The organism is Paracidovorax wautersii, from assembly GCF_900113035.1.
Classification (GTDB): domain Bacteria; phylum Pseudomonadota; class Gammaproteobacteria; order Burkholderiales; family Burkholderiaceae_C; genus Paracidovorax; species Paracidovorax wautersii.
The window spans coordinates 1-56,555 of sequence record NZ_FONX01000014.1; the positions used below are offsets into that span (position 1 = coordinate 1).

Genomic DNA, 56,555 nt, shown 5'->3' on the forward strand with positions numbered 1-56,555 from the left:
GCTGCCGGCGCTGCCGGAGGCGCCCATCACCACGGGAGGCGTAGCGCTCCAATTGCCGCTGCTGGGCAGGTTGCTGCCGGGCACTTTGCCTGCGCCCGTGCTGGCCTGGCCTTGCTGGTTGGTGCCGACGCCGCCTGCCGTGGAGCCTCCTGACCCGCCCGAGCCTCCGATGGGCATCATGCCCCCATTGCCCATGCTGTAGCCGCCACCGATGCCCAGGCTGCTGCCCCGGTAGTCGGCCCGGTTCTGGATGTCGCTGTGCGTGAGCGTGGCGGTGCTCAGGCGGTTGGCTCCGTCCTGCACGGCCTTGTCCGTGCTGGCGATAACTGCGCCCTTCAAGTCCGTGTTGCCTCGCACGTCGATCTGGAAGCCGCCGTCACCGGCCCGGATGCCCGATTGCTCGGTCACGCTGGCGTAGTCGCTGTTGATCCTCTGCTGGCCGTAGTTGGCGCTGCCGGCAAAGCCCGCTCCGAAGGTGACGCTGCCGCCCAGGCTTTGGTCGCGCGATTGGTAGGTGCTGGTGTCTTGCAGGCTTTCGAGGTTCAGGTTGCCGCCGACGTCGGCCACCACCTGCTTGCCGCTGGCCACGGCGCCGCGCAGGTTGGTGTCGCCGCCGGATGCGAGCGTGAGCTGGTTACCGGCTGCGACGTGGGTGTTTCTCCAGTTCACGTCGCTGCCGTCGGCCTTGCCGCGCGAGCCGCTGGCGTTGGCGGTGAAGCCGATGGCTGCGCCGCCGGAGCCGACGTTGATGGCCACGCCCACGCCCGCGCTCTGGCTGCTGGAGGATCGCTGGAGGTCGCTGGTGTTGCGCGCTGCCAGCAGGTTGATGTCGCCATCGGCCCGCAAGGCGACATCGCCGCCGCCCTTGATGTCGCTGCCCTGCACGGTGATGCTCGAATCGCGCCCGGCGCCGGTGGCTCGGATGCTGACGTCGCCGCCTGCGGCGACCTGCGATGCCGCCGACTGGGTGACGTCCTGCGTGGTCTTGCTGCCACTCTTGGAGCTGCCCACGGTGATGGAGATGCCGACTCCGCCTGCAGCCCGGGGATCCGACGCGATGGCGTCCGCCGCGTTCTTGCCGGCCAGGGCAGTCGTGGCGCCGGCCAGCACCTGCATGCGGGCATCGCCGCTCTGGCCTGCCGCACGGCTCATCTGCTGGGCGGTCTGGATGGCCGAGATGACGGGTGCCGTCACGGCCACGGTCAGGCCCGATTGCTTGAACTTCGTCTCTTGCGTGCTGTGGCTGGTTTCCTGGGCTTCGAGGATGTCCACCTTCCTGGCCTGGATGGCGATGCCGCCCTGCGGCGCCAGCACGTTGCTGCCCACCTGCAGGTAGTCGTTGCCCGCGCCGATGGCGACGCTGCCTTCGGTGGAGCCCACGGTGGAGGCGGCTGCAGTGGTGCGCCCGGCCTGATTGTCCTGGCTTTGTTGCTGCTTGCCGATGGTGAAGCCGAAGCCGCCGTTGCTGAAGATGCCGCTCTTTTTCTCTTCGCGGAAGTGGCGTTCGTCGGTCGTCTCCCGAGCGGCCTCGATGCGCACGTCGTTCTTGGCGACCAGCGTGGTGCCTGCGGTGGAAACCACGTTGCTGCCAACCACGCCGATGTCCTGGCCGGCTTGTACGTAGGTGGTGTCGCCCGATAGCGTGGTGCCCTGCGCGGTGGTTTCGGACAGGGTGTCGCGCGTGGTGATGGTCTTGCTGGACAGGAAGCCGCTGCGGCCCTTGTGCTGGTGCGCCTCATCCACGTTGCGGGTGGTCTGCGCGGCCGTCAGCTGGACATCGTTGCCCGCCGTGGCGACGAGCGCCCCCTTGTCGCTGGTCACCTGGGCGCCGCGCGCATTCAGGTCGTGGCCCGCCGACAGGCGCAGGTCGCCGTGGGTCTGAATGGAGGTGCCGACCTCCTGCCTCGTGCTGTCGTTGCGCCAGTTCTTGCTGTCCCATTGCAGGGATTGCGCATTCGCTGTCTCGACCGTCTTCAGGTTGAGGTCCTTGCCTGCGGCCACCACGGTCTGGCCTCCGCTGCTGGCGTTGCCGATCTGCGCTGCGACGAGGTTCACGTCGCGCCCCGCGGAGGCGACCAGCACCCCGCCCGAAGGCGCGGTCACATACAGCCCGGCCACGCGGCCGACGTTGGTGACGCTGCCTTGCGCATTGCTGTTGCTGCGCGTGGTGGTTTCCACGCTCAGGTCGCGTCCGGCATGTACCGCCAGGCTCTGGTTGCCGTCGATGATGCCACCCAGATTGCTCAGGTCGGTCCTGGCCTGAAGAGCCACATCGCCACCGGTGATGCGCCCTCCCAGGTTCTTGATGTTCTCGGCAGTGATGGCCACCACGTCTCGGCCCGCGATGCTGCCGCGGTTGATCAAGTCGCCGGACACGTTCAGATTCACCGTCCGCCCGGCCATCAAGGCGCCAGAGCCGTCGATGTCGCCGGGCTTCACGCGGACATAGACCTGCGGCACCAGTGCCCGAGTGGTGGCGCCGCCCGGCAGGCTGACTTCCTTTTCGACCAGCCAGACGATGTCGCTGGTCAACTGTGCCATCTGGGCCGGGGTCAGGGCCACGCCTGGGCGCAAGCCCCACTCCTTGGCGTAAGTGACGCCCTTGTCGATCAGGGCACGGTACTGCGCCTCGTCGCTGCCGTAGCCGTCCAGGAAGCGTCGCCCCGTGAGTTGCGCCACCTGCTCGCGGATCAGTTTCTGCTCGTAGAAGCCGTCCCCCAGCCGTTTCTGGATGGAGCCCGGATCGAGGCGCAGTTGCGAGAGCATGTAGTCGGATGACAACCAGGTGCGATAGTCCGCAAAGCGCGGATCGGTCTCGACCAGGTAGCTCCCGGTGGGGCGCGGGTTCACACGGAACAGCGCGTTGTCGGGCAACACCGTGTTCGGGCCGCCGGTGCGCACCACGGCGGCCTGCCCGCCGGTGGCGCCGGTCAGGGCCGTGACTTCGGTGATCGGGGCCACCGTGCGTCCACTGCCCAGCGCCACGCTCGCGGGCGCCGAGCCCTGCGCCGCCTGGGACACCTGGCCGACCGTCAGCCGTGCGATCTTCGTGCCGCTCGCGCCTGGCACGGTGAACTCCCGATACATCGTGGGCTGCAGCTTGATGGTCTCGATGGTGCTCGGCGGGACATAGGCCGTACTGGCGCTTCCCGTCCGGTCGCGACCCTTGCGATGGTCGCGCCAGAACGATGTGGCAGTGCCCTGGTCCGTGGTCGTCTTCTGCCCATCGACCTCGGTGTTCTGCAGGCTGCCCACACGGCCTTGCAAAGCGCCGCCGGCGATGATGTGCCCCTTGTCGTTGAAGACGGTACCGGCATCGAGGCGCATGGTGCCGCCCGATGTGATCTTGCCGGGATCGGCGCTGGTGATGACCGTCTGGCTCGTGCTGCGGTCGTACTCGTATCGGAGCCAGCTCTCGAAATTGCCCTCGGGCGTGTGCAGATGGTCCGACTCGTCGTTATAGACATAGACGTCGGGAGTGCCAGGCTTGTAGCGGTTGGGGGAACCTGCCCCCTGGTATTCGACGACGTGCTCGGTGCCGCCCTGCTGCACCCCGGTGGCGAAATGCTCGTCGGTGTTGTTGATGCGGCCAGCCGCGAGAGTGAGATTGCCCAGCGCCTCGATGGATGCGCTGTTGTTGTTGACCGTGCCGGCCGCGCCGGTCGCCAGCCCGCTGGCATCCAGCGCTCCGCCGATGGCCATGTCGCCGCCGCTGAAGAGCAGCGCATGTTCCCGGTTGTTGAGGGTCTGGGCGCCGATGTCCAGGCGATCACGGGCCGCGATGACGGCGGCCTTGCCGCTTTCCACGTCGTTGTTCAGCGTACCCGCCTGGATAGCCACATGGTCGCCGTAGATGCGCCCCGTGCCCAGGTTGCTGACGGTTCCCGCATCGATGCGGGTGCTGCCGCCGTCGATCAAGCCGCGATTGGTGAGCGTATTGCGGGCGCTGAGGTTCGTCGTCGTGGCACTGATCTCTCCGCTCGCCTGGTTGTCGATGTCGGCCGCCGACACCGTGAGCATCTTGCCGGCCCGCATCGCCGCCTGGTTGGTCACACGGCCCGCAGTCTGCACGGTGGCATTGCCACTGGCCTGCACCTCGCCCGTGTTGGTGAAGTCGCCGGCCAGGCCCAGGCTCAGGTCGCCCTGCGAAAGCACGCGCCCGTCGCCTGACAAGCCGGCACTGTCGACCGCCAGCGTCTTGCCGGCGATGAGGGTTCCGCCCGTGTTGACCACGGTCTGCGTCTTCGCCGCCGTGTTGCGGTCCTGTATGCGCAAGTCCTGGCCCGAAGAGATCGTGCCTTGCGCATTGTTGAGCACGCCTGCGCCGGTGAGGCTCAGCGTCTCGTCGGCCAGGATACTGCCTGACTGGTTGTTGACCTGGTCTGCAACGACCGCCACTCGGCGGCCGCCCACGCCCTGGTTCTGTCCGGAAGAGCCCGCGTTATCCAGGCTCCCGGCGCGCACACCGAGCGCATCACCGGATCGCAGCAGCCCGCCCTGGTTGTTCACGGCGCCAGAGCCCACGTCCACCGTGGTGGCGCCCAGCGCCTGCACGCTGCCTCCGCGGTTGTCCAGGCCCGCGGCGGCCAGCTGGATGCTGCCTTCACCGCTGATCTGCCCGCCCTGGGTATTGCCGATCTGCGCGGCCTCCACGCCCAGTGCGCCCTTGGCGCCGATGAAGCCGGCCTGGTTGTTCAGCGCCCCTGTGCGCAAGGCCACGCTGCCCTTGCCCAGGATGCCGCCGGACTGGCCGGAGTTCGTGTTGGCCAGCGCTTGCCCGTGCGTGTCCACGGACAGCGTGCCTGCGGCCTGCAAGGCGCCGGCATCGTTGGTGAGCTGACCGCTCTGGACGTCCAGCGCGCCCCGGGCGACGAGAGCGCCACCCGTGTTGTCCAGCGTCCGGCCGCGCGTGTCCACAGACACATCGTGGCCCGCGACCGTGCCTTGGCCGTTGCCGAGACCATTGGCCGCCACGCGAACGGCCTGGGCAGCCTCCATCCGGCCGGATGCGTTGTCGATGGCGCCCTGCGTGGCAGTGACGCTGAGCCCGGACTGCACCGATCCGATGCGGCCGCCCGCGTTGTTGACGGATGCGCCTGTGATCTCGGCGGTGCGATTCGCGGCCAGCACGCCCTGGCCGTTGTCGATCGCGCCCGCCGCCTGCACCCGCAAGCCCTCACCGGCCGTGAGCGTGCCGTTGCCGTTCGACAGCGTGCCTGCATTGACGGAAACATTGCCTCCCGCGCTGATGCGGCCCTGCGCGCCGTTGTCCACCATACCGGAGGCCCGGACATCGAGCGAAGAGGTTCCGGTAGCCTGAAGGGCCCCACCCTGGTTCTTCAGGTCACCAGCAGCGAGCGCGAGATCGCCATTGGAGGCGATCGTGCCCCCGGTGTTGTCCAGCCGGCCGCTGGCCTGGATGGTTCCTGCCGCATTGCCCGTCTGCACCATCTGCCCGCCACGATGCGACAGCACGGACGAGCCGATCTGCAAGCGGTCCGCAGTCGTCTGCGCGCCGTCCAGCGTGGCCGTCTGCGCCGTCAGCGCAAGGCTGCCATTGGTGGCGATCTTGCCCTGCGCACCGTTCACCGCGCTGGCATTCACGGCCACAGCACCGGTGCCGGCATGCTCGATGCGGCCCTGCGCATTGACCAGTGTCTGCGCATCGAGAGACAGCGCCGCGCTGTTGGACGCGATGCGCCCTCTGGTGTTGTCGAGGGTGCCGGGCAGCCGGATCGCCAGGTCACCGGCGCCGGTCTGCAGGATCTCCCCCCCCACGTTCGACAAGTCCCTGGCCGACAGCTGCTGCTGCTGCGCCGAAGCAAATGCGCCGTCGGTGCGCAGCGTGCCTGCGGCGCTGGCAGCGAGGTTCTGCCGCGCGAATACGCTGGCACCGCTCGCGTCGATGTTCCCTGAACGGGCGGCCAGCGCGATATTGCCGGCGCTGGTCTGGCTTCCGGCCACACTGAGTTCCGCACCGTCCAGCGAGGCGTCGCCGCTGGCGACGTTCTGGCCTTGCGCGGCCAATCGGCCGCTGGCACCCACCTGCAAGGATGCATTGCCACCCAGCGTGCCGTCGGACTGCACGCCCGCGCCCATGAGGGAACCCGCACGGCTGTTGACCGTCCCGGCAGCCCCCGTAGCGGCGATCTGCAGGTTGCCACCCGAGGCGATCGTTCCGGTGTTATCGATGTCACCACGGCTGGTGAGCTGCGTGTTGCCCTGCGAATACAGGGTGCCGCCGTTGGCGATGCCGCCATTCGTGTCCGCGCGCACGCCTGCGCTGGCTGTGAGGCGGCCGCGGTTTTCCAGACGCCCGTCAGCCGTGACGACGACATCACCGGCCGTCGCGCCGATCTGGCCTGCGTTGCGAACGCCCACGCCAGCCTCGGTACCGACCAGCGTGATCTTGCCCGCATACATGCCGCCCAGCGCCGCCACATCGATGCCATATTGCGGCGACGCACCGGTGCCCTGGACGGGCATGGCCTGGCTGTGATCTGCGTTCACCTGGTTGGCACCCGCGGTCACCTTCAGCGCATTGGCCCAGATGCCGGCATTGACCGATACGGACCGGGCGATGATGTCGGTGTAGTCCACACGGCTGGCGTCCAACCCGCCATCGACGATGCTCACCCCGCCGTTCTGCACGCGGTACCCATCCAGGCTGCCGCCGTTGAGGATGGGCGTGCCCGTCGTGAGCGTGACCCGGTTCGCATTGATGAAGCCGCAGCCGCCACAGCTGATGCCCGCCGGGTTGGCGATGACCACCTGCGCCCGGTCGCCTGCGACTTCCACGTAGCCCCGCAGCTGGCTGGGATTGCTGGAATTCACCTCGTTGAGGATCACCCGGGCCGTTCCATTCGCCAGCCAGGGGTTGCCCTGAACGAAGCCGCCCAGCTGGGTCTGCGTATTGGTCCGAGCATTGTTCAGGATGGCGCCGGGCTGGTTCACGTCGAACTGCCCGTAGGTGTTGCGCGACACGCCGGCGGCGCTGGGCGTCTGGATGTTGACCAGGGGCACACCGTTGGCGGCATTCAGCACCGTCGGTTGCTGCGTGCGCGGCGCGCTGGGGTCGGCCACGATCTGCGCATGCGCGACCACGCTCACGGAACCTATCGCCAGCATCACGGCAAAGCACAGCGCACGCATGCCGAGCGCAACGGATGGACCACCCGGCATGCCGGTGGTGCCGGCCTGCTTGCCTTCGCTGCTCGCTATTTCCGCCACGGCCATCAACTGGCCCCGCGCCTTGTTGAAGACGATTCGATAAAGGTGCTTGTTCATTGTTGGACCTCGCTGGAGTCGGCGTCAGAACCGCCAGGAATGCGGCTTGCGTTCACAGCCGCCGGCTGAATGGGGTGCAGGGCTGCCCAGGCACGGGCTTCTTCAGGCATGACTGCGATGCCCCGGAAATGCAGGACGCGCAGACCGCGCGTATCGCCGCGGTGGTAGAGCGCTCGCACGTTCTGCGTGGGAAAGAGCCGCGTCAGCAGCTGCCGGGAGGCACGCGTATGCCCGAAAGGCGCCACCCAGTCGAGAATCCACATGCGGTCCCCGCTCGTCCAGTCGGCCTCCGGCATGGCTTCCGGCGGGCGGGCGATGTAACGGCGCTCGGCATCCGGGCTGAACATCGCCCAAGTCAGGAAGAAGGCAGGCTGCCCGTTTTCGGTCGCCAGCACGAATTGCCGGCGCTTGATGGCCGGCAGCAGCAGTACCGACAGCAAGTGCAGCGGCATGCTCTGGTGCGAGGCCGAATGCATGTAGAGCCAGACGGCAGAACCCATCACCTCGGCTTCGTTGCATGGCGCATCGGGCACACCCGGAGCGATGACATCGAGAGAGTCGAATCGCATGGGCTCGCCCCTCAGAACGACCAGTTCAAGTTGAATCCGGCCGTCGTCTTGCCGGTCTGGAAGCCATCGGGCTTGGACAGCGGCGTGCCCACGAAAACGTCCCACGACACCCTTTGGTACCCGCCCCTGAGGCCGATCACGGCGCCAGCCAGGCGACGGCCGATCAGCTGGGCAGCGGAACGGCCGCCGACCTGGCCGTAGTCGACGCCCAGGTAGAGCTCCTGCCCCGAGTTGCCCAGCGCCCAGCCCAGGTCATTGCGCACCAGCCAGCCACGGTCGCCGATGAGCGTGCTTTCTCCATCGAAGCCGCGCACCGTGTAGCGCCCACCGATCGAGAACCTGTCCTGGGGCACCAGGGGCGTGCGGTTCCACAAGGCGCGCCACGCGGTGGTGTAGCGCAGGCGCTGCCCGGCCAGCGCGAAAGGCACGGCCAGTTGCACGTCTGCAGTGAAGAGCGAAGGGCGCGCAGTGCCTTCGTCGAAAGCTTCCTCAGGCGCCGGCAGCGAAGCCAGCATGCCTGTGCCCCGGCGATAGGCCAGGTTCGCGTCCAGCGTGGCCGAGCCGATGAATTCGCGGTGGGCCAGCCCCAGTTCCCAGCCCGCCATGCGGCGGCGCTGAACCTCGATCTCCGTATCGTCGATCGCATTCGTGGAGCTGCGCAGCCAGGCACGCACATAAGCGCTCGTCTTGCGCTTGGCATCGCGATAGAGCAGGCGCGACAGGCGGACTTCGCTGTTCTCGCTGGTGCCGCTGTATCGATAGGTCTGGTTGGCGCCGGCAACGGACTGGTAGTAGTCGTAGCTGTTGGTGGTTACGCCCAGCAGCCAGTATCCGTAAGGCACTTCATAGTGGACGGTGTAGCCACGCGTACCCTTGCTGCCGGGCTCTCCGCCACCGAGATCGTGGTTGAAGCTGACGTAGAAAAGATCGTTCAACGTCCACCAGTGGTCATATGCGAGCGTGGCGCTGCCCTGGTATTTGCCGGTGTACTTGCTCCCCGAGTCGTCCGCAGAGAAACTCAAGCGGAAGGGTTGCTCCTGCTTCCAGGTGATCACCAGGTCGCTGTCACCGGGCCGAGCGTCCGGGCCTTCGGTGGGCATGATCTGTATGTCGGCATCGGCCGTCGGCACACGCTTGAAGTTCTCCAGGCTCTGCTCGATATCGCGCAAGTTCAGCAAATCGCCAGGCTCTACCGGCACCGCATTCCATCGGTTGGCACGCGGGCTACTGTCTTCAGTGAAGCGAATGGTGCGGATGCGCCCGGGAATCAGCGTGAGTTCCAGCGTGCCCTTGGTCAGGTCTTGCGATGCCGCCAGCACGCGAGTGGTCACATAGCCACGTTCAATGATCGCGTTCTGCACGCGTTTCATGGTGAGGTTGATGCCTTCGGAGCCCAGGCAGCGGCCGGTAGCCGCATCGCCCTCGGGATCGGCTGCCTTCAGGGCCCATTGGAAGTCGGCAGCGGAATCACCCACCAGGACAATGCGATCGATGCGGAAGCAGGGATCCTCCTGAACGGGAAGACTCTGCGCTTCGGCACGCGCAGGTCGTTCCAGTCGAATATCGGGCATTGTCTCCTGCTGCTGCCGTAAGAGGCGCTCTCGCTCCTGCTGCCTCAGCAGTTCCTGGGTACCGTCACCGGAGGCCGGCGTCTGCGCAAAAGCGATAGAGGCAGGCACGGTCACCAATAGCCAACTCCACTTTCTTGCCCAGCCGATACCCTGCTCTGCCAACGAGCTATGCACCATCAGTCTCACCCTCTCCTGTTTTTTATACGTCACGCGCGACGCAGCGGAATTCAAGCAACCGCGACTCTAGACAAGGATCGGAGAGAAATGAAAGCCATTGCTATTTTGTGTAACGACAAGACCAAGCCGTCCTTGACGGCTTGCGCACACTGATACAAAAAATGAGCCAGGCTCATAACGGTCAACCGTTGAGGATCGGAGTGCTGGTTCCTGTTGCCAGTCACTTCATCGAGACGGGTTGACAGGTTGCAGGCAGGGTCCTGCCACCTGCCCGGAAGAACAGGCCGGGCGCAAAGGGGACGAACAGCGGGGAGAGGTCCGTCACGCAGACACCGTTGCGAGCGCGGCGCCGCCAATTTTTTCAGTGGCCTCTCAGCGCCTCTGGCGAAGCGCATGCCGGATGACCCGGCCGCCCGGGCCGACGCAGCGGTCCCGCCCGCTCACTGCACCCGCGCCCGTGCCGCCGGCTTGCGGCGCGGCGAGGGCTTGGCGGCCTTTTCGGTCGCAGCGGCCGCGGCTGCGGGCTGCATCTTTCCCAGCTGGCTGGCGACCATGCCGGCGACGGTGCGGGCGACGGCCTTCACGTCCAGGGGCTCGTCGAAGATCATTTCCACGGTGGCGTAGATCAGTTCCACCACGATGCGGCTGAGCAACTGCAGCTCGGCCGGATCGACTCCGGGCAAAGCCTGCGACAGCAGCTGCACCTGCTCCTGCGTGACGGCGGTGTGCGAGGCCAGGCGCACCTCCTGCAGCACGGGCACGGCGCGCAGCGCCCGCATGATCCACACCCCTCCCACGGTCTGCACCGTGGCTTCGTAGGTGTCGAGGATGAGCCCCTCCACCGCGCGCTCCAGGCTTTCCACGCCACCGGCAAACACCTCCAGCGTGATCCAGCGGCCCACGCGCACGTTCTGCGCGTGCATCAGCCGTTTGCCCAGCTCGGACAGCAGCGCGTACTTGTTGGGGAAATAGCGGTAGAGCGCCGGCGGCGTGATGCCTGCGCGCTCGCACACCAGGTTGGTGGAGAGCCGCTCGATGCCCACGTCCGCCAGGGTCTGCGCCGTGACTTCCAGGATGCGTTCGTACGTCTCCGTCGCCCGCTGCTGCGCGGGCTGTTTCTTGGCGGTCAGCGAAGGCGACGGGCGGCTGGCAGGCGGCATGGTGCGGCGATGGGGAAGAGGCGGGGAGGGTTGCGGCATCAGGGATTGTCCTCGTATTGCGTCGATTGCAAGAGAGTAGCGATAACTATATAGTAGTCATCACTATGTAATGTTTCTCTGTCCCGGCTCAAGAAAGGTGCATTCCATGAAGTCTCCGATCTGCTTGTTGGCCCTGGTGGGCTGTGTGATGGCGGTGCCGGCCCGGGCGGGCGGCCCGGCCGATGCCCAGGGCAACTGGATGACGGCCGAGCGCGACGCCGTGATCCGCTTCGCCCCGTGTACCGACCAGCCCGGCGCCCTGTGCGGAACCATCGTCTGGGACAAGGATGCCGGCACGCCGGCCAGCACCTGCAACGTGCGCGTGGCGCAGTTGTCGCGCTATGCGGACGACGCCTGGCGCGACGGCTGGGTCTTCGATCCGCGCGAGAACAAGAAATACCGCGGCGCCGTGCGCGCCGAAGGCGATGCGCTGCGCATCCGGGCCTTCGTGGGCGTGGAGGCCCTGGGGCAGACCGAGCAGCTGCAGCGCGTGGCGACCCTTCCGGCCACGCCGGCCTGCGCCCCCGGCGCCTCGGGCCCCTGACCCGTCTCTTCCCACCGCGCACCCCTCCTCTCCTCGCGATTCGCCCCACCCAGGAGCCTTCCATGTCCCTGACCCGCCCCCTTCCCAGCGCCTTCGCGGCGTCGCTCTTCGCCTTCGCCGCCATGCCCGGCTCGGCGCAGGACATCGCCAGCTACGCCGTCACCACCGACGTGAAGCTCACCACCGACCAGCGCACGCGCGGCGTGTCCGATTCGCTGAACGGCCCGGGCGCCAAGCTCAGCGTGCAGCTGGCGCATGAAAGCGGACTGGTCGGGCTGGCCGAGTTCGCCACCGTGAGCAAGAAGCAGTTCCTGGACGGGGCGGGCGTGGGCGTCACCCTGGCCGGGGGATACCGCTTCGGCAACCCCGATGGCTGGCACTACGGCCTGGGGCTGGCGGCGGAGATGTTTCCCGGCGCGAAATTCCAGGCGCCCCACGGCTTCGACATGGAAACGGGCACGCCCACGGACCTGCGCAGCACCCGCTTCGACAGCGCCTTCGCGGTGCTGGAGATCGGCTACGGCGCGCTGGAGGGCCGGGTCATGAACGTCATCTCCAAGACCTACCGGGGCATCGACACCGGCGGCGTCTGCGGCACCATGCTGTCGCTGATGCCGGACCCCACCCGCGCGCTGGAGTGCTATGGCCGCGGCGACCACGACTCCCGCGGCAGCTGGCTGTTCGACCTGGGCTACAAGCACGCGCTCACGCCCACCACCACGCTCAACCTGCACGCCGGCTACCAGCGCATCGCCAACTTCAGCGAGGCGAACTTTTCCGACTATTCCATCGGCATCACCCACAAGCACTGGGGCTTCAACTGGACCGCCGAATGGATGACCACCCGCACCCGCGTGCGCGAGCTGTACATGGCGATGGACGGCGACCGCCCCCGCGCGACGGATGGCAACCGCTTCGTGCTCTCGGTCTCGCGCAGCTTCTGACATGGCTCTGCGATCGAACGACACGCGGCTGGTGCTGGCGGTGGACCTGGGCACCTCGGGCTGCAAATGCGCCCTGGTGGCCCTGGACGGCACCGTCCATGCCTGGGCCTTCCGCCCCGTGGCGCTGCACGTGCAGGGGGCGATGGCCGAGCAGTCGCCCGACGACTGGTGGGCCGCTTTCGTACATAGCGCCCAGGAAGTGCTGGCTGCCGAAGCCGGCCTGCGCGAGCGGGTGGTGGCCGTGTGCTGCTCCACGCAGACCGAGGGCACGGTGTGCGTGGATGCGCAGGGCCGGGCCATCGGGCGGGCGCTCACCTGGCTGGATGCGCGCGGCGCGGCGGCCATCGCCCGCCGCGTGCGGGGCCGCGTGCTCAACATCGAAGGGTACGCGCCGTTCAAGCTCTGGCGCTGGCTGCGGCTGACCGGCGGCGCGCCGTCGCTGTCGGGGCGCGACTCCTCCGGGCACATGGCCTATCTGCGCGACGAGGACCCGGCCCGCTACGAGCGCACGCACAAGTTCCTCAACGTGCTCGATTACCTGAACCTGCGCCTCTCGGGCAGGTTCTGCGCCACGCAGGATTCGGCCGTCACCTCGTGGATCACCGACAACCGCGACCCGCACCGCGTCCGCTACGACGCCGGGCTCATCCGGCTGCTGGGGCTGGACGCGGAGAAGCTGCCCGAAATCGTGCATTCCACCGACGTGCTGGGCCCGCTGCTGCCGCAGGTCGCGCAGGCCCTGGGCCTGGGCGGCAGGACGGTGGTCGTCGCCGGCGCGGTGGACACCTCCGCCGTGGCCGTGGGCGCGGCAGTGCCCGACTTCGAGACCCATCTGTACCTGGGCACCTCTTCCTGGCTGGGCGCGCACGTGCCCTTCATGAAGACCGATGTGCGCCACAAGATCGGCGCCATCCCGAGCGCCGTCGATGGCCGCTACCTGGCGATGGCGCTGCAGTCCACGGCCGGAGCCAACCTCTCGTTCCTGCGCGACCGCATCCTCTACCACCCCGACGAGCTGGCCAGCGACGAGGAGCACCCCGCCGTTTATGAGGTGCTCAACCGCATCGCGGCACGCGTGCCGCCCGGCGCGCGGGGCCTGATCTACACGCCCTGGCTGCTGGGCGAGCGCACGCCCGTGGACGACCCGCGCCTGCGCGCCGGGCTGCTGAACATGTCGCTGGAGCACACCCGCGAGGACATCTTCCGCGCCTTCCTGGAAGGCGTGGCCCTCAACACGCGCTGGATGCTGGAGCCCTTCGCGCGCCTCATCGGCCGCGATGCGGGCATCGTCACCGCCGTGGGCGGCGGCGCGCAGTCGGACGTGTGGTGCCAGATCATGGCCGACGTGACGGGCCAGCCCGTGCGCCAGCTGGAGAACCCCATCCAGACCAATGCCGTCGGCGCCACCTTCATCGCCGGGGTGGGCCTGGGCGCGCTCGCCTTCGCCGACCTGGCACGGCTGCGGCGCACGCGTGCGCTCTACGAGCCGTCGCTCGCGCTGCGGCGCCTCTACGGCGACCGGTTCGAGACCTTCAAGGAGGTGCGCACCCGCCTGGCACCGCTCTACCACCGCATCAATGCCCCCCAGGGAGCCGCCGCATGACCCTCGCCCCATCCACCACCCTGCCCGTGCGCCAGACCGTCATCGACCTGTGCCTGGAGCTGTCGCAGCGCGGCTACTTCTCGGGCACGGGCGGCAACATCGCCCTGCGCATCGACGCCGGCCACATCGCCGTGACGCCCTCGGCCACCGACTACCTGACCATGACCGCCGACGACGTCTGCGTGCTGCGCCTGGCCGACCTGCAGCAGGTGGCGGGCGGGCGCGCGCCCTCGGTGGAAAGCGGCCTGCATGCCCGCGTGCTGCGCGCCCGGCGCGACGCCACGGCCAGCATCCACACCCACCAGCCCGTCGCCAGCGCCTGCGCGCTGCTGGGCCGGCCGCTGGCCGTGCCGGCGGGCCCGATGCGGCGCACGCTGGGCCGCAGCGTGCCGGTGGTGGGCTATGCGCCTTCGGGCAGCGGCTGGCTTTCCTCGCGGCTGTCGCGGGCGCTGCGCGCGGACACCCACGCCTACCTCATGCGCAACCACGGCGTGCTGTGCTGCGGCCCCGACGTCCGGGCGGCGATGCAGGCGGTCGAGGACCTGGAGGAGCTGTCCCGCCAGACGCTGCTGCAGTCCATCGCCGCCCGCTCCCGGCGCCAGCCCGCTCTGCAGCCCGCCTTCCAGCGCCTGGCGGATGCGCTGGGCACCTGATCGGCCCGGCCACCCATCACGCCACCGCCGCATCTATTCCTCCCACCCACCATCCCCGAGCCCCAGCCATGAGCAACCTTGCCTCCATCCACACCGCCGCCTCGGCCACCGCAGCACCAGCCCCCGCCATCTCGGCCTGGCCCGACGTGGACGATCTATACCGCCGTTTCGGCGAGCTGGTGAAGCAGCCCATGCGGCCGGTCCGCGCCGACAAGATGCCGCAGGTGATGCGCTACTTCGACGAGCGCTGCCAGGGCTCGCGCCGGCTGGCCGAGCAGGCCAAGGCCGTGATTCCCGGCGGCGTGCAGCACAACCTGGCGTTCAACCACCCGTTCCCGCTCGCCATCGCCCAGGCCGCGGGCGCCCACATGACCGACGTGGACGGCAACCGCTACATCGACTTCCTGCAGGCCGGCGGCCCCACGCTGCTGGGCTCCAGCCACCCGGCGGTGCGGCAGAAGGTCAACGAGGTGCTCGACTCCTGCGGCCCGGTCACCGGCCTGCTGCACGAATACGAGGTCAAGCTGGCCGAGCTGGTCTGCCAGAACATGCCCGGCGTGGACATGGTGCGCCTGCTGGGCTCGGGCACCGAGGCCGTGATGGGCGCCGTGCGCCTGGCGCGCGCCTACACCGGCAAGAAACGCATCATCAAGGTGGGCGGCGCCTACCACGGCTGGAGCGACCAGCTGGTCTATGGCATGCGCCTGCCCAAGACCGGCCGCATGGAGGCCGTGGGCATCCCGCACGGCGCCACCGGCAACACGCAGGAATGCAACCCCAACGACCTGGACGCGCTGCGCAGCGCGCTGCAGTGGAACCGCCTGCGCGGCGGCACGGCGGCCGTGCTGCTCGAACCCCTGGGCCCCGAAAGCGGCACGCGGCCCGTGCACCCCGACTACAACCGCCAGGTGCGCCAGCTCTGCGACGAGTTCGGCGCGCTGATGATCTTCGACGAGGTGGTGACGGGCTTTCGCCTCGGCCCCGGCGGCGCGCAGGCGTATTTCGGCGTCAAGCCCGACCTGACCGTGCTGGGCAAGTGCCTGACCGGCGGCTACCCGATGGCCGGCGCCATCGGCGGGCGGCGCGACATCATGATGATGCTGGTGGGCGGCATCGGCACCACCGCCAAGCGCGCCTTCGTGGGCGGCACGCTCTCGGCCAACCCACTCTCGTGCGTGGCCGGCTACCACGCGCTGCTGGAGGCCCAGCGCACCGACGCGGCGGGCGTGGCCGGGCGCGCGGGCGACCGGCTGCGAAAGGGCCTGGACGCCATCATCCAGCGCCTGGGCCTGCCCTACGTGGCCTACAACATGGGCTCCATCGTGCATCTGCAGACCTCGGGCGTGCTGCTGCTGGACACCAGCAGCCTCTGGAAGCTCTACAAGGCCAAGGACGAGGCCAAGCGCCGCAAGCACATGATGGAAGAGATGGGCGCGGCCTACACGGCCCACGGCCTCATCACGCTGGCCGGCAGCCGCATCTACACCAGCCTCGCCGATACCGATGCGGTGATCGACGACGCGCTGAACCGCTTCGAGGACGTCTTCAAGCTGGTCTGACGCCATGACGCACACCGAACAGAACCTGCGCGCGCAATGGGCCGGGCTGCGCGACCGGCTGCAGGCCAAGCGCCTGCTCGAAGGCCGGGGCGCCAGCCTCTCGCTGCGCATTCCCGGCAGCGATGCGATGTGGTTCGGCCTGGCCCAGGCCGCCGCGCCCGAGCGCATCGCCCTGCGCGCCGCGCCGCCGGCCGCCCGGCTGCACGCCCTGGCCTATGCGCAGCGCGGCGACGTGGGCGCTGTGGCGGTGGGCGGCGGCGCGTTCGGCCACTGCCTGGCGGACTTCGGCGGCAGCCTGCCGCAGGTGTTCGACGAGCAGGCCCGCCACATCGGCCCCATGCAGGCCGCCTGCCGGCTGGACGAGGCAGCCGCGCCGCCCACGCTGGAGGGCCTGGGCAATGCCGCGCTGGTGGATGGGCACATGGTCTGCCTGGGCACCACGGCCACGCGGCTGGGCCTGAATGCCGAGCTCATCGAGAAGTGCGCCAAGGCCTATGTGCTGGCCGTGGCCGGCGGCGGGCGCGTGCGCCCCCTGCCCTGGATCGTGCGCCTGGTGGCCAACCGGCGCCTCGCCAAGGACCAGGAGCGCGCCCGGGCACGGCTCCTGCAGGGCCTGCTGCCCGAGGAAAGCAAGGGCTACTGATCCGCCCGGCTTCGCCGCACCGCACCGCAACGCCAGCCACGCCGCCGCTAGAGCCACAGCCACCGCTGACGCCGGCGGCAGCCGCAGAGAAAGGACGGGTTCCATGATGAGCACGCGACCGAATGCCTCCATCCACGCCAGCCAAGTGGTGGCCGCCCTGGCCATCGGCACCATCGCCGTGCTCATGGTGGGCCTCCAGCCCATCGTGCTGGGCGAGCTGGTCGATGCGCGGCGGGTCAGCCTCGAAGGCGTGGGCCTCGTCGCCATGGCCGAAATCATCATGCTCGGGCTGGGCGTGGTGCTGGGCGATGCGCTGCTGCCCATCGCGCGGCTGCGGGCCGTCACCCTCGTGGCCGCCCTGGCGGCGGCCGGCCTGGACCTGCTCACCCTGCAGGCCCAGGGCGATGCCGCGCTGACCGCCGTGCGCGCCGCGGCGGGCCTGGCCGAAGGCGTGCTGATCTGGGTCGCCACGGGCGTGGTGGTGCGCACCGCCAGCCCCGCCCGCGTGGGCGGCATCTTCTTCGTGCTGCAGACGCTGGCCCAGGCCCTGCTGGGCGCCGTGCTGGCCAATGCCGTCATCCCGCGCTGGGGCTGGGCGGGCAGCTTCGTGGCCCTGGGCCTGCTGGCGCTGCTGGCCTGCGCGCTGGCCTTCGCCCAGCCCGCGCGCCTGGCGCCGCTGCCCCCGCCTTCGGCGACGGGCTTTCGCTGGTCCGCGCGCACGCTGCAGCCGCTCGCCGTGGTGTTCCTGCAGCTGGCCGCGCTGGGTTCGTTCTGGGCCTATCTGGAGCCGCTGGGCAAGGCCGCCGGCTTCGATGCGCGCGGCGCGCAGACCCTGGTGGCCGCCTCGCTGGCGATGCAGGTGATCGGCGGCATCGTGGCGACTCTCGCCGTGCGCCGCCTGCCCGTGGTGCCCGCGCTGCTGGGCTGCTCGGTCGCGCTGGCCGGGGTCACGGGCTTCATCCACCAGCTGCCCGCCGGCAGCCTGCAGGGCTTCGCCGTGGCCTGCGCGCTGTTCGGCTTCGTCTGGCTGTTCATGCTGCCCTTCCACATCGGCCTGGCCCTGCGCGCCGACCCGAGCGGGCGGCTGGCCGGGCTGGTGCCCGCCGCCCAGCTGCTGGGCAGCGCCTGCGGGCCGCTCACGGCCTCGTTCATCGTGCAGGGCGAGAACGCCGGCGCCGTGCCGCTGCTGAGCGCCGGCTTCGCAGGCGCGGCCGCCCTGCTGGCGCTGGCCCTGGCGCGCAAGGCCGCGCGGCCCTCGCCCGGCGCACCGGGCCGCGCGCACTCCGCCCGTCCGCACTGATCGCAACTGAAAGGGAGCCCCGACATGACCCCAACCGACTCCATGCAACCCATCGACCGCAGCGGCGCCGTGTGCGTGATCGGCGCCGGCCCCGGCGGCCTGGCCGCGGCGCGCGCGCTCAAGGCCCAGGGGCTGGACTACGACCAGTTCGAACGGCACGGCGACGTCGGCGGCATCTGGGACATGGACAACCCCGGCTCGCCGATCTACGAGTCGGCGCACTTCATCTCCTCGCGCGACCTCTCGGGCTTCCTGGGCTACCCCATGCCCCGGCATTACCCGGACTATCCGTCGCACCGGCAGATCCTGCAGTACGTGCGCAGCTTCGCGCAGGCGTTCGGGCTGCGCGAAGCCATCCGCTTCAACACCCCCGTGGCCCGGGTGGAGAAGGAAGACGGCGGGCTCTGGACCGTCACCCTGGGCAGCGGCGAGCGCCGCCGCTACCGCGCCGTGATCTGCGCCACCGGCTGCAACTGGGACCCGAACCTGCCGAGCTTCGAGGGCCGCTTCGACGGCGAGGTGCGCCACTCGGTCAGCCACGTCGCGGGCGAGGACTTCAAGGGCCGGCGGGTGCTGGTCGTGGGGCTGGGCAATTCCGGCGCCGACATCGCCTGCGACGCGGCCATCCACGCCGACCGCGCCTTCATCAGCGTGCGCCGGGGCTACCACTTCATCCCCAAGCATGTGCTGGGCAAGCCCGTGGACCATCTGGCCGAGACCGGCCCGCACCTGCCGCTCTGGCTGGCGCGGCCCCTCTTCGGCGCGCTGCTGCGGCTGACGGTGGGCGACGTGACCCGCTTCGGCCTGCCCCGGCCCGACCATCGGCTCTTCGAGAGCCACCCCCTGCTCAATTCGCAGCTGCTGCATTACCTGCAGCACGGCGAGATCGCGGTCAAGCCGGACATCTCGCACCTGGACGGGCGGCACGTCGTCTTCGCCGATGGCTCGCGCGAGGCGATCGACCTGGTGCTCTGCGCCACCGGCTACCGCTGGAGCTGCCCCTACGCGGCCGACTACTTCACCTGGAAGGGCGGGCGCCCGCAGCTCTACCTCTCGATGTTCAGCCGCCAGCACCGCAACCTGTTCGGCATCGGCTATCTGGAAACCAACTCCAGCGCCTACAAGCTCTTCGACACCCAGGCCCACCTGATCGCCTCGTACCTGCGCGCGCACAGCGACGGCGCGCCGAGCGCGGCGCGTTTCGACGCGCTGATCGAGAGCGACCAGCCCGATCTGTCCGGCGGCATCCGCTTCGTCGGCTCCGAACGCCATGCCGTCTATCTGGACGCCCACGCCACCAAGGCCTATCTGCGCGATCTGCGCCGCCGCATGGGCTGGAAGGAACTGGACGAGGGCATGTACGCGCATCTGCGGCGCGGCCCGGCAGACACCGCTCCGGAAAGCACGGCGAGCCCGCAGGCCGCCGCGCAGGGAGGCGCCCATGTCTGAACCCCTGCACGCCACGGCCTACGCCGGCTGGGTGGCCGTGATCACCGGGGGCGCGGGCGGCATCGGCCAGGCCACGGCGGCACGGCTGATCGAGCGCGGCATCACCTGCCTGCTGGTGGACATCGACGCCGCCGCGCTGGAGCGGGCCGCCCAGGCGCTGGGCCCGCGCGCCCTCACGCACTGCGCCGATCTGGGCGGCACGCAGGCGCTGGCCGAGCTGGCCGCGCGCGTGGACCGGGAGTTCGGCCGGCTCGACCTGCTGGTCAACAACGTCGGCGTGACCGACACGCGGCCCTTCGAGCAGCGCAGCATCGAATCCATCGTGCGCGAGATGCAGATCAACCTGCTCATGCCCATGGCGCTCACGCATGCGCTGCTGCCGCGCCTGCAGGCGGCGGCCGACGGCCGCGTCATCACCACCGTGTCGCTGGGCGGCCTGTTTCCGCTGCCGGAGACCACGGTGTATTCGGCCTCCAAGTTCGGCCTGCGCGGCGCCATGCTGTGCCTGGGGCTGGACGAGGCGCGGCTGGGCGTGAGGTTCTCCATCGTCAACCCCTCGGCCACCGAAACGCCGATGCTGATGCGCGAGGCCATCACCGGCGGCAACCAGCTGCAGTTCATGGACCCGCCGCAGACCGCCGCCGAAGTGGCCGCCTGCATCCTGCGCTCGCTTGATGAGCCCGTGCTGGAGCGCTACGTGCGCGGCAGCGAATCGTGGCTGGTGCGCCTGGCCATGCTGGTGCCCAACCGGCTCGCGCGCCTGATCCCGCTGCTGCAGCGCAGCGCCGCCAAGGGGCATAGGCGCTACCTCGATTCGCTGCAGCAGCGCGGCCTGATCGAGCGCCAGGGCGATGCCTGGCGCCTCACTGCGGACCGCCGCGCCGAACCATGAAGGAGCCGGCCATGGCGCCTCTGCCTCAAGAGACCGATCCCCAGACCCTCCAGCGCCTCTTCGACGGCCAGGCAGCGACGGCGCTGGCGCTGCGCGGCTCCACCGCGCGCGAGCGCACGGCCAAGCTGCGCCGGCTGCGCGACGGCCTGCTGCAGCGCCGCGAAGCGCTCTATGCGGCCTTCGCCCTGGACCTGCGCAAGCCCCCGGTGGAGGTGGACCTGACCGAGCTGATGCCGGTGGTGGACGAGGCCCGCCATGCCATCGCCCACCTGCGGCGCTGGATGCGGCCCCGGCGCGTGCGGCCCACGCTCACCACGCTGGGCACGCACGCGCGGGTGCTCTGCCAGCCGCGCGGGCGCTGCCTCATCATCGGCCCGTGGAATTACCCGGTGAACACGCTGCTGGGCCCGCTGGTGTCGGCCATCGCGGCGGGCAACACGGTGATCCTGAAGCCGTCGGAATTCACGCCCCACGTCAACGCCGTGGTGGCCGAGCTGGTGGCCGCGCTGTTCGAGCCGGCCGAAGTCGCCCTGGTGCAAGGCGGCGTGGAGACCGCCCGGCAGCTGCTGGCCCTGCCCTTCGACCACATCTTCTTCACCGGCTCGCCCGCGGTGGGCAAGATCGTGATGGCCGCCGCCGCCCGGCACCTGACCTCCATCACGCTGGAACTGGGCGGCCAGTCGCCCGTGATCGTCGATGCCACGGCCGACCTGCGGCAGGCGGCGGCGCTGATCCTCTGGGGCAAGTGCACCAACGGCGGCCAGACCTGCGTGGCGCCCGACCATGCCTTCATCCACCGCAGCGTGATGGACCGCTTCGTGGCGCATTGCCGGCAGCTGCTGGCCGAGCGCTACGGCACCACCGACGATGCCGTGCAGGCCAGCCCCGACCTGGCCCGCATGGTCACGCAGCGCCACGCCGAACGCCTGGGCGCGCTGATCGACGACGCGCTCGCGCGCGGCGCCACGCTGCTGGCGGGCGGCCGGCACGATGCGGCGCAGCGCTACGTGGCCCCCACCCTGCTGGGCGATGTGCCGGCCGATGCGCTCATCACCGGCGAAGAGATCTTCGGCCCCGTGCTGCCGCTGCAGGCCTTCGACACGCTGGACGAAGTCATCGCGCAGATCGACGCCCGGCCCAAGCCGCTGGCCCTCTACCTCTTCAGCCGCGACCGCGCCGTGCAGCGGCAGGTGGCCGAGCGGACCAGCTCGGGCGGCCTGGGCCTGAACCTCTGCGTGCAGCAGTACGCGCATGGCGGCCTGCCCTTCGGCGGCGTCAACCACTCGGGCATCGGCAGCGCGCACGGCGTGCATGGCTTCAAGGCCTTCTCGCATGAACGCGCCTGCCTGGCCGCCGGCGCCTTCTCGGCGCTGAGCCTCTTCTTCCCGCCCTACACGGCGCTGCGGCACCGGCTGAGCACGGCGCTGCTGCAGATCCTGCGCAGGGTCTAAGAACGTGTTGACGATCTCCCAGGGGTCGCGCAGCTACGTCGGCGGGATGGGATGCAAGGCGCGGTGCGCAGTGGATAGCACGGCTATCCACAAGCGCCGCAACGCCGCAGACCGCCCGCCGACGTAACTGCCCTTCGGGTTGGAGCGAAATCGGGCCATGGCAACGAGTTTTGACGCCCCGGCTGCTTGCATGGACATGAGCCCATGCGGCGCACCCGAAGCATCCACTCATCCCGATTGCGTTCCAACGCGATCCCCTGCGAGATCGTCAACACGTTCTAAGCGCCCTACCGGGCCGCGATGTCCGGTGCGCCCCGATGTGCACCGATGCGCTCCGGCGCATCTTTCTAGCCATTTTTGCCTCCAGCGCTCTCCCCGCCTAGGCATATAGCTATTAAAAATATAGCAAACCAGCGCATCGCCCTGCCGGTGCGCGGGGCCTGGCGCGCCTGCCGGGCCGCCTTGCCACGGCCCCATTCCTTCCCACATTCCCGCGACGGCGCCGTGCACACCTGCCACCCAACGCGGGAAGGTCTTGCTGCGCCTCTTGTTCAAGATCAAGGAAAACAGCAAGAAAAATCACTTCATCTTCAAATTAATCATAATTTACAAACAAATTGATACCAATGATTCCCTGGCACCAATTTGCAGCGGTTGCGGCTTCCGGTCCCGGCTCCGGCGGCCGTGCGCCAACGCCCCGCGCGCAGCCGCCCCCCTTTCCCTCCACCACCCCTCGATGCCATGACACTCCTCTCCCGAATCAGTCTCGGAGCCCGCCTCTACGCGGTCTCGCTCGTGCTCATCGCAGCACTGTCGGCCCTGGCCGTCAACGTGTGGGTGCAGCTCGTCCATGTGAGCGGCATGGCCCACACGGCCGGGAAGGTGAAGGTGCTGCAGCTCGCGCTGATCGCCAGCACCGAATTGAAGGTGACGCAGGTGCTCTCCGGCGTACGGCAAGGGCTGCTCACGAAGTCGCCCCAGGACGTGGCCCAGGCGGAGAAGGACATCCAGGCCATGCGGGCCCAGATCGCGCAGAACGATGCGGACTTCCTCAAGCAGATCACCACCCAGCAGGGGCGCGACGCCTTCCAGAAGGACTGGCTCGCTCTGCAGCAGGTCACCTGGCCGGTGGCGGAGGCCAACATGCGGCTGGTGGCCGAGGGCCGCGCGGAGGAGGCCCTGGCCATGCTGATGGCCAAGACCGTCCCCGCCTTCGGCAAGATGCAGGACTGGCTGAGCGCCGAGCGCAGCCGCCAGAACAAGGACGTGAGCGCCGACGTGGAAGGCATCGGCCTGGCCGCCGACAGCATCCGGCTGCAGCTGGCCGCGCTGGTCGCGCTGATCTCCATCGGGCTGCTGGCCTTTTCCTGGTCCATCACCCGCACGCTGCGCCGCCGCGTGGACGGCGCCCAGCGCGTCGCGCAGCGGGTGCAGCAGGGCGACTTCACGCTGGCCGTGGAAGACACGGCGCGCGATGAATTCAGCCCGCTGCTGCAGTCGCTGCAGGCCATGCAGACCTCGCTGACCGAAGTGGTGAGCGCGGTGCGCACCAATGCCGAAGGCGTCGCCACGGCCAGCGCGGAGATCGCCCAGGGCAACCAGGACCTTTCCGCCCGCACCGAACAGCAGGCCAGCGCGCTGCAGCAGACGGCGGCCACGATGGAAGAGCTGGGCACCACCGTGCGCCACAACTCCGAGAGCGCGCAGCAGGCCAACAAGCTGGCGCAGAACGCCACCGCCATCGCGCAGCAGGGCGGCCAGGTGGTGGGGCAGGTGGTCGCCACCATGCAGGAGATCAACGACAGCAGCCGCAAGATCGAGAACATCATCGGCGTGATCGACGGCATCGCCTTCCAGACCAACATCCTGGCGCTCAACGCCGCGGTGGAGGCGGCGCGCGCCGGCGAACACGGCCGGGGCTTCGCCGTGGTGGCGGGCGAGGTGCGCACGCTGGCGCAGCGCAGCGCCGAGGCGGCCCGCGAGATCAAGGCGCTGATCGTCAGCAGCGTGCAGCAGGTGGCCCAGGGCTCGGCGCTGGTCGATCAGTCCGGCCAGACCATGGGCGAGATCGTCACCTCCATCCAGCGGGTGAGCGGCATCGTGGCGGAGATCAGCTCGGCCAGCGTGCAGCAGACCTCGGGCATCCAGCAGATCGGCGAGGCCGTGAACCAGATGGACACGGCCACGCAGCAGAACGCCTCGCTGGTGGAAGAAAGCGCCGCCGCCGCCGACAGCCTCAAGGGCCAGGCCCAGCAGCTGGTGCAGGCCGTGGCCGTGTTCCGCCTTCCTTGAGCGATCCAGATCGGGCGCTGCCAAGGCCTCGCCCCCGCGCAGGGCGGGCCGCGGCCCCGATCGACGCGTCGCAGGCCGCGCCGCACAATGCCGGGCAGCGCGCCGATCAGCCCTCGCCCAAAGGCAGCGCCAGGACGACGTGGCAGCCCGCCACCGGCTCCGCCAGCAGGTACACATCGCCGCCCATGCGCCGGGCGATGCCCCGGGCCAGCGCCAGGCCCAGGCCCGTGCCGCCGTGCTCGTAGCTCACGCGGCCATCGGCCTGCCGGAAGTTCTCGAACACCTGCTCGCGCTGCTCCGGCGCGATGCCCGGGCCCGTGTCGCTCACCGTCAGCGCCCAGCCATCGGGCTGGGCCGAGACGCTCAGCGTGACGTGGCCCCGCCGGGTGAACTTCACGGCGTTGGAGAGCAAATTGCCCAGGATCTGCCGAAAGCGCGTGGCGTCGGTCCAGATGGTGGCGGGCAGGCCGTCCGCATAGACGATGTCCAGCGCCAGGCCTTTTTCGCGTGCCCGCACCTGGAAGGGGCTGGCGGCCTCGTCCACCAGCGTGCGCAGATCGTGCCGCGCGGCGCTGAACTCCATGCTGCCCGTATCCACCTGCGAGAGATCGATGATTTCCGTCAGCAGCGCGTTGAGCCGCTCGGCGCCCTGCCGGATGAAGCGGGCGGAGCCCTGCACGAAGTCGTCCCCGGTGCGGCGCTCCAGCAGCTCGGCAAAGCCCACGATGCTGGTGAGCGGCGTGCGCAGCTCGTGGGAGATGGCGGCGAGGAACTGCGTCTTCGCCTCGCTGGCCGACTGCGCCTGCGCCTCGCGCAGCTGCAGCTCCCGGTGCTGCGACTCCAGCTGGCTCACGCCCCGCACCAGCATCCAGCCCGTGACGCAGAGCAGCAGGCTGAGCAGCGATGCCAGGCCCACCACGAGATTGCGCGTCGCGCGCCAGGGCGCCAGCGCCTCGGTCATGCCGCTGATCGCGAAGACGTAGAGCGGGTACTCGCCCACCCGGTGGTAGGCAGCGATGCGCTCGATGCCGTCGATGCGCGAGGGGAAGGACCACTGCCCGCTGCGGCCCAGCTGCTGGCGCACCAGCCGGCTGGAACTGCCCAGCGAGGTGCCGATGCCGGAGCCGCCCTGGCCGCCGATGACGCGGGCGCGCAGGATGCCGTCGTCCCCGACCAGGCTGACCCCGCCCTGCTGGCCTAGCGCCACCTGGCGATAGACCTCCTCGAAATAGCGCGCGTCGATCGAGCCCACCACCACGCCCCGGACCGCGCCGCCCGCATCGCGCACCGCGCGCGAGAGCTGGATGGTCCACTTGTTGGACACCTTGCCCAGCACGGGCGGGCCCACGTAGAGCCCGCCGGACGTCAGCATGGCCGGGGCCGGCGCCGAGGCCGCGCCCGGCTGCAGATGGACCTTGACGTGCTCGCGGTCCGACAGATCGACCGGGCCGGCCTTGGCCGCGCCGGGGTCCACGTTGCTGCCCGCGAAGTGGCCCCGGTGGTCCACCAGCGAGAGCTGCGGCAGGATCGCCTCGGAAAGCCCGGTCGCATCCACGATGCGCTGGTGCTCTTCGGCCGGCACCGGCCCCTTGGCGGCGAGCGTGGCCAGCCGCAGCACGGCCTGATCGACCGCCGAGATGACGCGCGCGGTCTGCTCCTGCAGCGCGCGCGAGATGTTGGCGTTCTGCCGGTATTCGGCCTCCACCGCCTGGCGGCGCTGCTCCTGCAGCAGCGTCCAGACCGTGGTCCAGACGGCGAACAGCACCAGCAGCAGCATGAGCGTGGTGAGGGTCAGCAGCCGCGTGGGGCGCCAGCAGGCGCAGGGCGCGGCATCCGGGGCACCGATCCAGCGGCGCAGGGTACGGAGCATCATGCCGGCTCGCCGGAATCGGCCGGCAGGCGGATCTCGAACACGCTGCCGTGCAGCGGCGCCGGCCGCACGCCGATCTGCCCGGCATGGGCCTCGACGATCTTGCGGCAGATCGCCAGCCCCAGGCCGGTGCCGCCGTAGCCGTGCCGGGTCGCGCTGGACTGCATGAAGGGCTGGAAGATCAGATCGCGCTCCGCCTCGGGCACGCCCGGGCCCTCGTCCTGGATGCTGACGACGACGCGCCTGCGCCCACCGGGCGGCTGCTCCGCCACGCAGCGCACCGTGAGCGTGCCGCCCTCCGGCGAGAACTTGATGCCGTTGGCCAGCACGTTGCGGAAGACCTGCTCGATGCGGACCTTGTCCACGCTCGCGCGCAGGGGCTCGGGCGGCAGCTCCAGCGCAAAGCCCACCTTCCTGCGGGCCGCCAGCGGCGCCAGCTCCTGCACCACGGCGGAGAGGCTTTCGCGCACGTCCTCGGTGGCGAAGCGGAAGGCGCCCACGGTGCTCTCGATCTTGGAGATGTCCAGCAGGTTGTTCACCAGCTCCAGCATGCGCAGGCCCGAGGCATGGATGTCGTCGAACATCAGGCGCAGCTGCGAGGTCTCGTCGCTGCGGTAGATGCCCAGCTCCGAAAAGCCCAGGATGGATTGCAGCGGCGTGCGCAGTTCGTGGCTGATGTTCGCCACGAACTCGGACTTGGCCTGCGAGGCCGCCTCGGCCACGGCCAGCGCGTTGCGGATGGCGGTGACGTCCACCTTCACGGCCAGCAGCCCAACCGGCACGCCGCCCTCGCCCGGCACGGCGACCTTGCTGACCTGCACGTGGCGCACGCTGCCATCGGGCTGCCGCAGGGTGGTTTCGTAATGCGCGCGCCCGCCTTCCCTGAGCAGGCGCGGCGCGTGCAGGTCATAGGCCTAGGCCTCTTCGGGGGGCAGGAATTCGGTGTTCCTGCGGCCGATCACGTCGGCGCGGGAATGGCCCATGAACTCCTCCCAGGCACGGTTCACGCTCATGAAGCGCGCCTGCCGGTCGGTCATGCACAGCGGCAGCGGCACGATCTCCTGCAGCAGGTCGAGGAACTGCAGGCGGGATTCGGCGCTGCGCTCGGCCGCGATGCGTTCGGTCACGTCCACCGCGCTGCCCGCGAAGCCCGAGAACACGCCGTCCTTTTCCAGCGGGTTGAGCGCCATCTCCACGAAGAGGCGGCGGCCGCTTCCGCTGCGCATCAGGATGGTGCCGGTGCGCGGCTCGCCCGCAGCACGCGGGGCCAGCAGGTGCTGCAGCTTGCCGTGGTCGCCCGGGTCCACCAGCTGGCTCAGGTGCCGCCCGACCGGGTCGTCATGCAGGCCCCACTGCGCCCAGCGCGGATTGGCGAACAGCACCTTGCCGCCCGCATCGGTGCTGAAGAGCAGTTCCTGCACGCTCTCGACCAGGATCTGCAGCCGGCGCTCGCCCGCCGCCACCCGCGCGTTGGCCTGCTGCAGCTGCTCGTGCTGCCGCTCGCGGGCGCGCATGTGGCGCAGGGTGAGCGCCGTCAGGCCGAGGATCGCGCAGAGCACGCAGACCAGCGCCGGAACGAGCCACCGCAGCGTGCCCAGGGCCTGGCTCACCGCGTTGGCACGCGGCAGTTCCACCAGGGCCACGAGCGGCAGCCGGGGGCTCGTGCGGTAGCCGATGAGCAAGTCCTCGCCCGTGCCATCGACCATCTCCAGCATGCCACGGTTTCGGGGGCCCAGCTGGGTGCCCAGCGGGCCGCCTGACTCCAGCAACGCCACCAGGTCGGCTCGGCCGGAGCCCGCGAGCACCCGCCCGGCACGGTCTGCCAGCAACGCCTGCGCGCCCGGCGCCATCGACTCCAGCACCGACTGCTGGTAGGCGACGAACGAGGCCGGGTTGATGACGCCCACGACCAGGAATTCGGACTGCCCGCCGCCCCGGGCGGCATGGAAGATCACCGGAATGAAGTCCACGCCCGCCGGAGCGCTGCCGGGCTGCATCATGTCCACCAGATAGCGCCCCTGCTGGCGCCGGCCGATGCCGATGCGGTTGGGCGGCGGAATCTCGCCCAGCCGGTCCACCGCCACCGTGGAGCCCGTGCCGCGCTCGGCGGTCGTGGCCAGGATGCGGCCGCTCATGTCCAGCACGGCGACGCTGCGGAGATCGGGCAGCACGCGCATCGCATCGGCGAAGTGTTCGCCGAAGTAGAGGGGCTGGTCCTGCTCGATCTGGCGGCCCGCCGTGTCGGCCACCGTGCCCAGCAGGGCCCCGGTGGTGTCGAAGGTGCGGCTGGCGCGCTCTTCGAGCATGCGCGCCATCATGCCGACCGCGTTCAGGTCGGACTCCACGGCGCTGCGCATCGCGGAGACCAGCAGCACGGCCGCCGCGATGCAGGCGATGACACAGGCGCCAACGGAGAACGACACCAGCGCCGTGGTCGCGGTCCTGAACGGAGTGCGTGTGCGGTGAGGCATGTGCCTGGGTGAGCTCATCGGATGACCATGACTTCCATGCCCTGCTTCCAGGCGGCCTGGTGCAGCCGCCCGTCTTCGCGCACGGCAGCGACGAAGCGGTCCACGGTATCGCTCCAGGCGGGCCGGTCGAGCGCGGTGGCGTAGGCGTACTGCGTCATCTCGACCGGGGTGGGCGGGGCGATCGAACGCGCCCAGCTGGTGGTGCGTGCCATCATTTCGCTGACGCTGAAGTTCGTGAGGAACACGTCCACCCGCCCGGCCTGCAGGTCCTGCTGCACGGTGGAAAACGGCAGCGCCACCACGCGGGCGACGCGGAAGTGGGCGGAGATGTTGGTATCGAAATAGCTGCTGGCGACCACGCCGATCACGACGCCGGGGCGGTCGATGTCCTCCCAGCGCTGCACCACCGGGCTGCCTCGGTTCACCACGGCATAGACGTCGCTGCGCAGGTGGGGCGTGGCCATGTGCATGCGGCGCTTGCGCTCTGCGGAGACCGCCCAGGCCGACATGGAGACATCGCAGCGGCGCGAGGCCAGATCGATCGCCACCGTGTTCGGCGTGGTGTCGATGAAGGCCACGGGCAGCTTCAGGCTCGCGGCCAGTTCATGGGCCATGTCGATGTCCAGGCCCGAGAGCTTGCCGGTCACCGGGTCGCGGTAGGTGCTGCCGAAATAGTCGGGCCAGACGCAGATGCGCAGCACCGAGCGCGGCATCCCGTCCGGCACCGGCTGCGCGGAACACAGGCCGAACCAGGAGCAGGCGGCGGCCCAGAGCAGGCAGCGCAGGAGCCGGCCCGCCGTCATAGGGCGATGGTCCCCTCGACCAGATCGCGAAAGCTCGGGCGCTGTTCGGTGACGCGGCGATGCAGCGCCACGATGGCCGGCAGATGCGCGAGGAAGGTGTCCACCACCACGGGGTCGAACGCGGCCTCGCGCTCCTTGCGGAGCATGGCCAGGGCCTCCTCCACGCTGAACGCCTTGCGATAGACGCGGTCCATGGTGAGCGCGTCGAAGAAATCCACCACGGCGACGATGCGGCCCGAAAGCGGAATCTGCCGGCCCGACAGGCCGCGGGGATAGCCCTTGCCGTCCCAGCGCTCATGGTGCGAGAGCGCGGTCTCGGCCGCCAGCCGGAACACCGGAATGCTCGACATGCCCAGGATGGCGGCACCGTTGGTGGTGTGCTGCTGCATGATCTCGCGCTCCTCGGGCGTGAGCGGGCCGGGCTTTTTCAGCACGGCGTCGGGCGTGCCGATCTTGCCGATGTCGTGCATGGGCGCGGCGCGGCGCAGCATCTGCGCGTAGGCCGGCGGCTCGCCGAGGAACAGGGCCAGCGCCTCGGCCAGGAAGCCGATGCGAACGATGTGCACGCCGGTGTCGTCGTCCTTGAATTCGGCAGCGATGCTCAGCTGCAGCAGTGCCTCGTGGTGCGCGCGGGTCACCTCCTCCAGCGCCCGGTTGCGCTCGTGATAGAGGCGGCCCAGATCCGCCACCATGCGTTCCATCTGGGCGTTCGCCGCCGCATCGGCGTACTCCTGCGGCCATGCGGTCATGACATGGCCCCCGCCGTCTGCGACAGCTTCTTCTTGACGGTCTCCAGCAGTTCGAGCGGGCTGAACGGCTTGAGCAGATAGGCGTCGGCCCCGGCCGCCAGGCCCGCCTCCACATCGGTCTGATGGCCGCGCGCGGTCAGCAGGATGACCGGGGGACGCGGCCCCGGGCCCTGCTTGACCAGGCGGCAGAGATCGAGCCCGTCGATGCCCCCGGGAGTCATCACGTCCAGCAGCACCAGATCCGGCCTCAGCAAGGGCAGAAGCTCGGCGCCCTCATCGGCCGTGGCGCAGTCGTGGATCGAATAGTCCTCCAGCTCCAGCGTCATGCGGATGAGCCGCCGGATTTCCTGCTGGTCTTCGACGACGAGGATTTTCTTGGACATGGGCCATCTCCAGATGAAATTGAATGGTTGCACCTATCATATCTATCATTTAGGCTTGCATCCAGTCTTTTCGCTGCAACCCATCGTAAGGGCCAATGGCGGTTCATGCGCCGGTGGAACCACCGATCTGCTCGATCTGCACGGGCCTGAACGATGAAACCTTGACCGATAGCAATTTCCGGCGTGTGCCGTATTCGACGGCGCATCGCGCACTTCCTGCCGGATGGCCCAGCCGGCACCCTTTCACTTCGAGGAGAGAACCATGTTCGGATCAATGACAGTCGCCAGGAAGCTGGCCCTGGGCTTCGGCGCCCTGCTGGCCATCGGCGTCGGCATCGTCGCCTATGCCGCCTGGGCCATGAGCGGGCTCAACACGCGCATCGACGAACTGGTCAACTACCGCATGGTGCAGACGAGGCAGTTCAACGCGGTCAAGGACAACCTGCAGGCGGCAGGCCGGTACGCCCGCAACATCGTCATCAACAACGAGCCCACCTTCGCGGCCGGGGAACGCAAGAAGATCAACGATCTGATAGCGGCCAACACCGAGTTGCTGCGCAAGCTCGACCAGAGCATCACGTCCGCCCGTTCGCGCGAGCTTTTCAAGCAGATCAACGAGGCCCGGGGGCCCTATCTCAAGGCCCTGAACACGGCCATCGACATGGCGCTCAAGGGTGAGCAGGCGGCGGCCGGCAAGTACCTGGTCGATCAGGTCCGGCTGCTGCAGAACGTGTTCTTCAAGGCCGTGGACGACTCCACCGCCCTGCAGGACGAGATGGCGAACGAACTCGCGCGCACCGCATCCGAGCAGGCAGCGCTCGGCGTGCAGATCATGTCGGCGCTGGCCCTGGGCATGGTGGCGATCGGCGCGGCCGTGGGCTGGGCCGTGACCCGCAGCCTGCGCCAGGCCCTGGGCGCGGAACCCGCCGCGCTGAGCGCCGCCGTCAGCCGCGTGGCCGATGGCGACCTGAGCCAGCCCCTGCCCGTCGCGGCCCGCGATTCCGCCAGCGTGCTGGCCAACGTGGCACGCATGCAGGCCCAGCTGGCGCAGGTGGTGGCCACCGTGCGGCAGAACTCCGACAGCGTCGCCACGGCCAGCAGCGAGATCGCGCAGGGCAACGAAGACCTCAGCCAGCGCACGGAAGAGCAGGCCAGCGCACTGCAGCAGACGGCAGCCACCATGGAGGAGCTGAGCACCACCGTGCGCAACAACGCCGACAGCGCCAAGCAGGCCAGCCAGCTCGCGACGGGCGCCTCCGGCGTGGCGCAGCAAGGCGGGGAGATCGTCGGCCAGGTGGTGGCGACCATGCAGTCGATCAACGAGAGCAGCAACCGCATCGGCGACATCATCGGCGTGATCGACGGCATCGCCTTCCAGACCAACATCCTGGCGCTGAACGCCGCCGTGGAAGCGGCCCGTGCCGGCGAGCAGGGCCGGGGCTTCGCCGTGGTGGCGAGCGAGGTGCGCAACCTGGCCGGCCGCTCGGCCGAGGCCGCCAAGGAGATCAAGGCGCTGATCGGCCAGAGCACCGCGCAGGTGCAGCAGGGCTCGGCCCTGGTGGACCAGGCCGGCAAGACCATGGGCGAGATCGTCGGCGCCATCCAGCGCGTGAGCGACATGGTGGCCGAGATCACCGCCTCCAGCGCGGAGCAGAGCTCCGGCTTCCAGCAGGTGGGCGAGGCCGTGAGCCAGATGGATCAGGTCACGCAGCAGAACGCCGCGCTGGTCGAGGAAAGCGCCGCCGCCGCCGCGAATCTGAGAGGGCAGGCACGGCAGCTGGTGGAGGCCGTGTCGATCTTCAAGCTCGCGGCCACCGGAGCCGCGGCGCCCTCCAGGGCCGCGGTGGTGGCGCCGGCCCCCGCCATGGCCGCCCCGAAGCGGCCCGCCAGCCGCCCGGCGGCCGCACAGGCGAGCGCCAAGCCCGTCCTCGCGCCCCGGCCCGCACTCGCCGCGAGCGCAGCGGGCATGGCCTCATCGGGGGACCAGTGGGAAGCGTTCTGATGTTCTAGAGCGCCGGGCCGCCCCTCGGAGCCGGGCGGCGTCTTTTTTCTCGACGCGCCCGGCGTCGGAACGTGTTCACGATCTCAGAACGTGTTTACGATCTCCCAGGGGTCGCGCAGCTACGTCGGCGGGATGGGATGCAAGGCGCGGTGCGCAGTGGATAGCACGGCTATCCACAAGCGCCGCAACGCCGCAGACCGCCCGCCGACGTAGCTGCCCTTCGGGTTGGAGCGAAATCGGGCGATTGAACGCCCCGGCTGCTTGCATGGACACCAGCCCATGCGGCGCATCCGAAGCATCCACTCATCCCGATTGCGCTCCAACGCGATCCCCTGCGAGATCGTAAACACGTTCTCAGAGCCGGAGCAAGGCGTCGCGCAGGCCCTGCCAGCGGCGCGCCACCTCGGTCAGGTCGTGGCGGGAGAGCTGGGCATCCAGCGACTGGGCCAGCTCGGCCAGCGGGTGGGCGCCGATGAGCCGGAGCACGCTCTTGAGGTTGTGGGCGGTGCGGCGCAGCGCCGCCATGTCCTGGCGCGCGAGTGCCTGGTCACCGGCCTGCGCATCCAGCGGAAACTGCTGCCGGCACAGGGCCGTGAACGACTGCAGCATCGGCTCGCTGCCCTCGAAGAGCGCTGCGGCGTCGGGGCCGGCCACCACCGGCGCTGGCGGGGGGGTGGGCGCGGGCACCGGCGCTGCATTGCCGCTGCGCTGCGGGCCCACGGCTTCCATCACGCAGGCCTGCAGGGCCTTGAGGCCGACCGGCTTGTGCAGGATGCGCCAGACCCCGGCCTGCTGCAGCTGCTGTTCGACGGACGGGGTGATGCCGGCGCTGAAGACCGCCACCGGCATGCGGGACTGGGCCAGCAGGGCCTTGGCGAAATCGAGCGCCGAGCCGTCCACCAGGGTGAGATCGGTCAGCACCAGATCGACCGGCTCGCTCTCCAGCATCCGCGAGGCCTGGGCGACGGAATCGCTCATCAGCAGCTCGATCGGCAGGCCGTCCAGGGCCATCGCCACGTAGCGGCAGACGGCCGGATCATCCTCCAGCAGCAGAACGCGGGCAGCCATGGGGAGCGCTGAAGCAGGCGTCAAGCCAGGCCGAGGGCGGATTTCACCAGGCCGCCGAGCTCCTGGACCATGTCCACCTTGTGCACCACCGGCACCCCGTTCAGGGCGAAGCGGTAGGGCTCCAGCTCGCTGTCGGACAGCGAGGTCACGACGATGAGGCGGGTGGTGTCGAACTGGGGGCTGGTCCGCAGGCCGGCGATCAGGGCGGCGCCGTCGATGCCGGGCAGCAGGATGTCCACCAGCAGCACGTCGGGCTTGAGCTGGCCGGCCATGGCCAGGCCGCTGATGCCGTCCGGCGCGACATGCAGGTCCACGTCGGGCAGCGCGTGCTTGAGCACCAGCGACACGAGGTTCTGGAAGTGGACCGAATCCTCGATCAGCAGCACCTTGGATTTGGATGAAGCCGGCGCGCGGTCCTGCGGCGCGCGCGAGCTGTTGCGCTGCCAGGCTTCCACGGACTTGCGGGAGATGCGACGATGGCCGCCTGGCGTCTTCCAGGCTTCCAGCTCGCCGCGATCGACCATCAGCTGCACCGAGCGCACCGCAAGATTGAGCTCGCGTGCGGCCTCGATGGTGGTCATCTCGCCACCAGCCTTGGTCAGTGCCTCATTCGAATTCATCAGATATCTTCCAAAGAAATTATTCTATTAGTAAAAATTGATAGAACCGCGAAGTTCACCCTAAAGACTGAACAAAGGAGTAAGCAACCGTGCAGTCCATCGACCCTCACCTTATCGCCCTTATCGCGCCCACGGGGCGGCTGCGGGCCTGCATCAACCTGGGCAACCCTATCCTGGCGCACCGGGGCGGCGACGGGCAGCCGGGTGGCATCTCGATCGACCTGGCCCGTGAATTCGGCCGGCGCCTGGGCCTGCCCGTGGACCTGGCAGTGTTCGACACCGCCGCCCAGTCCGTCAAGGCCGTAACGGAAGAGCAGGCGGACATCGGTTTTTTCGCCGTGGACCCGCTGCGCGGCCAGGGCATCGCCTTCACGGCGCCCTACGTGCTGATCGAAGGCGCCTACCTGGTGCGTGAGGCCTCGCCCATCACCGCCAACGAACAGGTGGACCGGCCCGGCATCTCGGTGGCCGTGGGCCAGGGCAGCGCCTACGACCTCTACCTGAGCCGCGAGCTCAAGGCCGCGCAGATCGTGCGCGCGCCCAGTTCCCCGGCCGTGGTGGGCACCTTCATCGACCAGTCGCTGGACGTAGCGGCCGGCGTGCGCCAGCAGCTGGAGGCCGACGCGCAGCGCACGCCCGGCCTGCGTCTGCTGCCCGGCCGCTTCATGGTGATCCAGCAGGCCATGGGCCTGCCCAAGGGCCGGGGCGAGGCCGCCGCGCAGCTGCTGTGCGACTTCGTGGAAGACATGAAGGCGCAGGGCTTCGTGGCGCAGGCCATGCGCAGGCACGGCATCCAGGGCGCGTCGGTCGCACCGGCGGCGCAGGCGGGCGCCTGACCGCCGGGCTGCCGCTGCGCCCCTCCCCGCAGGCCTACGCCCTGCTCTCCAGCCAGCCGCACACCTGCTGCACCACCCAGTCGGGCGCATCCAGCGGCAGATCGTGCCCCGCCGTGGGGTGGCTCGCCTGGGCGCAGCCCCAGGCATGGGCGATGGCGGCGGTGCAGGCGGGATGCACCAGGCCGTCGCCCGCACTGCCGAGCAGCAGCAGCGGCACGGGCGGCGCAGCGGCATCGGCCCGATAGCGCGCCGCCGCCGCCAGCTGGCGCAGCGCATTGGCGCGCGAGACGGGGCGCTCCGCCCGCAGCTGCGCCCAGCCGGGCACGGCCTGCTCCCGCAGATCCGCCCGGCGGCTGGTGAGGGCGTGGATCAGGCGCTCGGCCTCCAGCGGCTGCCGCCAGCACCAGGCCAGGCGCAGCAGCGTGGCGTAGTTGCGCGGGCGCAGCCGGCGGTAGAAGGCGCTGAAGGGCCGCAGGCTGGTGTTGATGAGCACGGCCGAGGCCAGCTCCTGCGGCGCCTGGCGCATCCATTCGGCCGCCACCATGGCGCCCAGCGACATGGCCAGCACGCGGTACGGCGGCTCAAGCCCGCCCGCCAGCAGCTGGCTGCGGCCGGCCTGCAGCATGTCCTGCACGCGCCAGGGGCTGGGCTGGGCGTTGAGCGCGCCGTTGCCCGGCAGGTCCAGCAGGATGACCCGGGCGCCCGCGCCCAGCGCCTGCCGCAGCCGATCGGGAAAGCCGCCCCAGTGGCCGGCCTCGCGCGTGAGCCCGCGCAGCAGCACCCAGGGCGGGCTGGAGCCGGGCGGCGGCGTCATCGGCGCGTACCCTGCCATCGCATCAATACCAGGCGGCCAGCGCCGCCGCGCGGCGCGCTTCCTGCGCCTGCGCGCCCGGCAGCCAGTTACGGTAGCCGCAGGCAGCGCGCGGCAGGAAATCGAGCAAGGCCATGTGCTGGCGCAGCACGCGCTGCTGCCGGTGGTCGATCAGCGGATTGAAGATGCCCGAGCGCTTGAAGATCTGGCGCGGGTTCTTCTTGATCCAGAGCCAGGAGCCCATTTCCAGCGTCAGCGGCAGGAAGATGCGGCCCGGCTCCTCGCAGGCGCGCATGTAGAGGTAATCCCAGAGGTCGCCATGGGCCAGGTAATGCAGGCTTTGCGGCTCGATCACGTAGCGGTGGTTGCTGTAGGCCTGCATGAAGACTTCCTGCAGCGCATGCAGCTCGGCCAGGTGCTTGATGGGCTGGCGGGTGTGCGCGAACGGGAACCACAGCCGGTCCGACAGGCCGAAGCCCGAATGGCAGTCCAGCGCCAGGCTGAACTGGCGCGAGAGCAGCTCGGCCTCCACCACCTCGCACAGCGCCTGGCTTTCCTCTTCCATGGGCGCATCGGGCGCGCCGCGGTACCAGGGCAGGTTGGCGCTCAGGCGCTGGCCGCCGATGAGAAACGGCACGCGGTCGTCGGCGGAGATGGGCGCGTTGCGCATCAGGTCCACCCCGCGAGGATTGGCCCGCGTGGACAGCAGCGTGCCGCCGGGGTTGATGAGCGGCATGAAGACCAGGCGCACCTGTTCGAGCTGCTGGTGCAGCAGCCCGTCCCAGCGCAGGCGGTTGACCACGTTCTGCAGGTAGGCGATGACGACCTGCGCGCCGATGCGCTCCAGCCCGTGCACGCCGCCGAAGAAGCCCACGGCCGGCACGTCGGGCGAAGGATTGCCCATGCAGATCGCGTAGAGCGGCAGATCGGGCCCCGCCTGCGTGGCGATGGAGCGCAGCATGCGGACCTGCAGGTGGGGGGCGCCCTGGTCGATGATGCGCTCCAGCGCGATCAGTTCAGGCAGCAGCGGAGCGGTCACGAGGTGCGTGAAGAAGAGAAAGGGTGGGGCCCGCAGCGGGCCGATCGGGCAGGATAGCCCGCCCGCGCCGCGAACGCAGGCTTGGCCCGCAGCGCCCACGGGGCTCTGCGCGGCTGACTTCAAATTGACACGCAGCGGGTGCAGGCTGTCGGCTCCCCACACAGCCCAGGCAGGCCACCATGCAAATCCCTTTCCTCCACCGCAAGAGCCCCGCCAAACGCACCCTGATCGCCGCCGGCTCCATCGCCGTCGGCATGGCGGGCGGGCTGCTGGAATGCCTGGCGCTGCTGCGCTCGCGCCGCCAGGTGCGGCTGCACGCACGCCACCGCGCCCTCCCCCACCAGCACTGAAAGCGCGCCTGCTGACGATACCCGGCGAGATAACCGGCAGGCTCTGAACCCTCCTCGCGCCGGTCTGGCGACATCGGCGCGCTCCGGGTGCTCCCGAACGGCATCCCGCATGCCAGAATTCCGGCCATGCAAGCCCACCAAGCCTATGTCGCCCAGGCCGCCACCGCTCCGCCGAAGCGCGCGGCCGGCACCATCGCCATGCCGGCGCTGTACCGCGCCGCGCTCGGCGCTCTGAACGCGGACCGCTATCTGGCGTTTTTCCAGCGGCAGGACGACACGGGCCGCAACCTGCCGGGCTGGAATGCCGCCGCGGCCTTCTTCACGCTGGGCTGGATGGTGTTCCGCCAGCTCTGGATGCCGGCCCTGGTCTATGTCGCAGCGCTCGAAGGCGTGGCCCTGGTGGCCTTCGCGCTGGGCCAGCACTGGCTGAGCCTGCCGCGGCAGGTGCTGGGCGGGGTAGCCCTGGCGGTCTTCGGCGCGGCCTGCGTGCTGCCGGGCCTCTACGGCGATGCGGTGATGCACGCCGAGATGCGCAAGAAGATCAACCGCGCGCTGGCCGCTTCCCCCAACCTGGCGAAGGCAGCCGAACTGCTGGCCCGGCAGGCCCCCACCCGCCGGCGGCTGGCCTGGGTAGCCGCCGTGCATGTGCTGCTGGCTGCGGCCATCGTGGCGCTGTGGCTGGCCTTCCCCGGCGGCACGCTGAATGCGCCGGGCACCGCCGATGCATCGGCGGCCACCGCGACCGGCGCTCCTGCGGCGCCAGCCATGCCCGCAGCTTCGGCCACCGCAGCCGAGGCAGCCCCTGCCGCCAGCGCAGCCGCAGCAACGGCTTCCGAGCCTGAAAGCGGAACGGCGGCCGGCACGCAGACGCCGGCCTCGGAGCCGGCGGCGGCCGCCTCCACACCTGCTGCACCAGCCGCAGCCCCCACCGCCGCCGCCAGCGCGCCCGCCGCGCCAGCCCCGGCCATGGCAGCGAGCGCCACCGCTGCCGTGGCTGCCGCCACTGCCACATCGACTGCAGCGACTGCATCGGCGCCACAGACCGCGGCCCGCACGCCCTCCCCGGCGGTGGCCGATCAGCCAGGCGCATCCACCAAGCGCCCGGCCGCCAGCAGCGCTGCCGCACCGGCCGAAACACCGGCAGCCAAGGCCTCCGCCCCAGCTGCCTCGGCTCCCGCGGCACCGACCGCCACCAGCGCAGCCGCGCCCCGCGCACACCATGCATCGCGCCCGCGCACCGCCGCACGCGCACCCCGCCCGTCCACGCCGGCGGCCACGGCCGAAGCCAGCGCCACGCCGCCCGCGCCCCTGCAGCGGCGCCTCTACATCAACGTCGGGCTGTTCGGCGACCCGGCCAACGCCCGCCGCGCCATGGCCCTGCTGCAGACGGTGGATCTGACCGGCTCGCAGGCGCAGGTCCGGGCCGCTGGCGGCCGCATGCTCACCCGCGTGCGCGTGGGGCCATTCACCTCGGCATCGGAGGCGAACGACGCCGCCCGGCGCGTGCTGTCGCTGGGGCTGGAAGCCGCGCCGGCCCAGAACTGAGGCCCGCGCCCGGCGGGCCGCGTTACGGCTGGTGACGCCCGCCCGCCACCGACTTGGGTTAACGTCGTTTCTATTTCTTCAAGGAGCAGTTTCCATGCGCAATGCAGCATCCACGGCTTTGACCCTTGCCACGCTGGCCCTGGCGGCGGGCTGCACGTCCACGTCGCCGTTCGGCAGCGGCAACACCTCGCCCGTGCCCGGCAGCGCCACGCCGCCCGTGGGTGGCGTCTGCAACGCCCAGCCCGCGCAGGGCTTCGTGGGCCAGATGAGCACGGCCAAGGTGGTCGAGGCGGCCCGCGTGAGTTCCGGCGCCAACATGGCGCGGGTGCTGCGGCCCGGCCAGATGATCACCAAGGAATACGACACGCAGCGGCTCAACCTGCAGATCGATGCGACCGGCCGCATCACCTCGGTGAGCTGCGGCTGAACCGGGGGTTGAGCGCGGCTCGCTGGACTGGCGGGGCGCGCGGGCCCCGCCCGCGCACTCAGTCCGCCAGGAAGAGTTCCTGCAGGTCGCTCAGGAAGTCGAAGCCGCGCTCGGTGGGCCGCACCTGGCCGTCCGCGCGGCTCACCAGGCCCTTGCGCTCGGCCTCGTCCAGCCCCCGGGCGATGGCGGTGAGCGGCAGCCCGGTGCGTTCCATGAACTGCTGCAGCGTGAAGCCATCCCGCAGCCGCAGCGCGTTCAGCATGTATTCGAAGGGCAGATCGGCCCGGCGCACGTCCGCATCCTGTGCGATGGCGCGGCCGGCCAGGGCGCCATCCATGTAGCGGCGCGGATCGCGCAGCCGCACCTGGCGCACGACGCGGTGCGCGAAGCTGAGCTTGCTGTGCGCGCCGGCGCCGATGCCCAGGTAGTCGCCGAACTGCCAGTAGTTGGTGTTGTGCACGCACTGGTGGCCGTCCCGCGCATAGGCCGAGACTTCATAGCGCCGCAGGCCGGCCGCGCCGGTCATCTCGGTGATGCGGTCGAGCATGGCGTAGGCCGTGTCGTCCTCCGGCACGGCGGGCGGGTGCTTGGCGAAGTAGGTGTTGGGCTCGATGGTCAGGTGGTAGATCGAGATGTGCGGCGGCTCGAGCGCCAGCGCCGTGCGCATGTCCTGCTCCAGGTCGGCGATGGTCTGGCCCGGCAGCGCATACATGATGTCGAGGTTGAAGGTGCCGAAGGCGTCGCGCGCCTCTTCCACTGCCGCCAGCGCCTGGGCCCGGTCGTGCACGCGGCCCAGCGCCTGCAGGAAGCGGTCGTCGAAGCTCTGCACGCCCACCGACAGCCGCGTGACGCCCGCCGCGCGGTAGGCGCGGAAGCGGTCCTTCTCGAAGGTGCCGGGGTTGGCCTCCAGCGTGATCTCGCAGTCCGGCTCCAGCCGCAGGCGGGCGCGCACGTCGCCCAGCAGGCGGTCGATGGACTGCGGCGCGAACAGGCTGGGCGTGCCGCCGCCGATGAAGATGCTGTGGACGGTGCGGCCCCAGATCAGCGGCAGCGCGGCTTCCAGGTCGGCCATCAGCGCGTCGAGGTAGCGCGCCTCGGGCAGCGCATCGGCGCCGGTGCGCGCCTCGTGCGAGTTGAAGTCGCAGTAGGGGCACTTCTTCAGGCACCAGGGCAGGTGGATGTAGAGCGACAGCGGCGGCAGGCTGGACAGCTGCAGCAGGCCGGGGCGCATGTAGTGCTGCACGCCCTGCAGCGCTGCGGATTCGGCGTCCGCGCCAGGCGCGGCCGCGGGAACGATGGGAATGGACACGGGCAAGGCTCCGGCGGCGGGCGTCAGAACCAGCGCTCGCGCATCAGCGCCAGCATCTGCTGCGCGGCGCGGCCGCGGTGGCTGTGGGCGTTCTTCACGTCCACGGGCAGCTCGGCGAAGGTCTTGCCGAATTCGGGCAGGAACATGACCGGATCGAAGCCGAAGCCGTTGCTGCCGCGCCGCTCGCGCGCGATCTCGCCGGACACGCGGCCCACGGCGATGAGCGGCTCCGGGTCCTGCGGGCTGCGCACCGCCACCAGGGTGCTGACCATGGCGGCGCGGCGGTCGTCGATGCCGGCCATCTGTTCGAGCAGCGCCTGCACGTTGGTGTCGTCGCCCTTTTCGTAGCCGAACTGCGTGGCGTAGTAGGCCGTCTGCACGCCCGGCTGGCCGCCGAAGGCCTGCACGCACAGGCCCGCGTCGTCGGCCAGTGCCGGCAGGCCGGTGTGCTGCGCGGCGAAGCGCGCCTTGGCCAGGGCGTTCTCGACGAAGGTGTGGAAGGGCTCCTCGGCTTCGCCCACGCCCAGGTCGGCCTGGCGCACCAGCTCGACGCCCAGCGGCACCAGCATGGCCTGCAGTTCGGCCAGCTTGCCGCGGTTGTTGGATGCAAGAACGAGTTTCATGGGGTTTTCGGCTCCTGGCCCAGGCAGTGCCTAGGCATTCAGCTATTATTTTTGTAGCGAATGCTGCTGCAGCGCGGCCAGCTCGCCAATGCCCTTTTCGGCCAGGGCCAGCAGCTGGTCCATCTCCTGGCGCGTGAAGGCCGCGCCTTCGGCCGTGCCCTGCACCTCAACGTAGTGCGCCACGCCCTGCGCGTTCACGGTCATCACCACGTTCATGTCGGTGTCGCAGGCCACGTCCTCGACGTATTCGAGGTCCAGCACCGGCTGGCCCTGCACGATGCCGACCGAGATGGCGGCCAGCGGCGCGGTGATGGGCGAGGCCTGCAGCTTGCCGGCCGCGATCAGCGTGGCGACCGCATCCTGCGCGGCCACCCAGGCGCCGGTGATGGCTGCGGTGCGCGTGCCGCCGTCGGCCTGGATCACGTCGCAGTCGAGCTGGATCGTGCGCTCGCCCAGGGCCTTGAGGTCGAACACGGCGCGCAGGCTGCGGCCGATGAGGCGCTGGATCTCCTGCGTGCGGCCGTTCTGCTTGCCGCGGGCGGCCTCACGGTCGCTGCGGGTGTGCGTGGAGCGCGGCAGCATGCCGTATTCGGCCGTCACCCAGCCTTCGCCGCTGCCGCGCTTGTGCGGCGGCACGCGCTCTTCGACCGAGGCGGTGCACAGCACCTTGGTGTTGCCGAACTCGATCAGCACAGAGCCTTCGGCGTGCATGGTGTAGTGGCGGGTGATGCGCACCGGACGCAGCTGGTCGGCGGCGCGGCCACCGGGGCGGGCAGCGGAAGTTGGGGTCATGGAAGGGGTTCTCTGCAGCGGGGAATGGGGCGCCCGGAAACACCGGGCACAAGACAAAGCGGGAGGGCGGACAGCCGACGACGCCGCGATCGCGACCAGTCGCTACCGGCTTCGGCCCAGACGCCGATTCTCGCCTGCCTGACGGACTGCGCGCTGAGAACGTGGTCACGATCTCCCGGGGATCGCGCTCACGCTCCTAGAGCTTGCGCGCCGCCGAGCGGCGGATAGCCTCGTTGATCTCGGCGATGGAGCGCTCGATGGCCGCGTCGTCCAGATCGTCCAGCAGCAGGCCCTCGGGCGCGCCGCCCTGGATGGTGGAGGCGAAGGCGTCGTCGCCCAGGCTGGCGGTGCTCACGCTGAAAGTGGAGCCGAAGGCATCGGGCGTTTCCCATTCCAGGGCCAGCGCGGTCACGTTGTCGCTGGCGCTGCCGGCCTTGCGCAGCGCGTCTTCGACCAGATCGGGAACGGCCACGTCCACCGTCTGGCGCCCCAGCAGGCGCGCGATGTGGGCGTCGTCGAGCGTGCCCCAGAGGCCGTCCGAGCAGAGCAGGATGCGGTCGCCCTGCTCCAGCAGCACCGGCCCGGCGCGGTCGTAGATCGGCTTGGCGGGCGAGCCCAGGCAGGTGAAGAGCACGTTGCGGTTGGTGATCGCCCGCTCGAAGAGCGGCCGGGGCGCATCGCCCAGCTCCAGGTAGGAATGGTCGCGGGTGCGCGCCAGCACCGCGCCGTCGCGCACGAAGTAAAGGCGCGAATCGCCGCAATGCACCCAGCTGGCCCGCCCGGCCTGCACCACCGCGGCCACCAGCGTGGTGCGGGGCGAGTCGGCCAAGCCGCGCTCGCTCGCGTGCTTGAGGATGGCTTGGTGCGCCTCCAGCAGGGCCATGGCCAGAAAGGCCTGCGGGTCGGCCAGCGCCGGCTGCGCCTCGCGCTGGAACAGGGCCGACACGGTCTGGATGGCGATCTGCGCGGCCACCTCGCCGTCGGGGTGCCCACCCATGCCGTCGGCCAGCACGAACAGGCCCGAGGCGCGCGTGTAGCAGTAGCCCATGCGGTCTTCGTTCTTCTCGCGCCCACCGCGCCGGCTGATCTGGAAGACGGAGAACTTCATTGGGCCTTCGCGCCGGCCGGGTTGGTCTGGCTCGGCTTGGGCCCGCTGCGCCGGGCATCGCCCACCAGCGAATCGATCTGCATGCGCATCTTCTCGCCCAGGCTGAGCCGGGTGTAGCGGCGTTCGCCCTCGCGGCTGAGTTCCTTTTGCAGCGCGAAGACGGACTGCGGCCGCGAGAGCGGGTCCAGCGCCATGCACCACTCGACCACCTCGATCAGGTTGTCCGAATAGATGCCGCGCAGCTTGGTGAGCGCCTGCGCGAGCCGGTCGGTGTCCTTGCGCTGCGGCGCATCGGTGGGCGGAAAGCCCTGCATGCAGGCATAGATGCAGGCGCCGATGGCGTAGATGTCGGTCCAGGGGCCCATCTGCGTGTCGCGGCGGTACATCTCGGGAGCCGCGAAGCCCGGGGTGTACATGGGGCGGATGAAGTTGCCTTCCTTGGAGAGCACTTCGCGCGCCGCGCCGAAGTCGATCAGCACGGCCTTGTTGTCGTCGGTGATGAAGACGTTGGCCGGCTTGATGTCCAGGTGCAGCATCTTGTGCTGGTGCACGATGCGCAGCCCGCGCAGCACCTCGTCGAACAGCGGGCGGATGGTCGATTCGCGGAACACCTTCTTCGTGTTCAGGTCGCGCGCGGTGATGATGAAGTCCTGCAGGGTCGCGCCCTCCAAGTAGTTCATCACCATATAGACGGTCTCGTTCTCGCGGAAGAAATTCAGCACGCTGACGACCGAGGCGTGCGAGATCTGCGCGAGGGAGCGCCCCTCCTCGAAGAAGCTCTTGAGCCCCAGGCGGTAGAGCGAGAGCTTTTCGGGCTGCACCTTGGGCAGCAGCTGGCCCGGTTCACGGGTGGCGAGCGACGAGGGGAGGTATTCCTTGATGGCCACTTGCTGGCCGTCGGCGTCGGTGGCCAGATAGACCACGCCGAACCCTCCGGCGGACACCTTGCGGACCACGCGGTAGCCGCCGATGGAGGTGCCGGGAGGCAGGGGTGCCGGCTTGATCTTGGACATATTCTGCGATGAAGACTCGGGCACGAATCGGAACCGGGATAATCGCGCGTTTGCAGCAACCACCGAGAGTCCCATGGCAGTTTACAGCATGACCGGATACGCCAGCGCCCAGCACGGAGCGTCTGCCGCAGGCGCCGAAACCGACGCGCCGACGCGCCGCCTGGGTATCGAGATCCGATCGGTCAACAGCCGTTTTCTCGACCTGTCCTTCCGCCTTTCCGACGAGCTGCGGGCCCAGGAGCCCGCGCTGCGCACCCTGCTCACCGCCAAGCTCAAGCGCGGCAAGGTCGAGGTGCGCGCCTTCATCGAAGACGAAGGCAACGGCAGCCTGCCCGACCCCGCTCCCCGGCTGCTGCAGCGCCTCAACGGCATGCAGGACGCCGTCAAATCCTGGCTGCCCCAGGCCGCGCCCCTGAGCGTGGCCGATGCGCTGCGCCTGTGCGCCAGCTTCTCCGGCCCGGCGCAGGACTGGTCCGAAGCCCTGCCCCCGCTGGCCGAGCAAGCCCTCAAGGCCTTGATGACGGCCCGCGAACGCGAAGGCAAGCGCCTGGCTGCCATGCTGCAGGACCGGCTGGACCAATTGCGCGCGCTGGCCAAGCAGGCCGTGCCGCTGGTGCCGCAGCTGGTCGAGCAGCACCGCCAGCGCTTCCTCGACCGCTGGAACGAGGCCCTGGCCCACGCCGACGGCAAGATCGCCGCCGAAGCCGCGCAGGACCGGGCCCTGACCGAAGCCACGGCCTTCGCCATCCGCATCGACGTGGCCGAGGAAGTCACACGGCTGCAATCGCACCTCGATGAAATCGAGCGCCTGCTGAAAAAGGGCGGCGAGATCGGCAAGCGCCTGGACTTCCTCATCCAGGAACTGCACCGCGAAGCCAACACCCTGGGCTCGAAATCGGCAGCCCTCGAACTCACCCGCATCAGCGTGGACATGAAGGTGCTCATCGAGCAGATGCGCGAGCAGGTCCAGAACATCGAGTGATGGATAATCCTGATTTGATAGCAGCTAGCGCAGACGCCGTATGGACTATCCCGGAAATCTCTTTGTAGTGGCGGCCCCCAGCGGGGCCGGCAAGTCGAGCCTGGTCAAGGCCCTGCGCGAGCTCGACTCGCACGTGCAGCCCTCGGTCTCGCACACCACGCGCCCGCCGCGCGGCCAGGAAAAGCACGGCCGCGAATACTTCTTCACGTCCGACCAGGAATTCGACGCCATGGTCGCGGCCAACGGCTTCGTCGAATGGGCACACGTGCACGGCCGCCGCTACGGCACCTCGCGCAAGGCCATCGAAGAGCGCGTGGCCCAGGGCGCCGACGTGCTGCTGGAGATCGACTTCCAGGGCGCGATCCAGATCAAGCAGGCCTTCGCCAACGCGGTGCTGATCTTCATCCTGCCCCCCAGCTGGGAAGAGCTGCGCTCGCGCCTGGAGCGGCGCGGCGAAGACGCGCCGGACGTCATCGAACTGCGCCTGGCCAACGCCGCCTCGGAGATGGCCCAGGCCCAGAAATTCGACTTCGTTATAATCAACGAGTTGTTCGAGCGTGCGGTCTTCGACCTGAAGACCATTGTTCACGCACAGCGCCTGAAGTACGCGGCCCAACGCAGAGCCCGCGCCGACATCTTCGAGTCGCTCAACATCACCTGATTCCCACTTTTTCGAGAAACATCCATGGCCCGCATCACCGTCGAAGATTGCCTCGAGCAAATCCCCAACCGCTTCCAACTGGTGCTCGCGGCCACCTACCGTGCGCGCATGCTGAGCCAGGGCCACGCCCCGCGCATCGAAAGCCGCAACAAGCCCGCCGTCACGGCGCTGCGCGAAATCGCCGAAGGCAAGGTGGGCCTGGAAATGCTCAAGAAGGTGCCCGGCTGATCGCCTCGAAGCGCTAGCCCCTTGCGGGGCTGAAGCCAAAAAGCACCGCATTGCGGTGCTTTTTTTTGCCTGGAATACCCAGCCCTCGATGGCAGGCTACATTAAAGGCATGACTGCGGTGTTGAACAAAACTTCTGTTTCCGATGGACTGCCGAGCGAAAGCCCGGGCAGCGCCAGCCCGTCCGCAGCGGCAGCCAACGCGGCGGCGGCCAGTTTCGCAGCGCTGGTGGACAGCCTCGACTACCTGGACCCCGCCAGCATCGAGCAGGTACGCCAAGCCTACCGGTTTGCCGACCAGGCGCACCTGGGGCAACTACGCAGCAGCGGCGAGCCCTACATCACGCACCCCATCGCCGTCACCGCCCAGTGCGCCACCTGGAAGCTCGACGCCCAGGCCCTGATGGCCGCCCTGCTGCACGACTGCATGGAAGATTGCGGCGTCACCAAGGCCGACCTCATCGAGCGCTTCGGCGCGCCGGTGGCAGAACTGGTGGACGGCCTGACCAAGCTGGACAAGCTGCAGTTCAACACCCGCGAAGAGAACCAGGCCGAATCGTTCCGCAAGATGCTGCTGGCCATGGCGCGCGACGTGCGCGTCATCCTCGTCAAGCTGGCCGACAGGACGCACAACATGCGCACCCTGTCCGACATGCCGCGCAGCAAGTGGGGCCGCATCTCCTCCGAGACGCTGGAGATCTACGCCCCCATCGCCCACCGCCTGGGCCTGAACCAGACCTACCGCGAGCTGCAGGACCTGGCCTTCCGCCACCTGCACCCCTGGCGCTACGCCACCCTCTCCAAAGCCGTCAACAAGGCCCGCAACCGCCGCCGCGACATCGTCCAGAAGGTGCAGAACGAGGTCGATGCCGCCTTCGCGCGCATCCACATGAAGGTGCGCCTGGCGGGGCGCGAGAAGACCCTCTACGCCATCTACCAGAAGATGGACCTGAAGCACCTGAGCTTCGCCCAGGTGACGGACATCTACGGTTTCCGCGTGATCGTGCCGACGGTGACCGACTGCTACACCGCTCTGGGCGTGCTGCACCAGATGTACAAGCCGGTGCCAGGCCGCTTCAAGGACCACATCGCCATCGCCAAGCTCAATGGCTACCAGTCGCTGCATACCACGCTGGTGGGCCCCTCGGGCGTGAACATCGAGTTCCAGATGCGCACCGAGGAAATGCACGTGGTGGCCGAAGCCGGCGTGGCCGCGCACTGGCTCTACAAGGCCCAGGACGATGAAGGCACGACCGCCGAACGCCTGGGCACAAAATGGCTGCAGTCCCTGCTGGACATCCAGAACGAGACCCGCGACGCGGCCGAGTTCTGGGACCACGTCAAGGTGGACCTGTTTCCCGACGCGGTCTATGTGTTCACGCCCAAGAGCCAGATCATGGCCCTGCCCCGCGGCGCGACGGTAGTGGACTTCGCCTACGCCATCCACAGCAACGTCGGCGACCGCACGACGGCGGCCAAGATCAACAACGAACAGGTGCCGCTGCGCACGGAACTGAAGAACGGCGACGTGGTGGAAATCATCACCGCGCCGGTCTCCACGCCCAACCCGGCCTGGCTGGGCTTCGTGCGCACCGGCCGGGCACGCTCGAAGATCCGCCACTATCTCAAGACGCTGGCCCATACCGAATCCGCCAGCCTGGGCGAAAAGCTCCTGACCCAGGCTCTGCGCGCGGAGGGCCTCGAACAGCTGCCGGACGAGCAGGAGAACCACGCCCTCTGGGAAAAGCTGCTGCGCTTCACCGGCAACCGCACCCGGGTCGAACTGATGACCGACATCGGCCTGGGCAAGCGCATCGCCGGCATCGTCGCCAAGCGGCTGGTCGTGCTGATGTCCGAATACGGCCACCGGCCCGACGCCCTGCTGCTGACGCGCGAGCGCTACAGCTCGCACGAGAACCTCTCGCAAGGCGGGCTCACGTTGGATGGCAGCGAGAACGCCTCGGTCCAGTACGCGCACTGCTGCCGCCCCGTGCCGGGCGACCCCATCGTCGGCTACCTCGGCAAGGGCGAAGGCCTGGTGGTGCACAACAGCGCCTGCAGCGTGGCCAAGAAGCTCCAGCACAAGGACAGCGAACGCTTCATCGCCGTGGATTGGGCCGACGAGCCCACCCGCCTCTTCGAGACGGGCATCGTGGTGACGATCTCCAACGGCAAGGGCGTGCTGGCGCGTATCGCGGCGGAGCTGGCCAGCTCCGAAGCCGACATCGTGCACGTCGAAATGGACGACGCCGTGGCCATGGACACGACCGACCTGCGCCTCGTCGTCGCGGTGCGCGACCAGGCCCACATGGAAACCGCGCTGCGCAACCTGCGCCGCACGCAGGCCGTGCTGCGCGCTTTCAGAATATTGCCCCAGGGCTGACCGCTCCCTCCAGAGGACCGACGGCCGGAGCGCCTTCAGGTCGCAGGCGCGGCCGGATCGGGATAGCGGACTGACAGCACCTCCAGCGTGCGCGTGCCGCCGGGCGTCTGCAGCGCGACGGCGTCGCCCTCGCGCGCCTTGAGCAAGGCACGCGCCACGGGTGAGATCCAGCTGACTTCCGACCGCCCGTTGTCCGCCTCGTCCACGCCCAGGATGGTGATGGTGCGTTCGGCGCCTTCGTCGTCCGCATACGTCACCGTGGCGCCGAAGAAGATCTGGTCGGAACCCGCATGCACGGACGGGTCCACCACCTCCGCGATTTCCAGCCGCTTGGTCAGAAAGCGGATACGCCGGTCGATTTCACGCAGGCGCTTCTTGCCGTAGAGATAGTCGCCGTTCTCGGAACGGTCGCCGTTGCTCGCGGCCCAGTGGACCACTTCCACGACCCGCGGCCGCTCGTTGTCCATCAGATCCAGCAGTTCGGAGCGCAGCCGGGCATAGCCGGCCGGCGTCATGTAGTTCTTGCTGCCCGCAGGCAAAGGGGCGGCAGCGACTTCGTCGCCGTCGTCCTCGACCGCTGCATCGTTCTCTTTGGTGAAAGCCTTGCTCATATCCTGTGACCTGTCTCAATCGCTGCGCCGATTCTCATGCTGCCGGCCCTCGATCCAAAGCGGACAACGGGGCACAGCCCCGACCCGCTAGGAGCCGATGCACGCGCGCACACGAACGGCATTGTGTGTCGGTCATTGATAGGGCGGAGGATCCTGCACCGGCTTGTCTCCGCCGGGGCTGGCCGGTGGATCGTCCACCTCCGGCGAAGGCACCCACTGCGGAGAAGGCGGCATTTCGATGGGAGGAACCGGCTGGGGCTGGCCGCCGGGGTTGGGCATGGGAACCGACATCTGGAATGTGGACATGGCATCGCCTCGTTTCAGTGAAGCTTCCAAGTTAAACCCACCCGAAGAGCCCCCCGTGACAGCCAATGCCGCGACCTCGGAGGCGGGCGCTGGCCCACACAAGCACTTTGCCAGTGCAGAGACCCGGCACGCACATCAATCACGCGAAAGGGGGCACCGCGAGAAACTGCGCAATCGCCTGGAGCGCAAACCGCAAAAGGCGACGCACAACGGAAAAAGCCCTAGAACATTTCTGTTCTAGGGCTTACCGTTTGGTGCGGCTGGCAGGAATCGAACCCACGACCCCTTGGTTCGTAGTTTTGCTTCTGCACCTAAGTCATTGATTTAACAAGCACATGAGCCGTCCGCTTCCACCTGACCGTGCTCTGTCATGTACAGCGTTTCGGTGGGCAATCCCCCAAAAGTCCCCGCTAATCTTACGATTCCGCCTGCTGATCCGCACTGCTGAGTCGTGAAAGATATACTGTATGAATGAACAGCACTATCCAGCCGATAGCAGTTAACTGCGAGCGCACCTCCATCTATCTGCCACTGGCGGATGCGAGTGTTCGGGCTGGATTTCCCTCGCCGGCAGCAGACTTCGGCGAATCGCGCATCGACTTGGTGGCCGAACTCATCAGGCATCCGCAGGCCACCTACCTGCTACGCGTGCGCGGCCTGTCCATGGTAGAGGCCGGCATTGATGACAACGACATCGTGGTGGTTGACCGTGCCTTGAAGCCCGCAACCGGAAACATCGTTGTGGCCGTGGTGGATGGCGATTTCACGGTCAAGTACCTGCAGTTGCGCGCCGGCCGAGTCAAGCTCAAAGCGGCCAATCCCACCTTTCCAGACATCACGTTCAAGGACGGACAGACCGTCGAGGTGTGGGGCGTGGTCACCAGCTGCATCAAACAGTTCATCCGCTAGGGGCACGCATCAGTGCAGACCTATGTACGCCCTGGTCGATGGCAACAATTTCTACGTTTCGTGTGAACGGGTGTTCCGGCCGAGCCTGATCGGCAGGCCGGTGGTGGTGCTGAGCAACAACGACGGATGCGCGATCGCTCGAAGCAATGAGGCCAAGGCGCTGGGCATCGCAATGGGCGCGCCGTGGTTCCAGATCCGCCACTTCGAGGAGACCGCGGGCCTGGTGGCGCTGTCGGCCAACTTCGTGCTGTACGGCGACATGAGCGACCGGATGATGAGCCTGGCGGCCGGCCTCGGCCCCACGCAGGAGATCTACAGCATCGACGAGTCGTTCGTGGGCCTGCACGGCGTGCGGGGCGATCTTGTGCAGCGCAGCCGTGCCGTGCGGGCGCGCATCCTGCAGTGGACAGGCATCCCGTGCGGCATCGGCATCGGCACTACCAAGACTCTGGCCAAGCTCGCCAACCACATCGCCAAGACGGCCGAGCGCAAGCCCGGCAGCTACCCGGCCGAGCTGGCCCAGGTGTGCAACCTCGCCGCCCTGCCCGCGCGTGCACTGGAGGAGGTGCTGCGCGGCACCCCCGTCTCCGACGTGTGGGGCGTGGGCCGGCGCATCGGCGCGCAGCTGATCGAGGCAGGCGTGCTCAATGTGCTCGACCTCACGCAGTTGGACCCGGCCCTGGTGCGGCGCCGGTGGAACGTCGTGCTGGAGCGCACCGTGCGCGAGCTGCAGGGCATGCCTTGTGTGCAGCTGGAGGATGTGCCGCCACCGAAGAAACAGATCGCCTGCACTCGGTCGTTCGGACGGCCGGTAACCGACCTGGCGCCACTACTGGAAGCGGTGAGCGAATTCGCCAGCCGGGCCGGCGAGAAGCTGCGCGAACAGGGAAGCTTGGCGGCCCAGCTGCTGGTGTTCGCGCACACGTCGCCGCATCGTGAGGGACCGCGATTTTCCCGCTCGGTGGTAATGCCGCTGCGCCGGCCCACGGCCGACACTGGCCTGCTGGTGGGTGCGGCGGTCGCCGGCATCCGGCAGATCTACGAGCCCGGGTATCAGCTCATCAAGGCCGGCGTAATGCTGCTGGATCTGCAGCCCGGCACCACGCACCAGGGCGAATTGGAACTGGAGGTCGAGGGTGGCCGCGACAAGTCCCGTCTCATGACTGCGCTGGACACGATCAATGCACGATACGGCAAGGGTACGCTACATGTTGGCGCTACAGGCATCGAGGGAGCGACGCGGGAATGGGGCATGCGGCAGGAGCGCCGCACGCCCCGATACACCACCCGCATCGACGAACTGGCCCTGGTGAGGGCATAGTGCCGGCTGTAGGCTCAGCGGCCGGCACCACCCATAGCAATTGAGACTCGGAAAAGGCCGGATGTCGGCCTGTGCCACTCAGACCATGATTCTCCCTGCAGCAGTTCGCTGCGCCACAGGAGTAGAAAAATTGCGTGAGATGTACGAGTACGAGCTAGACCAAAAAACCGCCATCAAGCGTGGCGAAGAGTTGTACCCGGATGGGTTCGTATTGGAAGAAGACCGGGCACCGCCCTTCCTGCATGCAGGCCCCATGGGGCTAGAGAGTTGGGCCCAAGCCGCGACGCGGTGGCGCATCGTCCCCAAGAAGGGGGAGCATCCGGACAAGCCGGAGCGGTAAAAGCAGCGCGGGTAGCGTGCCCGCGCTGCCCAGCTATCAAAAATGCCGCTGCTCACCGGGAAGGTTGATGACGATGTCCGGGAGGCTCGCTTGGCCGGAGGCGATCGCTTGCAACTCCTCTGCGCCGAATACCTCCAGCAGCTTGGCGGCACGCCGGTCCAGCTCGTTCTGGGCCAGGCGAGCCCAGTCCGGGTAGGTTTCGATCAGCTCTTTGCCAGCGGGATTGTTGCGGGTGTAGCCCGTCAGATAGTCCGCGATTTTGTCGTTCGTGTAGCTCATTCTTCGCTCCTGTTGGTTGGCTTCGGGATGGCTCCATTGACGCTCTGGTGCGCCACATCTCCAAGCGGCTCGGGAGTGTCCGACGGCGCCGTCGGACACTTCCACCGCTTGACTCAGGCGCTCAGAAAAGGCCTGCGGGCTCGGCCTCGCGGTCCCAGCTATAGATCACCAGCTCGTTCCGCTCAACGCCCTTGCCGCCGCCGGCCACTTGGTACGTGATGGGCACCACATCCATCTGCAGCCCAGCGAAGCACGTGCGGACGTCCGGATGGTCGTTGATGCTCAGAATCGCCCTGCCCTTGAGCTGCCGCATGGTGGCAGCCATGGCCTCGTACTGCGGCCACTCGAATGGGACGCCGTAGCCCTCGGTTTGCCAGTAGGGCGGGTCCAAGTAAAAGAGCGTGTGCGGCCGGTCGTATCGCCGCATGCACTCCTGCCAGTCCAGCCGCTCGATGTAAGCGCTTGTGAGGCGCAGATGCGCAGCGCTGAGGTCTTCCTCCAGCCGCAGCAGGTTGACCGTGGGCGCAGCCACGGTGGTGGCCGTGCCCCACGTCTGGCCCTGCACTCGGCCGCCGAAGGCCTGGTGCTGGAGGTAATAAAAGCGAGCAGCCCGCTGGATGTCGGTGAGCGTTTCCGGCGGGGTGGACTGCACCCACTTGAAAACCTCCCGGCTACTGAGCGCCCATTTGAATTGCCGCACGAACTCTTCGAGGTGCCGCTGCACGACCCGATACAGGTTGACGAGTTCGCCGTTGATGTCGTTGATGACTTCGACCTCGGCGGCCGGGCGCATGAAGTAGAGCGCGGCGCCGCCGGCAAAGACCTCGACGTAACAGGTGTGCGGAGGGAAGCGCGGGATGATGATGTCCGCGAGGCGGCGCTTGCCGCCGATCCACGGGATGATGGGGTTTGCCATAGTGGGCTCCAGGGGTTGATACACTGCCCCCGCCTGTACAGGTGGGCGGGGCCTTGGCTGGGCTCACAGGCTCGTTCTGTGGGTCTGGCGGTCGCCCGGGTGCTGCAACACCCTGACGGTCGCTCCGTTCTTTTTTTCCAACTCCATGCGCCAGGCGGCGCACGAAGCTCAGTCGATGCGCGGTGGCGGTTCGCTGTCGTTCCTCGGGGGCACTTCGCGCTCCGCTCGCTCATGGATCTCTTGCAGCCGCAACCGATGGTCGCGGCGCATGCGCTCCTCCAGTTGCCTGGCACGGCGTTGGCCGCCGGCACGCTGGGGTTGCGATGGCTGGGTGAGTCGATCAGGGTGCATCGCGACCCTCGATCGGTTTGCGGCAGTTGTCGAGGGCTGCGCGCAGCTGGCCTTCGTAGCCCTCGCGCCGCTCGATCTCGGCTTGCGCCGTACGGGTGAAGTCATCGACCGAGGCGCCCGGCTGCAGGCCCTCCGTGGGCATGCTGGGCCGTTCAGGCACGGGCTCTAGGCATGCCACAGGCACAGGCACGCGCACCTGCAGCGTCTCCACGCGCGGCGCGGCAGCGCAGCCGGACAGAAGCAAAGCGGCACCGAGCGCCGCGGGGATCATGTTTCGCATGATGTGTCCTCCACGGGATTGAGCGGCAGTGTTTGTCCACGCAGCTCATGAGAGCAATCGTCCAGAAACTGCACCGATCCGTCGTTGATCCACGAGTGGCAACGGAAGCCGCCCCGTCGCCCTCCGGGCGGCTCGGTGGTGAGCACACTTGGGCGAAGCGTTGGTGCTGATGTGCTGCCGTTCCAGGTCCAGCATCCAGTACCGTCACGCGTGCCCTGGCAGATCACCGGCAGCGTGAGGCGGCCAGTAGGCCCGGGGATGTTGAGGGTCAGGTGCGTAGCTTCTGCCGCAGCGCAGCTCACGTAGCAGCCACCCTGCAGGCGGACAGGCAAGGCCTTCATGGTTGCGTCCTCCCCTTGAGCCACCCATCGACCCGCACCTGAGCACTGGCGCACGGGTCGCCGGGTACGGGCGGCGGCGCTGCCAGGATCTGGTCTGCCCGTCGGGCGTGCCCTGCGGCGCGCGCAGCGGCCTCGCGGCGGGCAGCAGACGCCTCCAGCAGCCGCTTGTCGGCCAGATCGCTGAGCCGGCCGACCTCCGTGCTGCAGGCCTGGGCTGCGCCGCGCACGCCGGCCAGCTCCTGCGACTTGGCCGATACATCTCCACGCGCGGCGATGGCTTCATCGCGCTCGCCCAGGTAGCCCCAGACGAGCGCTGCGTTGGCGATGAGGCTGGCCAACAGCAGCGCCTGAAGCGCACTCACGACCAGCCCTCCCGGCGCACCTTGACGCGTTCCCAGACGATGTAGCCGCACAGCAGGACGATGCCGACCAGCAGCATGGGCAGCAGCCAGTCGCCGAGGCGTTCGGCGCTGCTCTTGATGTCGGTGACCGTGCGCGCAGTTTCCGCGATCGTGGCCACGGCCGCCGTGCCGCCGGCCGCCACGCTTGCGCGGTTGATCGTGCTGGCCGTCAGCGGGCGCTCGGCGTCCACCGCCTGCGGCATCAGGGTCTGGACGTCGTCCACGGGTGCTGCCGGGCTGGCGGCTGCGCCGGCGGGCCCGGAGGCGGGCGTCAGGTACAACTGCGACTCGGCCAGCCGGCGCGCCTCCAGGCCTGGCGACACTTCGCCGCCGGCCTTGTTCCACAGCCGGAAAGCCCGGGCCGCCGCCGCGGTGTCACCACGGTTGTGGGCCTTGAGCACAGAGGACTGGCGAAAGCCGTCCTTGGCGCCCTTCGGCTTGCTGCTGCCCGACCAGCCCAGGCCGATGTTGTAGGCCAGCACGACCATGGCCGCCAGCTGATTCTCGTTGGGCGGCACCGTGCAGGCCGCGCGCACGGCGGTTGCGATCTTGTCCAGCTCGACCGCCAGGCGCGCATCGGCCTCCTGCAGCGTCATGCGGTCGCCTTCGCGCACGCCTTCGGTGAAGCCCCAGCCAATGGTCCAGGGCGCACCGCTCAGGCCGCTGATCGATGCCGGGATGGCGAAGGGCGCGGCCAGGTACTTGCGCCACAGTCCGGCGCCGCGCAGCGCCTTGCCGAGCGGCGAATACGGGTCCGGGTACGCGTGGCCGACGAAGGCCTCACGGTCGTGCAGCAGCTTGATGCCGGCGGGGTTGATAGGGTAGGTCTGCATGGTCATGGGCTCCGTTTGAGGGACGAAAAAAAACCCGCCGGGGGTGACCAGGCGGGCCGTTGCAAAAGGCACGAACCCTATACGGGCGTGCCGGATACTGCGCGATCTGCGAAACCAGGACCGCAACTTAAAAGAAAATCAAATTAATCACCTAGATAAGGTACTCTATTATTATTCGCATGGGCTTTCCCGCCACATTAGCACCTTCCCCCGCAGATATGTTTATAGCCACATCATCATTACTAGTCCAAAACGTATATCTATAAGACGCACCAAGATAATCACTTGAAGAATTCGCCGGCATGTACGAATTACCCTCCGCGTACTGAGCAGCAACACAGACCGAAACAATAGATTCAGCCGGACAACCATGAGCGTACGTTGCCAATCCCCCAGCCGCAGGCATAACCCCCTCAATGAGCCTCTTTGCGGTACGAGGCGCAGATGGTCCCTGCCGCATTCCTCCGGGGGCCGAAATAGACCCTGAGTTATCAAAAACAATGGGGTTTGCATTACCAAGAAATAACTTCAACTCGATTTTTCCATCGGTTCTACCGCCCTCCCCTATAGTAAGTGCGCCAAGATAACGCACACCCTGATGTATCGCAACGAATATTGAATACTCGTTATTTTCATTATTTGCATCGATACTAATAACAGAAGGTCTATCCCCCCAAAAATAAGAACTGGGACGGCCTATATCCCCATGCTGCGATATCGAATTACTAGAACCCAAGAACTCAATAGATCCTGAAACAGGGCCGCCTGTTAGAGACAACTTGCCATCCAGAGCAGTTTTCGTTGCCGTACTGACTGGAAGCTTTTCCAAGCTATCCGTTCCCGTCCCCCCGTATGCCGGGGATAACTGCCCCGATGAATTGAAGCGGGATGTGAGCCACTTCAGGCTATTGCGGAGGGTCTGCACGATCGACTGCCAGGCCAGCGCGGTGCCAGCCGCAGGCAGGTCAGGGATCGCAGCGGCGTCGGTGAGCGAAGCCGAGAGAAACTGCGTCTTGAAGTCGGCAATCGTGACCTGGCGCATCTGCAGACTGTTGGCCGAGTCCCCGATGCTGATGATGTCCGCATCCACCAGCACCGACTTCGCGGCGACGTTGGCAGACGAACCGAACTGAATGCCGGTGAAGATCCAGTAAGGCGCAGTCTTGATCCACACCCGATTGTTGGCCTCGACGTAGTGCTCACCGAGCACGCCGGCCGCATCGCTCGGAGGGCCATCGCCGAACGACCACTTCGTGGAGAGAGTGCGCAGGACTTCGAGGGTCACCAGATCCTGCGGCTGACTGACGATGCCGAGGTGCTTCATGCGACCACCGCGACCCTATATTGGCCCGTCGTCGGCGCAACAGCGAACGTCAGCTGCACCGTTTCGTCGCTGTTGGCCACCCAGTCACACAGCACACCGGCATTGGTTGCCGTCTCGCGCACGCTCAACTGCACGTCACG

Annotated in this window: 52 protein-coding genes (1 of these 52 running past the window's edge); 23 read left to right on the forward strand and 29 right to left on the reverse strand. The window is 68.7% G+C overall.

All coding sequences use genetic code 11. From position 1 onward, the window contains the following. From BM070_RS17895 to BM070_RS17910, 4 genes are all read right to left on the reverse strand, one after another. Window positions 1-7,287: hemagglutinin repeat-containing protein (locus BM070_RS17895; protein ID WP_139222867.1), on the reverse strand; the 7,287-nt coding region annotated here is incomplete at its 3' end. Then, the gene (locus BM070_RS17900) at window positions 7,284-7,856 is read right to left on the reverse strand and encodes a toxin-activating lysine-acyltransferase (protein ID WP_092940715.1); all 573 of its coding nucleotides are present in this window, start codon (window positions 7,854-7,856) and stop codon (window positions 7,284-7,286) included. The genes BM070_RS17895 and BM070_RS17900, both read right to left, overlap by 4 nt. A gap of 11 nt (window positions 7,857-7,867) precedes the next feature. Then, complete coding sequence (locus tag BM070_RS17905) at window positions 7,868-9,604, reverse strand: ShlB/FhaC/HecB family hemolysin secretion/activation protein (RefSeq protein WP_092940716.1); 1,737 nt, start codon at window positions 9,602-9,604, stop codon at window positions 7,868-7,870. Between the two features lie 440 nt (window positions 9,605-10,044). After that, entirely contained in the window at window positions 10,045-10,803 is a 759-nt protein-coding gene (locus BM070_RS17910) for a TetR/AcrR family transcriptional regulator (RefSeq protein WP_092940717.1), read from the reverse strand. A 106-nt stretch (window positions 10,804-10,909) separates the two neighbouring features. Between BM070_RS17910 and BM070_RS17915 the strand changes: the two genes are divergently transcribed. The 11 genes from BM070_RS17915 to BM070_RS17965 all read left to right on the forward strand — a co-directional run bounded on the left by BM070_RS17915 (window position 10,910) and on the right by BM070_RS17965 (window position 24,133). Beyond that, the gene (locus BM070_RS17915; protein WP_092940718.1) at window positions 10,910-11,347 is read left to right on the forward strand and encodes a DUF2147 domain-containing protein; all 438 of its coding nucleotides are present in this window, start codon (window positions 10,910-10,912) and stop codon (window positions 11,345-11,347) included. A 62-nt stretch (window positions 11,348-11,409) separates the two neighbouring features. Further along, the gene (locus BM070_RS17920) at window positions 11,410-12,291 is read left to right on the forward strand and encodes a TorF family putative porin (RefSeq protein ID WP_092940719.1); all 882 of its coding nucleotides are present in this window, start codon (window positions 11,410-11,412) and stop codon (window positions 12,289-12,291) included. Between the two features lies 1 nt (window position 12,292). Next, complete coding sequence (locus BM070_RS17925; protein WP_092940720.1) at window positions 12,293-13,894, forward strand: xylulokinase; 1,602 nt, start codon at window positions 12,293-12,295, stop codon at window positions 13,892-13,894. Beyond that, complete coding sequence (locus BM070_RS17930; RefSeq protein WP_092940721.1) at window positions 13,891-14,547, forward strand: class II aldolase/adducin family protein; 657 nt, start codon at window positions 13,891-13,893, stop codon at window positions 14,545-14,547. Before BM070_RS17925 ends, BM070_RS17930 begins: the two co-directional genes overlap by 4 nt. Window positions 14,548-14,615: 68 nt before the next feature. Continuing rightward, the gene (locus tag BM070_RS17935; RefSeq protein WP_092940722.1) at window positions 14,616-16,106 is read left to right on the forward strand and encodes an aspartate aminotransferase family protein; all 1,491 of its coding nucleotides are present in this window, start codon (window positions 14,616-14,618) and stop codon (window positions 16,104-16,106) included. A 4-nt stretch (window positions 16,107-16,110) separates the two neighbouring features. Then, on the forward strand, window positions 16,111-16,749 hold the full coding sequence (locus BM070_RS17940; protein ID WP_092940723.1) for a hypothetical protein: 639 nt from the start codon (window positions 16,111-16,113) through the stop codon (window positions 16,747-16,749). Between the two features lie 106 nt (window positions 16,750-16,855). After that, window positions 16,856-18,049 carry an MFS transporter gene (locus tag BM070_RS17945; RefSeq protein ID WP_092940846.1) on the forward strand — a complete coding sequence of 398 codons (1,194 nt, stop codon included), beginning with the start codon at window positions 16,856-16,858 and terminating at the stop codon, window positions 18,047-18,049. A 24-nt stretch (window positions 18,050-18,073) separates the two neighbouring features. Then, window positions 18,074-19,498: a flavin-containing monooxygenase gene (locus BM070_RS17950; protein WP_092940724.1), complete on the forward strand. Its 1,425-nt coding sequence runs from the start codon at window positions 18,074-18,076 to the stop codon at window positions 19,496-19,498. Next, complete coding sequence (locus tag BM070_RS17955) at window positions 19,491-20,390, forward strand: SDR family NAD(P)-dependent oxidoreductase (RefSeq protein WP_092940725.1); 900 nt, start codon at window positions 19,491-19,493, stop codon at window positions 20,388-20,390. The genes BM070_RS17950 and BM070_RS17955 overlap by 8 nt, the downstream gene beginning before the upstream one ends. Before the next feature lie 11 nt (window positions 20,391-20,401). Beyond that, window positions 20,402-21,841, forward strand: a complete 1,440-nt coding sequence (locus BM070_RS17960) for an aldehyde dehydrogenase family protein (RefSeq protein WP_092940847.1) — start codon at window positions 20,402-20,404, stop codon at window positions 21,839-21,841. A 741-nt stretch (window positions 21,842-22,582) separates the two neighbouring features. Beyond that, on the forward strand, window positions 22,583-24,133 hold the full coding sequence (locus BM070_RS17965) for a methyl-accepting chemotaxis protein (protein ID WP_092940726.1): 1,551 nt from the start codon (window positions 22,583-22,585) through the stop codon (window positions 24,131-24,133). Between the two features lie 106 nt (window positions 24,134-24,239). On the opposite strand, the gene BM070_RS17970 is transcribed toward BM070_RS17965, so the two are convergent. The 6 genes from BM070_RS17970 to BM070_RS17995 form a co-directional block, all read right to left on the reverse strand. Then, window positions 24,240-26,006 carry a cache domain-containing sensor histidine kinase gene (locus BM070_RS17970; RefSeq protein WP_092940727.1) on the reverse strand — a complete coding sequence of 589 codons (1,767 nt, stop codon included), beginning with the start codon at window positions 26,004-26,006 and terminating at the stop codon, window positions 24,240-24,242. Next, complete coding sequence (locus BM070_RS17975) at window positions 26,003-26,833, reverse strand: sensor histidine kinase (protein ID WP_092940728.1); 831 nt, start codon at window positions 26,831-26,833, stop codon at window positions 26,003-26,005. The genes BM070_RS17970 and BM070_RS17975 overlap by 4 nt, the downstream gene beginning before the upstream one ends. A gap of 84 nt (window positions 26,834-26,917) precedes the next feature. Continuing rightward, a complete protein-coding gene (locus tag BM070_RS17980; RefSeq protein WP_175518538.1) occupies window positions 26,918-28,474 on the reverse strand; it encodes a PAS domain-containing protein in 1,557 nt (518 codons plus the stop codon). A gap of 14 nt (window positions 28,475-28,488) precedes the next feature. Further along, window positions 28,489-29,277 (reverse strand): substrate-binding periplasmic protein, encoded by a 789-nt coding sequence (locus BM070_RS17985; protein ID WP_092940730.1) that lies wholly within the window; start codon window positions 29,275-29,277, stop codon window positions 28,489-28,491. Then, on the reverse strand, window positions 29,274-30,026 hold the full coding sequence (locus BM070_RS17990) for an HD-GYP domain-containing protein (protein WP_092940731.1): 753 nt from the start codon (window positions 30,024-30,026) through the stop codon (window positions 29,274-29,276). Before BM070_RS17990 ends, BM070_RS17985 begins: the two co-directional genes overlap by 4 nt. After that, a complete protein-coding gene (locus BM070_RS17995) occupies window positions 30,023-30,409 on the reverse strand; it encodes a response regulator transcription factor (protein ID WP_092940732.1) in 387 nt (128 codons plus the stop codon). Before BM070_RS17995 ends, BM070_RS17990 begins: the two co-directional genes overlap by 4 nt. A 262-nt stretch (window positions 30,410-30,671) precedes the next feature. Between BM070_RS17995 and BM070_RS25295 the strand changes: the two genes are divergently transcribed. Next, on the forward strand, window positions 30,672-32,411 hold the full coding sequence (locus BM070_RS25295) for a methyl-accepting chemotaxis protein (protein ID WP_092940733.1): 1,740 nt from the start codon (window positions 30,672-30,674) through the stop codon (window positions 32,409-32,411). Between the two features lie 354 nt (window positions 32,412-32,765). Here BM070_RS25295 and BM070_RS18005 read toward each other — a convergent pair whose 3' ends face one another. After that, window positions 32,766-33,479, reverse strand: a complete 714-nt coding sequence (locus BM070_RS18005; RefSeq protein WP_092940734.1) for an Hpt domain-containing response regulator — start codon at window positions 33,477-33,479, stop codon at window positions 32,766-32,768. Window positions 33,480-33,499: 20 nt separating this feature from the next. Next, complete coding sequence (locus BM070_RS18010; protein WP_092940735.1) at window positions 33,500-34,099, reverse strand: response regulator; 600 nt, start codon at window positions 34,097-34,099, stop codon at window positions 33,500-33,502. Window positions 34,100-34,188: 89 nt separating this feature from the next. On the opposite strand from BM070_RS18010, the gene BM070_RS18015 reads away from it, so the two are divergent. Next, complete coding sequence (locus tag BM070_RS18015; RefSeq protein WP_092940736.1) at window positions 34,189-34,935, forward strand: ABC transporter substrate-binding protein; 747 nt, start codon at window positions 34,189-34,191, stop codon at window positions 34,933-34,935. Between the two features lie 34 nt (window positions 34,936-34,969). On the opposite strand, the gene BM070_RS18020 is transcribed toward BM070_RS18015, so the two are convergent. Beyond that, window positions 34,970-35,767, reverse strand: coding sequence for an alpha/beta fold hydrolase (locus tag BM070_RS18020; protein ID WP_245785286.1), 798 nt, complete (start codon window positions 35,765-35,767; stop codon window positions 34,970-34,972). A gap of 4 nt (window positions 35,768-35,771) precedes the next feature. Further along, window positions 35,772-36,785: a M14 family zinc carboxypeptidase gene (locus BM070_RS18025; protein ID WP_245785287.1), complete on the reverse strand. Its 1,014-nt coding sequence runs from the start codon at window positions 36,783-36,785 to the stop codon at window positions 35,772-35,774. Window positions 36,786-36,964: 179 nt separating this feature from the next. Here BM070_RS18025 and BM070_RS24845 point away from each other — a divergent pair, with 179 nt between their 5' ends. The 3 genes from BM070_RS24845 (at window position 36,965) to BM070_RS18035 (ending at window position 39,107) form a co-directional block, all read left to right on the forward strand. Next, complete coding sequence (locus BM070_RS24845) at window positions 36,965-37,135, forward strand: hypothetical protein (protein WP_175518540.1); 171 nt, start codon at window positions 36,965-36,967, stop codon at window positions 37,133-37,135. Between the two features lie 126 nt (window positions 37,136-37,261). Then, window positions 37,262-38,680, forward strand: coding sequence for an SPOR domain-containing protein (locus BM070_RS24850; protein ID WP_092940738.1), 1,419 nt, complete (start codon window positions 37,262-37,264; stop codon window positions 38,678-38,680). A 94-nt stretch (window positions 38,681-38,774) separates the two neighbouring features. Further along, a complete protein-coding gene (locus BM070_RS18035; RefSeq protein ID WP_092940739.1) occupies window positions 38,775-39,107 on the forward strand; it encodes an I78 family peptidase inhibitor in 333 nt (110 codons plus the stop codon). A gap of 58 nt (window positions 39,108-39,165) precedes the next feature. Here the strand turns inward: BM070_RS18035 and hemW are convergent, their stop codons facing one another. From hemW to BM070_RS18060, 5 genes are all read right to left on the reverse strand, one after another. Then, window positions 39,166-40,416, reverse strand: a complete 1,251-nt coding sequence (hemW, locus tag BM070_RS18040) for a radical SAM family heme chaperone HemW (RefSeq protein ID WP_092940849.1) — start codon at window positions 40,414-40,416, stop codon at window positions 39,166-39,168. Between the two features lie 23 nt (window positions 40,417-40,439). Then, window positions 40,440-41,039: an RdgB/HAM1 family non-canonical purine NTP pyrophosphatase gene (gene rdgB / locus BM070_RS18045; protein ID WP_092940740.1), complete on the reverse strand. Its 600-nt coding sequence runs from the start codon at window positions 41,037-41,039 to the stop codon at window positions 40,440-40,442. 45 nt (window positions 41,040-41,084) lie between these two features. Further along, on the reverse strand, window positions 41,085-41,831 hold the full coding sequence (gene rph, locus BM070_RS18050; protein ID WP_092940741.1) for a ribonuclease PH: 747 nt from the start codon (window positions 41,829-41,831) through the stop codon (window positions 41,085-41,087). A 196-nt stretch (window positions 41,832-42,027) separates the two neighbouring features. Then, window positions 42,028-42,939, reverse strand: coding sequence for a PP2C family protein-serine/threonine phosphatase (locus tag BM070_RS18055; RefSeq protein ID WP_092940742.1), 912 nt, complete (start codon window positions 42,937-42,939; stop codon window positions 42,028-42,030). Continuing rightward, window positions 42,936-43,952, reverse strand: a complete 1,017-nt coding sequence (locus tag BM070_RS18060) for a serine/threonine protein kinase (RefSeq protein ID WP_092940743.1) — start codon at window positions 43,950-43,952, stop codon at window positions 42,936-42,938. Before BM070_RS18060 ends, BM070_RS18055 begins: the two co-directional genes overlap by 4 nt. A gap of 73 nt (window positions 43,953-44,025) precedes the next feature. Here BM070_RS18060 and BM070_RS18065 point away from each other — a divergent pair, with 73 nt between their 5' ends. The 4 genes from BM070_RS18065 (at window position 44,026) to BM070_RS18080 (ending at window position 48,203) form a co-directional block, all read left to right on the forward strand. After that, window positions 44,026-44,934, forward strand: a complete 909-nt coding sequence (locus tag BM070_RS18065) for a YicC/YloC family endoribonuclease (protein WP_092940744.1) — start codon at window positions 44,026-44,028, stop codon at window positions 44,932-44,934. A 40-nt stretch (window positions 44,935-44,974) separates the two neighbouring features. Further along, window positions 44,975-45,595: a guanylate kinase gene (gene gmk / locus BM070_RS18070; protein WP_092940745.1), complete on the forward strand. Its 621-nt coding sequence runs from the start codon at window positions 44,975-44,977 to the stop codon at window positions 45,593-45,595. A gap of 24 nt (window positions 45,596-45,619) precedes the next feature. Next, window positions 45,620-45,823 carry a DNA-directed RNA polymerase subunit omega gene (rpoZ, locus tag BM070_RS18075; protein ID WP_092940746.1) on the forward strand — a complete coding sequence of 68 codons (204 nt, stop codon included), beginning with the start codon at window positions 45,620-45,622 and terminating at the stop codon, window positions 45,821-45,823. A gap of 109 nt (window positions 45,824-45,932) precedes the next feature. Further along, the gene (locus BM070_RS18080; protein WP_092940747.1) at window positions 45,933-48,203 is read left to right on the forward strand and encodes a RelA/SpoT family protein; all 2,271 of its coding nucleotides are present in this window, start codon (window positions 45,933-45,935) and stop codon (window positions 48,201-48,203) included. Window positions 48,204-48,238: 35 nt separating this feature from the next. On the opposite strand, the gene greB is transcribed toward BM070_RS18080, so the two are convergent. Both greB and BM070_RS24855 read right to left on the reverse strand, forming a co-directional pair. Continuing rightward, window positions 48,239-48,814, reverse strand: a complete 576-nt coding sequence (gene greB / locus BM070_RS18085; RefSeq protein WP_092940748.1) for a transcription elongation factor GreB — start codon at window positions 48,812-48,814, stop codon at window positions 48,239-48,241. 132 nt (window positions 48,815-48,946) lie between these two features. Then, the gene (locus tag BM070_RS24855) at window positions 48,947-49,120 is read right to left on the reverse strand and encodes a hypothetical protein (RefSeq protein ID WP_175518541.1); all 174 of its coding nucleotides are present in this window, start codon (window positions 49,118-49,120) and stop codon (window positions 48,947-48,949) included. A gap of 471 nt (window positions 49,121-49,591) precedes the next feature. Between BM070_RS24855 and BM070_RS18090 the strand changes: the two genes are divergently transcribed. The 3 genes from BM070_RS18090 (at window position 49,592) to BM070_RS18100 (ending at window position 51,690) form a co-directional block, all read left to right on the forward strand. Further along, window positions 49,592-50,029 carry a LexA family protein gene (locus tag BM070_RS18090; protein WP_092940749.1) on the forward strand — a complete coding sequence of 146 codons (438 nt, stop codon included), beginning with the start codon at window positions 49,592-49,594 and terminating at the stop codon, window positions 50,027-50,029. Between the two features lie 22 nt (window positions 50,030-50,051). Further along, window positions 50,052-51,350 carry a Y-family DNA polymerase gene (locus tag BM070_RS18095; protein WP_092940750.1) on the forward strand — a complete coding sequence of 433 codons (1,299 nt, stop codon included), beginning with the start codon at window positions 50,052-50,054 and terminating at the stop codon, window positions 51,348-51,350. Window positions 51,351-51,489: 139 nt separating this feature from the next. After that, window positions 51,490-51,690, forward strand: a complete 201-nt coding sequence (locus BM070_RS18100) for a hypothetical protein (RefSeq protein ID WP_092940751.1) — start codon at window positions 51,490-51,492, stop codon at window positions 51,688-51,690. Between the two features lie 36 nt (window positions 51,691-51,726). Here the strand turns inward: BM070_RS18100 and BM070_RS18105 are convergent, their stop codons facing one another. The 8 genes from BM070_RS18105 to BM070_RS18135 all read right to left on the reverse strand — a co-directional run. Next, window positions 51,727-51,969, reverse strand: a complete 243-nt coding sequence (locus BM070_RS18105) for a hypothetical protein (protein ID WP_092940752.1) — start codon at window positions 51,967-51,969, stop codon at window positions 51,727-51,729. Between the two features lie 121 nt (window positions 51,970-52,090). Next, on the reverse strand, window positions 52,091-52,885 hold the full coding sequence (locus BM070_RS18110; RefSeq protein WP_092940753.1) for a DNA adenine methylase: 795 nt from the start codon (window positions 52,883-52,885) through the stop codon (window positions 52,091-52,093). 340 nt (window positions 52,886-53,225) lie between these two features. Further along, the gene (locus tag BM070_RS18115) at window positions 53,226-53,507 is read right to left on the reverse strand and encodes a hypothetical protein (RefSeq protein ID WP_434803200.1); all 282 of its coding nucleotides are present in this window, start codon (window positions 53,505-53,507) and stop codon (window positions 53,226-53,228) included. Continuing rightward, entirely contained in the window at window positions 53,504-53,857 is a 354-nt protein-coding gene (locus BM070_RS24385; RefSeq protein WP_139222868.1) for a ubiquitination-like system serine protease family protein, read from the reverse strand. The genes BM070_RS18115 and BM070_RS24385 overlap by 4 nt, the downstream gene beginning before the upstream one ends. Beyond that, a complete protein-coding gene (locus BM070_RS18120; RefSeq protein ID WP_092940755.1) occupies window positions 53,854-54,219 on the reverse strand; it encodes a hypothetical protein in 366 nt (121 codons plus the stop codon). The genes BM070_RS24385 and BM070_RS18120 overlap by 4 nt, the downstream gene beginning before the upstream one ends. Further along, the gene (locus tag BM070_RS18125; protein ID WP_092940850.1) at window positions 54,216-55,091 is read right to left on the reverse strand and encodes a lysozyme; all 876 of its coding nucleotides are present in this window, start codon (window positions 55,089-55,091) and stop codon (window positions 54,216-54,218) included. Before BM070_RS18125 ends, BM070_RS18120 begins: the two co-directional genes overlap by 4 nt. Before the next feature lie 151 nt (window positions 55,092-55,242). After that, window positions 55,243-56,415 carry a hypothetical protein gene (locus BM070_RS24390; RefSeq protein WP_139222869.1) on the reverse strand — a complete coding sequence of 391 codons (1,173 nt, stop codon included), beginning with the start codon at window positions 56,413-56,415 and terminating at the stop codon, window positions 55,243-55,245. Next, on the reverse strand, window positions 56,412-56,555 hold the end of the coding sequence (locus tag BM070_RS18135) for a head decoration protein (protein WP_092940757.1). The gene runs 579 nt beyond the window's last position; 144 of the gene's 723 nt are visible here — the last part of the coding sequence; its start codon lies off the right edge, out of view — the gene reads right to left on this strand; it ends in the stop codon at window positions 56,412-56,414. Before BM070_RS18135 ends, BM070_RS24390 begins: the two co-directional genes overlap by 4 nt.

Coding starts and splice junctions, on each gene's coding strand:
- BM070_RS18125 (WP_092940850.1), bottom strand. CDS start 55,091: ATGCAGACCTACCCTATCAACCCCGCCGGCATCAAGCTGCTGCACGAC.
- BM070_RS18100 (WP_092940751.1), top strand. CDS start 51,490: ATGTACGAGTACGAGCTAGACCAAAAAACCGCCATCAAGCGTGGCGAA.
- BM070_RS24385 (WP_139222868.1), bottom strand. CDS start 53,857: ATGAAGGCCTTGCCTGTCCGCCTGCAGGGTGGCTGCTACGTGAGCTGC.
- BM070_RS18095 (WP_092940750.1), top strand. CDS start 50,052: ATGTACGCCCTGGTCGATGGCAACAATTTCTACGTTTCGTGTGAACGG.
- BM070_RS17945 (WP_092940846.1), top strand. CDS start 16,856: ATGAGCACGCGACCGAATGCCTCCATCCACGCCAGCCAAGTGGTGGCC.
- gmk (WP_092940745.1), top strand. CDS start 44,975: ATGGACTATCCCGGAAATCTCTTTGTAGTGGCGGCCCCCAGCGGGGCC.
- BM070_RS18115 (WP_434803200.1), bottom strand. CDS start 53,507: ATGATCCCCGCGGCGCTCGGTGCCGCTTTGCTTCTGTCCGGCTGCGCT.
- BM070_RS17950 (WP_092940724.1), top strand. CDS start 18,074: ATGACCCCAACCGACTCCATGCAACCCATCGACCGCAGCGGCGCCGTG.
- BM070_RS17925 (WP_092940720.1), top strand. CDS start 12,293: ATGGCTCTGCGATCGAACGACACGCGGCTGGTGCTGGCGGTGGACCTG.
- BM070_RS25295 (WP_092940733.1), top strand. CDS start 30,672: ATGTTCGGATCAATGACAGTCGCCAGGAAGCTGGCCCTGGGCTTCGGC.
- BM070_RS17900 (WP_092940715.1), bottom strand. CDS start 7,856: ATGCGATTCGACTCTCTCGATGTCATCGCTCCGGGTGTGCCCGATGCG.
- BM070_RS18090 (WP_092940749.1), top strand. CDS start 49,592: ATGAACAGCACTATCCAGCCGATAGCAGTTAACTGCGAGCGCACCTCC.
- rpoZ (WP_092940746.1), top strand. CDS start 45,620: ATGGCCCGCATCACCGTCGAAGATTGCCTCGAGCAAATCCCCAACCGC.
- BM070_RS17920 (WP_092940719.1), top strand. CDS start 11,410: ATGTCCCTGACCCGCCCCCTTCCCAGCGCCTTCGCGGCGTCGCTCTTC.
- greB (WP_092940748.1), bottom strand. CDS start 48,814: ATGAGCAAGGCTTTCACCAAAGAGAACGATGCAGCGGTCGAGGACGAC.
- BM070_RS17915 (WP_092940718.1), top strand. CDS start 10,910: ATGAAGTCTCCGATCTGCTTGTTGGCCCTGGTGGGCTGTGTGATGGCG.
- BM070_RS17980 (WP_175518538.1), bottom strand. CDS start 28,474: ATGCCTCACCGCACACGCACTCCGTTCAGGACCGCGACCACGGCGCTG.
- BM070_RS17940 (WP_092940723.1), top strand. CDS start 16,111: ATGACGCACACCGAACAGAACCTGCGCGCGCAATGGGCCGGGCTGCGC.
- BM070_RS18105 (WP_092940752.1), bottom strand. CDS start 51,969: ATGAGCTACACGAACGACAAAATCGCGGACTATCTGACGGGCTACACC.
- BM070_RS18080 (WP_092940747.1), top strand. CDS start 45,933: ATGACTGCGGTGTTGAACAAAACTTCTGTTTCCGATGGACTGCCGAGC.
- BM070_RS18035 (WP_092940739.1), top strand. CDS start 38,775: ATGCGCAATGCAGCATCCACGGCTTTGACCCTTGCCACGCTGGCCCTG.
- BM070_RS17965 (WP_092940726.1), top strand. CDS start 22,583: ATGACACTCCTCTCCCGAATCAGTCTCGGAGCCCGCCTCTACGCGGTC.
- BM070_RS17970 (WP_092940727.1), bottom strand. CDS start 26,006: ATGATGCTCCGTACCCTGCGCCGCTGGATCGGTGCCCCGGATGCCGCG.
- BM070_RS17960 (WP_092940847.1), top strand. CDS start 20,402: ATGGCGCCTCTGCCTCAAGAGACCGATCCCCAGACCCTCCAGCGCCTC.
- BM070_RS18005 (WP_092940734.1), bottom strand. CDS start 33,479: ATGGCTGCCCGCGTTCTGCTGCTGGAGGATGATCCGGCCGTCTGCCGC.
- BM070_RS18065 (WP_092940744.1), top strand. CDS start 44,026: ATGGCAGTTTACAGCATGACCGGATACGCCAGCGCCCAGCACGGAGCG.
- BM070_RS18055 (WP_092940742.1), bottom strand. CDS start 42,939: ATGAAGTTCTCCGTCTTCCAGATCAGCCGGCGCGGTGGGCGCGAGAAG.
- BM070_RS17990 (WP_092940731.1), bottom strand. CDS start 30,026: ATGACCGCATGGCCGCAGGAGTACGCCGATGCGGCGGCGAACGCCCAG.
- BM070_RS17910 (WP_092940717.1), bottom strand. CDS start 10,803: ATGCCGCAACCCTCCCCGCCTCTTCCCCATCGCCGCACCATGCCGCCT.
- BM070_RS17935 (WP_092940722.1), top strand. CDS start 14,616: ATGAGCAACCTTGCCTCCATCCACACCGCCGCCTCGGCCACCGCAGCA.
- rdgB (WP_092940740.1), bottom strand. CDS start 41,039: ATGAAACTCGTTCTTGCATCCAACAACCGCGGCAAGCTGGCCGAACTG.
- BM070_RS18020 (WP_245785286.1), bottom strand. CDS start 35,767: ATGGCAGGGTACGCGCCGATGACGCCGCCGCCCGGCTCCAGCCCGCCC.
- BM070_RS18060 (WP_092940743.1), bottom strand. CDS start 43,952: ATGTCCAAGATCAAGCCGGCACCCCTGCCTCCCGGCACCTCCATCGGC.
- BM070_RS17930 (WP_092940721.1), top strand. CDS start 13,891: ATGACCCTCGCCCCATCCACCACCCTGCCCGTGCGCCAGACCGTCATC.
- BM070_RS24845 (WP_175518540.1), top strand. CDS start 36,965: ATGCAAATCCCTTTCCTCCACCGCAAGAGCCCCGCCAAACGCACCCTG.
- rph (WP_092940741.1), bottom strand. CDS start 41,831: ATGACCCCAACTTCCGCTGCCCGCCCCGGTGGCCGCGCCGCCGACCAG.
- BM070_RS17955 (WP_092940725.1), top strand. CDS start 19,491: ATGTCTGAACCCCTGCACGCCACGGCCTACGCCGGCTGGGTGGCCGTG.
- BM070_RS18010 (WP_092940735.1), bottom strand. CDS start 34,099: ATGAATTCGAATGAGGCACTGACCAAGGCTGGTGGCGAGATGACCACC.
- BM070_RS17995 (WP_092940732.1), bottom strand. CDS start 30,409: ATGTCCAAGAAAATCCTCGTCGTCGAAGACCAGCAGGAAATCCGGCGG.
- BM070_RS24855 (WP_175518541.1), bottom strand. CDS start 49,120: ATGTCCACATTCCAGATGTCGGTTCCCATGCCCAACCCCGGCGGCCAG.
- BM070_RS18110 (WP_092940753.1), bottom strand. CDS start 52,885: ATGGCAAACCCCATCATCCCGTGGATCGGCGGCAAGCGCCGCCTCGCG.
- BM070_RS24850 (WP_092940738.1), top strand. CDS start 37,262: ATGCAAGCCCACCAAGCCTATGTCGCCCAGGCCGCCACCGCTCCGCCG.
- BM070_RS17985 (WP_092940730.1), bottom strand. CDS start 29,277: ATGACGGCGGGCCGGCTCCTGCGCTGCCTGCTCTGGGCCGCCGCCTGC.
- BM070_RS17905 (WP_092940716.1), bottom strand. CDS start 9,604: ATGGTGCATAGCTCGTTGGCAGAGCAGGGTATCGGCTGGGCAAGAAAG.
- BM070_RS24390 (WP_139222869.1), bottom strand. CDS start 56,415: ATGAAGCACCTCGGCATCGTCAGTCAGCCGCAGGATCTGGTGACCCTC.